Source organism: Beggiatoa alba B18LD (assembly GCF_000245015.1).
Taxonomy (GTDB): Bacteria; Pseudomonadota; Gammaproteobacteria; order Beggiatoales; family Beggiatoaceae; genus Beggiatoa; species Beggiatoa alba.
This window is the reverse complement of record NZ_JH600070.1, coordinates 1,050,010-1,107,680: the sequence shown is the minus strand read 5'-3', so window position 1 is coordinate 1,107,680 and position 57,671 is coordinate 1,050,010. Positions and strand designations below refer to the sequence as shown.

The following is a 57,671-nucleotide window of genomic DNA, read 5'->3' as shown; positions in this document are numbered from 1 at the left end:
GGGATTAGAATTTTTAGGGGGAATAACCCAAGTTTTGCAAGATTTTATCAACTAAACAGTTAGTTCAGGAGTAAAATCGCTTTAGCCATTTTACAAGGATAGGGGGTTTTCTTCCTTTACCCCGCGTAGCGGAAAGAAAAAAGACGCAATAGCTGAAGCGATTGCACTCCTGCTTAATAATCTAACGCGAATCAGTCTTTTAAATCCTGCTATTAGTTTATGATGTACAAACAGAGGAGATTATTAGATGGCAGAAATAATCAACTATCACAATGCATTAGAGGCTTTACTACAACGTTATGCCTTATTAAAGCCACACAATGAAGAAGTAGAATTACAAGTGTGGATAGATCAAATACGTGGGCATTATCAATTACTGAGTGTCGGCTGGTGTAATGATAAGCGTGTTCATCATTGCCTTATGCACTTTGACCTTAAAGATGAAAAAATCTGGATTCAACATAATAGCACTGAAGTTGAATTAGATAATGAGTTAGTGGCTCTTGGCGTTGCACCTGAACATATTGTGTTAGGTTTTATCCCTGAATATCGTCGTCCTAAATGGCAACGAGCAGCTTAACAATTCACTTTTGTTAAGATAGCTTAAATTCAGCAGGATTCTAAAAATAAAACAGAGACCTACTAGGTTTTAAAAACCTAGCAGGTCTTTTTTTATTCGAGTTAGTAAGCATAGAGTGCATTTTAAAATGTTGAATTTTTGTAGAAGCCCTATTTTAATAACATTGTTTAACCCTTACCTTAGCGTTAATAATACAAAATAATTTTTTATTCCTTTTGTAAAATCATAAATATAGAGAGTATCTGCATGAATGAATTGACGGTTGTGTTTTTATTGGCTGTTGTTGCAAGTGTGGGTTTGCAGTGGTGGTTAGCACAGCGACATATTAAAACGGTGCAAGCGCATCAGTATCAAGTACCTGCTTTATTTGCTGAGAAAATTTCTTTAGCCGAGCATCAAAAAGCGGCGACTTATACGCAAGTTAAAACCCGCTTTGCACAAAAGATGTTGTTGTTGGAAACGGGAATTTTATTGGTGTGGACGTTGGGCGGTGGGTTGGCTTGGTTAGACCAAAGTTGGCGGACATTGGCGTGGTCGCCGTTGTGGACGGGGGTGGCGGTTATCATGAGTTTTATGCTGATTTCGTCATTGTTAGATATTCCCTTGAGTTGGTATCGAACTTTTCGTATTGAGTCGATGTTTGGCTTTAATCGTATGAGTATTAGCACATTTATTGGCGATACTTTAAAGGGGTTGGGGTTGTCGTTGGTGATTGGTTTGCCGTTATTAACATTAGTTTTGTGGTTAATGGAGGTAGCGGGGGCATTTTGGTGGTTGTGGGTTTGGCTGGTTTGGCTTGGTTTTACGTTTTTGATGTTGTTGATTTATCCAACTTTTATCGCGCCTTTGTTTAATAAGTTTAAGCCATTAGAAGATGGCGAGTTAAAGCAGCGAATTAGTCAGTTGTTACAGCGTAATGGTTTTGCGAATGATGGTATTTTTGTCATGGATGGTTCAAAACGTTCAGGGCATGGAAACGCTTATTTTACGGGCTTAGGCAAGCATAAACGGATTGTGTTTTTTGATACGTTGTTGGAAGGTTTAAATACGGATGAGGTCGAGGCGGTTTTAGCGCATGAGGTGGGGCATTTTAAGCATAATCATATTCATAAGCGGTTAGTTTGGATGGGTTTATTAATGTTGGGAAGTTTGGCGTTGTTGGGTTGGTTGATGCAACAGGCGTTTTTTTATCAGGCGTTTCAAATTGCTGACGCAAGCACTTATATGGCGTTGTTGTTGTTTATGTTGATTATGCCTGTTTTTACTTTTTTCCTCAGCCCTTTAATGGCGTGGGCAGCTCGCAAGCATGAGTTTGAGGCAGATAGTTTTGCAACACAGCAAGCGCAATCGGAGGCTTTAGTTCATGCGTTGGTTAAGTTGTATCGTGAAAATGCGAATACGTTAACGCCTGACCCTTTGTATTCGGCGTTTTATGATTCTCATCCGCCCGCACCAGTGCGCATTGCGCATTTAAATATGGGGGCGTAGTCCTTAACGGTTTGAATCAGGATGAGCAGGATTTAAAGCCGTTAATCGATTTTATCCTGCAAGTCTTGATTTTAATATTTTTATTATTTCTTTGATTATTAGTGATTTAATTATGGCTCATCAAACGATAAGAACGCTGTATCATTATATTAATGGGGAGAAGGTTGTAGGGCGTAGTGGACGGATGGGGGATGTATATAACCCCGCAACGGGTGATGTTTGTGCAAAATTGCCTTTGGCTAGTAAAGCTGAGGTAGCGCAGGCGATTCAAGTCGCCCGTGATGCTTTGCCTGCATGGGCGAGTACGCCTCCGTTGCAACGAGCCAGAATTTTAATGAAATTCCGTGAATTGGTGTTGCAACATCAAGATGAAATCGCGCAAACGATGTCGCAAGAGCATGGGAAAACGTTGCCTGATTCGTTGGGTGATTTAACGCGAGGTTTAGAGGTTGTCGAATTTGCAACGGGTATTCCGCATTTGTTAAAAGGGGATTTTTGCGAAAATGTGGCGAATGTGGTCGATAGTTATTCATTGCGTCAGCCTGTGGGGGTGTGTGTAGGGATTACGCCGTTTAATTTTCCTGCAATGGTGCCGTTGTGGATGTTTCCGATAGCGTTGGCTTGTGGCAATACTTTTGTGTTAAAGCCGTCGGAAAAAGTGCCAACAACGAGTTTATTGTTGGCGGATTTATTGACACAAGCGGGCTTACCACATGGGGTATTTAATGTGGTTAATGGTGAAAAAGAGGCGGTGGACGCGCTGTTGACCTCGCCTGATGTCGCCGCTGTGAGTTTTGTCGGCTCTACGCCTGTCGGTGAGTATATTTATCGTGTTGGTTGTGAACATGGTAAACGGGTTCAAGCCTTGTGTGGGGCAAAAAATCATTTGGTGGTGATGCCTGATGCGGATATGAATCAAGTGGTTGATGCAATTATTGGTTCTGCTTATGGTTCTGCGGGTGAGCGGTGTATGGCAATTTCTGTGGTTGTGCCTGTGGGTGAGGAAACGGCACAACGTTTGCGTGAGCAGTTAATCCCACGGATTCAAGGCTTAAAAATCGGTGCTTATACGGATAAAACCGTAGAAATGGGTCCTTTAATTACTGCGCAACATTTGCAAAAAGTGAAAGGTTACGTTGATATTGGTGTGCAAGAAGGGGCGGAATTAGTCGTTGATGGGCGTGGGGTGCAAGTCGCGGGTGGAGAAAAAGGCTTTTTCTTAGGCGGTTGTTTGTTTGACCACGTGAAGCCAACCATGCGTATTTATTTAGAAGAAATTTTCGGTCCTGTGTTGTCCTTGGTTCGGGTCAATAGCTACGCCGAAGCGGTGCAGTTAATCAATGTGCATGAATATGGTAATGGTGCGGCGATTTTTACCCGTGATGGAGATTGTGCACGGAATTTTACCCATACGGTTAATATTGGCATGGTTGGCGTAAATGTGCCGATTCCTGTGCCTGTGGCTTATAACAGTTTTGGCGGTTGGAAACGCTCATTATTTGGCGACCATTCCATTCATGGCGCAGAAGGGGTGCATTTCTACACCCGTTTAAAAACCATTACGACCCGTTGGACGACAGGTTTACGCGGTGCACAATTCCATTTTAAAGGCGGTAGTGAACATTAAGCTGTCACTGTCGGTTTAATGTGCGTGATGATGATGTCCTGTTTGATATGCGCCGCCTTCAGGTTCAAACGGGGCATCGATGACACGTACATTTAAGCCGAAGTGTCGTAACATATCATCTAATACATGGTCAGGCTGATAACGTAGCCATTGCGATGTAATTTGTAAAGCAATATGGCGGTTGCCCAAGTGATAACACACCCGCGCTAATAATAAAGGCTCAACAATCTCAACATGCGTCACGGGTTCTAAAGCGGCTTGTACCTCAATAATCCGACCATCTTCCGCTTTTAGACAATCCCCCCCGCGCAAAATTTGCCCTCGGGGTAAATCCAGCAAGACCGCTGTCCCATCGTTTAACTGCGTACATAAACGGCTTTTTTGACGTAAATCAAACGATAAACTTAAAAATAGGCTTGCAGGTTGTGGATAAGCAAGACGTTCTAAAACTTTTAACATGATGCACGCCCTTAATTTATAATTAGTTGATTTTTTGCAAAATTTTTATAAAAATGGTTATTGCAAACGTATTATAAAACGACATGAAGGACTGGCAGTCCTCACAGGACTGCCAGTCCTAGATTTAAATCACTTTATGGTACGGTTACTATAAATTATAAAAACAGTTAAATTTGCACCTAATTCACGGATTTTGTACCACTTATGAAATATATTGCTTATTGCTTCCTGCTATCCCTATTCTGTCACACTGTGCTATCAGCAGAAGCAGAAATTACCGATTTTATTCAACCTTATGAACAAAACGCGCGTTTATTTTTCCAACAAGGGCAATATGAACAAGCCGTACAACAATGGCAACAACGGCTTAATACCGAAAAACTATCCGTACCGCAAAAAATTGACATTCTTAGCCAACTAGCACAAGCCTATCAAGCTATGGGACTGAGCCAAAAAGCAATCGATGCATTACAACAAGCACTAACTCTTGCAAACAACGATAAACTCCGCTTAACCGCTCTTTATGTCGGACTCAGCGATTTAGCCCTAGCCACCCGTCAAGAACGCCTCGCCCGCGATTATGCCGACCGCAGTTTATTCAATATTCCTGATAACGCCTCACAACGCCTACGGGCTACCGTCCTGAATAATCACGCCAATGTCCTCACCGTTGAAGCCTACTACACCGACGCTATCGACATCTATACCCAAAGTTTGCACAACGCCCAACAAGCCGATGACCCTATCTTATCAATACGTATTCTTATCAATCGCGCCCATGCTTACTGGAAAAATACCCAAATTCCCCAAGCCTTAGACTCCTTAAAACTAGCCTATGACACCTTGAACCAATTCCCTAGCCAATACACAAAAGCCTTTAACCTCATCAGCATTGGCGAACTCACACAACGAATACTACAAACGCAAAAAAATCCCGATGGCGTGACACTCGCCTACAACAGCCTCAATACTGCATTAAGCCTTGCCGAACAACTCAAAGATAACCGCCTACAATCCTATGCAAAAGGCTATTTAGGACAACTCTACGAACGCGAAAACCGCCTTGCAGACGCGCAAAAACTCACCCAACAAGCCATTTTCTTTGCACAACAAAGCCATATTCCCGAAATTCTCTACCGCTGGCAATGGCAACTTGGGCGCATCTTAGCCAAACAAAACCAAATCAACGACGCAATCCCCACTTATCGTCAAGCCATCGCCCAACTTCAACCTATCCGTCAAGAAATCGCTTTCGGCTATCGCAATACAACCCAATCGTTCCGCGATACCATCAGCCCCCTATATTTTGAACTGGCTGATTTACTGCTACAAACGGCAAAAACGGCAGAAAATAAAAAAATTTGGCTAGATGAAGCCCGCGACACCATAGAAAAACTGAAAACCGTAGAACTACAAGACTATTTCCAAGACGAATGCGTCACCAATTCCCAAGCGAAACAACGCATCTTAGACACAGGCATTCCCCACACGGCTGTTATTTACCCCATTTTGCTCAATAACCGCATAGAAATGCTATTGAGTCTCCCCGATGGAATTCAACAATTTACTATCCCCTTTACCCAAAATGCCCTAAAAGACGAAGTGAACGAATTTCGCTTCGAACTCGAAACCCGCAACACAACGGACTATCTTCCCTATGCGCAACGCCTTTATAACTGGCTGATACGCCCCTTAGAAGCCGAACTCCAAAAACAAGCTATAAACACACTGGTACTGATTCCCGATGGCGTTTTACGCACGATTCCACTTGCTACCCTACATGACGGTAAACAATTCCTCATTGAACGCTACGCCGTCGTAACCACCCTAGGACTTACTTTAACAGACCCAAAACCCATTGATAAAAAACAACTTAACGTCTTACTAACAGGCTTATCCGAAGGCGTACAAGGCTACCCCGCATTGAGCAATATCAACCAAGAAATCAATATACTAAAACAACTTTATGGAGATAAAGCGAACATCTTAATGAATCGAGAATTCACCGTTGCCAACTTCTCCAACGCGCTCAACATTACCCCTTACAATGTCGTACACATCGCCTCACACGGGCAATTTAACAGCGACCCGCAAAAAACTTTTTTACTCACCTACGATGGACGCTTAGACATGAATCGCCTAGAAAAAGTGATTCGTCTAAATAACTTACGCAATGAACCGATGGAATTATTAACCCTGAGCGCGTGCCAAACGGCAGTCGGTGATGACCAAGCCGCTTTAGGACTCGCCAGCATTGCCTTAAAAGCAGGCGCACGCAGTGCTTTAGCAACGCTTTGGTCAATCGACGACCAAGCGACCACCCAACTTATCGCCGAATTTTATCGCCAACTCCAAAAAGAAGGCATGTCGAAAGCCAAAGCCCTACAAAACGCGCAATTATTTATGCTAAAACAAGAAAAATACCGCCATCCTGCATTTTGGGCGGCATTTCTGATGATAGGAAACTGGCTATAAAGAAAAGAAAGAATGATAACAACTATAAAAAACTATGTTCCTAATGCCTTTACGTCAGACAACATTAACCCTGTAATTTCAGCGACATCTTCTACATGAAACCCTTTTTCTAACAACTTCAAAGCAGTTTCAACCGCTTTGCGTTTTTCGCCTTCTTGTAATCCCTGTTGCAATCCCCGCACAACCCCCTCCTCAAATCCCTCTTTGCGTTCCTCCCGCTTCACTTCTTCCCAAGCAGCTTCGTCTTTGATTTGCGCTAATAACGCAGGGTCAATTTTTTGCTGATGAATTGCGTTCAATATTTCTTGAAATTTTTGCGCAGTAAAACGGTTTTCCTCTAACTTCCCATCTAAAGAATCCTCGATTAACTCTAACCATGTTTTAATCGCTATGGGCGTTTGTTCGTTCACTAAACGCGGGCAAAGGAAAATTAAACGATGTGGATAGATTTCATGTTTCTTACCATGTTCATCTATCGGACTCATATCACTGACCGCACAACTAAACTTTACGCTTTTATCACGGGGAACGCTGGTTAAGACAACTATCGTATAAACCGTTTTATCAAACTGATATTTCTGATAAGTCCCGATTTGTTCTACTAAACTGATTAAATGGTAATACAGAAATCTATCAAAAAAGTCTTCTTCTTTAATATGCTGAATTTCGACAATAATGCGCTTTTCTACATCTTCGGCGAATAAATCATATTTACTTTTCACAAAACCGATTTGGGTCGGATATTCATACTCGGTGTGAACTTTATCGATATTAATCTCTATCCCTAACACATCTTTAACAAAGCTCTTAAAAACATTGATTTGACTAAAGGCGTGTTTAAATACCACACCAAATTTTAATGGGGCGACTTCTATCATGTTAAGGTTTTTCCTGTATAAATCGGTTTAACTCAGACATCGTTAATCCTGTTAATTCGGCAACTTCCTCTAAGTTAAATCCTTTTTTTAACATCTTTTGAGCCGTTTCTAAATGTGCAAGCTGAACGCCTTGTTGCACACCCTCCTCAAATCCCTCTTTGCGTTCCTCCCGCTTCACTTCTTCCCAAGCAGCTTCGTCTTTGATTTGCGCTAATAACGCAGGGTCAATTTTTTGCTGATGAATTGCGTTCAATATTTCTTGAAATTTTTGCGCAGTAAAACGGTTTTCTTCTAACTTCCCGTCTAAAGAATCCTCGATTAACTCTAACCATGCTTTAATCGCTATGGGCGTTTGTTCATTCACTAAACGCGGACAAAGGAAAATTAAACGATGTGGGTAAATATCATGTTTTTTACCATGTTCATCTATCGGACTCATATCACTGACCGCACAACTAAACTTTACGCTTTTATCACGGGGAACGCTGGTTAAGACAACTATCGTATAAACCGTTTTATCAAACTGATATTTCTGATAAGTCCCGATTTGCTCTACTAAACTGATTAAATGGTAATACAGAAACCTATCAAAAAAGTCTTCTTCTTTAATATGCTGAATTTCGACAATAATGCGCTTTTCCACGTCCTCAGCGAATAAATCATATTTACTTTTCACAAAACCGATTTGGGTGGGATATTCATACTCGGTGTGAACTTTATCGATATTAATCTCTATCCCTAACACATCTTTAACAAAGCTCTTAAAAACATTAAGTTGACTAAAAGCGTGTTTAAATACCACACCGAATTTTAATGGGGCGACTTCTATCATGTTTTACTCTAATCTTGGTTAATTTAAGGGAAAAGTAATTTATTCCCCAGTAACGTAAAAAGCAGCCCAATAATAAGCTGCTTCATAAGGTTTATCATTAGAATAAATGCATTCACCTAATTGTTGTTCAATTTTTCCTTGCATTGTAGTAGGAAAAGTTTTGCTTAATTTTAATAATTCTACTTTAGTTACCATTCTAAGCCATTGTTGTGCCTTACTTAACGCAATAACAGGCTCGTTTCCTTTATCTTTGAAATATTCATAAAACTTTATCATTAAAAATGCTGTTGAATATGCATCTACGCTCCACAAGGACGACACAATACAAGCTACACCCGCTTGCAATAAGCTGGTGGGTAAACTCACCACTTCCTCAACTTGTTTTACGCCTATCATCCCCGTTTCACAAGCGGATAAACTGACTAAACGCGCATTGAGTTGTGCGTTTAAGAAATCTTGCACGGTCAGCATTTCATTATGTGCCATTAACAACCCTGTTTTTAATGGGTCTTCTAGTTCTGCGCCACCATGACAAGAAAAATGTAGTACGGAATAGTCATTATTCAGCGCATTTTTAACAGCTTCTTGGGTTGCTTCTTCATGAGTAAAAATCTTACGCTCCTCAAAATATTTTTCGAGAGCTTCAATTTCAATAGTACAAGCAATCAAATCTTCTGTAGGATTTTCAATTGCTAATAACTTCTGTCTGGGGATTTGTGTGCGTTTACGAGCGGTTTGTAAAGAAAGCGCGTTCGGTGCATAGCTAATCATATAATCATCAAGCACATAACGGCGTTTATTATCCGTCGTAGCATAAGCAGCATGAAGCGGTAATAAATTTAATAATCCGATAGGAATTAGTGTGATTTGTGAATCTGTGGGGATATTTTGTAAAATCAGTTGCATGACAGCTTGATACAACCATGTTGTCATTGTCTCAATTGCATTAAACCAAGCGTCTCTATTTTCTTTACGTTTGTTATAAGCCTGAAAATAGCTATTTACTTTTTCTGATAAAACGGTATTTGTTAATTCAGGTAAAGCAATTGCTTGAATTTGCCCCTGAAAAACGTTTAAGGCATAACCGCCTTTTTCTGTAAAGAAAACATAAATTAATGGCTGTTGTTGGGAAACTTGTTTAACCGTGTTGATATCGGTTGCAATGAGTAAAAAGTTTTCATGTCCTTGTAACTGGCGAATGTTTTCTAGCAATTCGTTAAATTGCTTTTCTGCGGTTTGCCAATCAGATTGTGCTTTTTCGCGGAGGTCATCAGTGGCATTTTGATAAAAGCGTTGTGTCGTATTAACGGCTTGCAAAGACTCTTGATAACGCTCATATAACTCAGGACTATCTTGTTGTAACTGGGTTAAATCGGCGTTAGAACGCGCTAAGGCATTACTTAATAAACGCGCAACCCCTTGTTCTAAGGCTTCAACCGCTTTTTCAAGTTGCCCTGTTTGAATCCGTGCGTAAGCGACTTTAACCGCAATACCTTGTGTATCTTGTAAAAAGGCTTCTTGATGCTCACGCAATAATTGTTTTTCAACCAATTGTTTACTGGCTTTTTGGAGGGCTGGATAGGCTTCTTCTATTTCCGTCCAGCTATTGCGTTCAAATGCCCAGTTGAGCCAGTTACGGGCTGAAGTGAGCCAATCAGCAATTGAATGTTTTTCGCCTAACCCAACCGCTTGTTGGAAAGCCGCAATCCCCGCTTGCAAATCCGCTAACTCTCCTGAGCGCGAATAGTGGTATCGAAGCCCAGCACCCAAATTGTTGAGATAGCCAGACAGCTTAGGGGAATTAGGCGGGGTTTTCTCTATGGCTTGTTGGAAAGCCGCAATCCCCGCTTGCAAATCCGCTAACTCTCTTGAGTGCGAATAGCGGTCTCGAAGCCCATTGCCCAAATTGTTGAGCCGAGAGGGCAAGTCAGGGGAATCGGGCGGGGTTTTCTCTATGGCTTGTTGGTAAGCCTCAATCCCCGCTTGCAAATCCGCTAACTCTCCTGAGTGCGAATAGAGGTTTGTAAGCCCAATGCCCAAATTGTTGAACATAGCGGGCAAGACAAGCGAATCGGGCAGGGTTTTCTCTATGGCTTGTTGGAAAGCCGCAATCCCCGCTTGCAAATCCGCTAACTCTCCTGAGCGCGAATAGCGGTCTCGAAGCCCATTGCCCAAATTGTTGAGCAGAGAGGGCAAGTCAGGGGAATCGGGCGGGGTTTTATCTATGGCTTGTTGGAAAGCCGCAATCCCCGCTTGCAAATCCGCTAACTCTCCTGAGCGCGAATAGCGGTCTCGAAGCCCAGTGCCCAAATTGTTGAGCCGAGAGGGCAAGTCAGGGGAATCGGGCGGGGTTTTCTCTATGGCTTGTTGGTAAGCCACAATCCCCGCTTGCAAATCCGCTAACTCTCCTGAGTGCGAATAGCGGTCTGTAAGCCCAGCACCCAAATTGTTGAGATAGCCAGACAGCTCAGGGGAATTGGGCGGAGTTTTCTCTATGGCTTGTTGGAAAGCCTTAATCCCCGCTTGCAAATCCGCTAACTCTCCTGAGCGCGAATAGCGGTTTCGAAGCCCAGTGCCCAAATTGTTGAGCCGAGAGGGCAGGTCAGGGGAATCGGGCGGGGTTTTATCTGTGGCTTGTTGGTAGGCCTCAATCCCCACTTGCAAATCCGCTAACTCTCCTGAGCGCGAATAGCGGTTACTTAGCCCATTGCCCAAATTGTTGAACATAGAGGGCAAGTCAGGAGAATCGGGCGGGGTGTTAGCAACCGCAAACTCCCATGCTCTCAGCGCTGTATTTAAATCAGCTAACTGACCTCTTGCCCGATAACGGCGCGAATATGTAATTGCGCTATCATTAAGTACCCTCAGTTTAAAATCAGCTCCCATTTTTTCAAATTCTGGATGCTGTAAGATGTGTTCCCATGCCTGAATGGCTCTATCTAAACTATTTCTGTCACTTGTACGGAGATACTGTTGTTCTGCGGTTTGAGCTTGTTGAATAAAGGATATAAAAGGATTGTTATTTTGTTGCGCAAAATTTTGTTGAATTTTTTTTAGCATTTGATGGCGTTGCTCAAAAAATTCTGCTTTCTCTATTTCATTTATTCCGCGTGCTTGTGCAATCCCAAATTCAAAGATGGCGTTAATTTCTGTTTCCTGCGTTAATAATTCAGGAAAAGCCTGCAAAACTTGCCCTAATTCTTCATTACTAGAAACCTGAAGAAACGCCTTCACCGCCTCAATCAATCGCTCATCCATTCCCCATTCTCCTAAAAAACGCATTAAAAAAACCCGATAAATTTAACAAAATCTATCAGGTTTTAATTTTAAAATCAAAAAACTACGCCACATTGCGCATATCATGCACCTTCAACCCTGTTACGGCTGTTTGAGCGAGTTCGACTAAACGGCGGTGATGGGTGAAAAATAATATTTGTGTGTGTTGGGCAAGTTCGTTTAAAACGGTTAAAGTCGCTAATGAGCGGTCATCGTCAAAATTCAACAAGATATCATCCACAATTAACGGCATAAGTGATTGACGGGTTAAATAACGCTCTATGCTGGCTAAACGAAGGGCTAAATAGAGTTGGTCGCGTGTGCCGTCGCTCATGCCTGTGGTGGCGATGCCTTCGCCGTTTAATTGTCGTAGTCCTAATAAAATCGGTTGGTCTGTTTGGTTGTGAAAGCCAACTTGTAAGCCTTGAAAATTGCCGAGCGTTAGGCGTTCGAAAAGTTCGCTCGCCCTTTGTAAAAGCGGGGCTTGGTGCTGTTCGCGGTAGCGTTCGATAGATTTGCGCAATACGCTGGCGGCTAGATAAATGTGAGTGTAGCGTTCGCTGAGTTCTTGCATTTCGGCAAGGGCAAGTTGTGCCTCGTCCGCAGCCCGAGCGGCATCGGCGTTGCCGTCCATTTGTTTCAGTAATAGGCGGAGTTCACCGATTTTCTGATCCCATTCGGAGCGTTCTTGTTCTAGGGCTTGTATTTGTGTGGTGCAGTTTTCCAGTTGTTCGGTGAGTTGTTCAATATCAACGGCATCGGCTGCGTGGGTGAGGTCTAGTAAAGATAAACCTTCGCCATGTTCTGCAAGCTGTTGTTCTAGCTCGCGGAGTTGGCGTTGTAAGGTTTGTTTCTTGGCGGAGGCTTGTTCGGCGATTTCTAAGGATTTTAAATCTTGACAGCGGGCTTGCGTGAGTAAGGCTTGTAGTTGGGCTTGCGTGGTTTGAACTGAGTCGATAATTTTTTGTAAGCGGTCATTTTCGCTGTGGAGACGTTGTTGTAATTGTTCAAAGCGGGTCAGTTCACGCTCGGCTTGGCTGACGCGATTAGAAAGCATGGGCACGCTTTGCTCAACAGGTTCGTTAAATAATTCAGGGGTTAAACTTTGCACAACGCGCTCGACATCGTGGCGGAAAACTTCTGCGTCTTCGTCCATGCGTTCAATACGTCGCCGTAAACTACTGATTTTATCAATTTTATTCAGCACTTGTTCTAAGCTGTCTAAGACGTTGCGAGCGGTATCGGGTGCGGTATCGGCGGACAGTTGTAGCGGTTGTAAGGCTTTTGTCCAATCAGTTTGCCATGTGGCGAGTGCGTCGCTGGCTTGTTGATGGGTGGATTCTAGGCGTTGTTGTTCAATGCTGAGGTTGCGAATTTGGCGTTCTAGGTCTTCACGATGATGTTGTAAATCAGTAGTTTCTGCGATGCAGGCTTGTGCTTGTTCGATTAAGTCGGCTAAACGGGTGAGGGGTAGGCTGTTTTGTGGCAGTTTGACGAGTGCTTGCGTGAGCGATTGGCAAAGACTAGCAATGAGTTGTTGTTTAACTTCTAGATGTTGGCGACGTTCGCGCAGGAGTTCGGCTTGTTGGCGCAATTGTAGGCAGTCGTTAAACCAGCCACGCATCTCGGCGGGTAAATAGGGTTTGATATTCAGCGGTTGCCAAATGGCTTCCCATTCGTTGGTTAGGGCGGCAAGTTGGTCATTTAAACCATGCCATTTTTTTGCTTGTTGTTCTTGTTCGCGTTGGGCGTTTTGTTGTTCTGCCATCAGGGCAGCGAGTTCGGCGACGCGATGGGCTTCACGGCGTAAGCGGTCGGCGATGTCGTCGGCTTGTTGCACAGTTTCTTCATAAGATTGATACATTTCTGCGTTGGCTTGGGTGTGTTTCAGTGATTGCCAACGTTGTTGCCGTAACTCGCGGGCTTTGTGCAAGTCAGCTTCGGTGGGAATTTCGCCCGCCCATTGTAAAGCGTTAATCTTTTGCGTGGCTGCGCTGACCCGTTGGCGGGTTTCTAATAGTTTTTCTTTAATCCGTTGGCGGTCGTTATCGAGTTCTTTAAAACGACGGTCGTAGTGTTCGACCCGTTCTGCTGGCGGGAGGGCGACTTGTTCTAGGGCTTCTAAACTGCCAACCCATAACCCCAGTTGTTTTAAGCCGATGTCGGCTTTAACCGTTAATAATCGGACTTCTTTATCTTCTTTCGCAAGGCTGTCTTCTAAATCGCCTTGTTTTAAAGCGCGTCCTAAAGCGGCTTTTAATTCGGTTAAGTCGGGCGGTAAGGCTAATATCTCTAAGCTATTTTTTTGTTGAATCAGTTGCTGTTGAATTTTTTCTAAACGGTCTTGTAAGCTCGTTTGTTTTTCACGCAAAGCAGGATAAGCATCGGCAAGTTGTTTCAAGCATTCACGTTGTGGATTGCTGATAAACAGACTCGGTACATCGCTTAATGTTAAATGCGGATAAATTCGCCGTAGCAAAGTTTGTGCTTCTGCTTCAATAGTGCGCATTTCTGTACGCACACCGGGCAAGTCGCGTGCGGCTTTTTGATGACTGCCTAAACGCTCGCGTAAGTTATAAATCGTTTCTTTATGCGTTAATAAGGCATCGGGAATAATCAGGCTTTCTACTTGGGCTTGTAAGTCGGCAATGGTTTGGCGGATTTGCTTTTCTTGAGATTGCGCCGTATTTAAGGTTAAATTGGCTTGAATTCGACGCGCACTGGCATCATCCGCGAGGGTAATCACATCGCGTAACTCGGCTAATTCTTGGCTTAAGGCTTGATGACGGTGTAATAAGGGGCGAGTGCGTTGGATACGGGCGAGGCGGTGCTGTTCAGCGCGTAACGTGCGCAATTTATCGCTTAACTGTTGATGTTGAATATACGCTTCGTCCAATGATTTGGCTTGCTCTGACCAGCGCGTAGCGGAGAGTGAACACTCTTTCATCCGTTGGCAGGCTTCTTTATAGGCTTTAATTGTCTGATTTAAACGCGGTTTACTGGCACGGGCTTTAAATAATTCATCGGCTTCGCGGTCTAATTCAGTGAGTAACTCACGGAGTTTTAAACTACCTGTTCCTGCCTCAAATAAACTTTCGCCAACATCCCCCCCACCGTGCAATAAATCCTCTCCGCCTTGTCTTAAGCGTTCATGGTCAAAACAAAACAGCGCGGTAAATCGTGCTTCTGTCATCCCATTTAAAAAAGGGAGCAATGATTCTTCAGGCAAGGGATTCATTTGCCAATCGAGCAAAGTATTTTTGCGCCCTTTGCGTCGATAAAATAATAATTCTTCCCCTGTCAGACTGCGCAATTTTCCACCAATGCGTAACTGGTCGGGCGCGTGTAAATAAGCATCATTAGTCCGCTCAGGAATCCCAAATAACCAATGGGTTAAAGCGCGTCGTGTGGTACTTTTTCCTGCTTCATTCGCGCCATAAATGACATGAAAATTTGTATCTGTTGCAGAGAAATCTAAAGATTTATTGGTAAAACGTCCAAAAGCGGCTAGATTGAGATGCAAAAGTTTCATGATTTTTTAAAGTTAAGGTCGATATAAATGACGTTTATGAAGGATTCTATTGCAAAATACAGCACATATTTGACAAATTATCAATGTTTTTAAGATTTTTACCCATTAAAAAAGCAAAATAAGGGCAGAATATGACAATTTCATCCCTACCCAATGCGGAATATTTAGATGTTGTTGATACTAACGATATGGTGATAGAAAGCCGATTACGTTCGGAAATTCATCATTTAGGCTTGCGTCATCGTTCCGTACATATTTTAGTTTTTAACCCACAAGGCGAGATTTTTTTGCATAAACGCAATGCGCAGAAAAAAAGTTTTCCATTGCATTGGGATTCGTCCGCAGCGGGACATGTGGCGACGGGAGAGAGTTACGCGCAAGCCGCAGAACGGGAATTATTAGAAGAATTACAAATTAACGCGCCGTTACAAGCCTTATTTCAATTAGAAGCCAGCCCGCGCACAACGCAGGAATTTTGCTGGGTATATCGCTGTGTGACAACAGAAACGCCAAAACCAGACCCTGATGAAATCGAGTTAGGCGCGTGGTTTACGCCTGCATTTGTGGATGCATGGATACAGCGGGAAAAATTGCGGTTTACGCCGTTATTGCAGATGATTTGGGAAAAAGGGGGGATAAGTTAATTTTTAAAAAATAATAGAGGTATTTGCACAGCCATTCTCATCAAGTTCTATTTTTTGATGGGGGATATTAGGGATAGATAATAATTTGATGGTTTCATCAAACCAATCAAGGCTATTAGTTAGGTTTAAGTTTGTGCCCACACCTGTTTTTAATAGAACAGGGTTTGGATTATTTTGCGGTTGAATCTTATCGCGGCGAAAAGCGGTATAAACATAAATCGCTGTAATTTTTTTCAGCGCAAGCAGACCATGCAATGCAAAAGCATTGAGTAATGCACCTTTAAATTGTTTTTTGATGTGTTCCCATTCGTCACTTCTAACCGTTGTTTTACACTCGATAATATGTAGATGTGTTTCTGTTTCAGACAAGTAGAAAATAATCGCATCAGCTACCGTTCTTTCATGTAAGCACTCAAGACAAACATCCTCGCCTTTGATATATAAAATCATACCTGTTTTTACTTCAATGGCTATCTTGGCGTAATTTTCAGGTTTCTTTTTTTCTTCTTCCAAACTAAAAATAGTTTCTGCTTGAATATGTTTATATTTATTAACATCAAGCCATTTTAAACGCTCTTCGAGATTTTCTGTCAGCATGTTGATTAATCTCGTTGTAATGCAATAGTTTCTTTGGATAAATCTAAAATAGTTTGGTTAAAGGTTGGAACAGCAAAGCCATTGCCATCTACTTGTTTTAATGCTTCAACATCAGTGCCATCAGGCGTATTGGTAAATTGATAAGCAGATACTTCATTAGGGGCTATGAGTTCATCATCATGATAACCAAATTCTGTTTGTAGTTTTTCACGTTTAGGATGTTGATATAAACTTATGAGGTTATTAACTTGTTGAAAAATAGTATCGCTGTGTGTTGTGATTAAAACAGGAATGCCACGATTAACTAATTTAATTAAGTGACGGATTAAAATACGTTGTACAGCAGGATGTAGGTGAGCTTCAGGCTCTTCTAAAATAATCGCGCCGTACTCAGAACTGTATTTTAAAAAAATAATTAAAGGCGCAAGTTCTGTGACTAAAGAAGAGCTTAAATATAAGGGCAGTGGTTGCGTTGTGCCTTGTGGTTGATAGGAAAAATCGTTAGCAACTATTGCTGTAGAAATTATTTGACCGTTGAGAATTTCTGATTCTAAAGACTCTGCAATATTATGATATATATCTTTTTTTGGCTCAAGTTTTGTGAGTCGCTGTAAAAAATCAATAGTGGGACGTGAAAAGCGGCTTTTAGGTTCTTTATCGATTCCCCATGAACTTATTGAATCTGCAATAAGTGATTTGTATGTCAGCATAAAGCCTGTACGTGAGGCGGGAAAATACAGTGAAAATAAGAATTTAATCACTAATGCATTTATGGCACAAGCTAGAATAGAAGGTGAGGAAACACCTCTATGACTATGTCCAGCTTTTTTATGCAATAAAAAATAGTCTCCCTTAGCTTTAAGCTTGTATTTTTCTAATATTGCTACTGAATTAGGATGGTCATCTTTATATAACACTAAACTTTCATTAAGAATAATATTTTTTATTGTTAGTCTTTTAATGTTTATTTCTTGATTATTTAATATGCGTTGAATAAGTGTATCTTTTTCTGAATCTAGCCTCTTATTAATGAAAGGCAATAAATGTTCAAAAACTTCATTGGTAATAGTGATTTCTGGCTTACCTTTTTCTTGCTCCAAGAAATTGCGTAAAAAAATATCGGTTTTTATATCATCTTCTGAAAAATCTAACCTTCTCATCCATTCTGTCACTCCCCAGAACAATGAAGCTAGATAACTCTTGCCACTGTTATTATCACCCACAAATAACATGAGTGGTTTAACCGCAATACTGGCTTGTTTTATCTTGCCAAAGCCTTCAACTTCTAAAGTCCACGATGGATTCATAACTGGTTTATTCCACTATTTCATAATAAAAAAGGACACGTAACCCTATTGGCTTACGCATCCCATTTTAAATCAATTTAAATTTAAATCGCGCGTTATTTACCAACCCGTGCGACTTCTTCAATCTTGTCAACGCTGACATGACGAACGTCTTTACCACGTACAAAGTAAATAACGTATTCGCAGACGTTGCGAGAGTGTGCCGCAACACGTTCTAAAGCACGTGCTGCCCACATAATATCCATGACTAAAGGAATTGCTCGTGCATCTTCCATCATGTAAGTCATGAGTTGACGACTGACGCTGTCATATTCGTTGTCGACTTTTAAATCTTCACGAATCACATGTAAGGCGGCATCAATATCCATCCGCGCAAATGCGTCTAGTGCTTCGTGCAACATCTGTTTGACGTGATTACCGAAGTGATTGATAGCCACAAAATAACGGCTTGGGGCTTCTTCTCCTTCCTGCATTGCCATTTGGGCGATGCGTTCTGCTTCATCGCCAATACGTTCTAAATCACCAATGGTTTTAATCACGGTAATCAATAGGCGTAAATCGCTGGCGGCTGGTTGACGACGCGCAATAATGCGTGAGCAGTCTTCATCGATGGCGACTTCTAACGCATTGATTTTATAATCTGAGTTATAAACTCGTTTTGCAAGTTGAATGTCACATTCGACAAGGGCTGTGAGCGCGTTTTGCAACTGTTCTTCAACCAGACCGCCCATACTTAACACTTGGTTACGTAGTTCACGTAATTCTTGGTTAAATTGTTGCGATATGTGATGTTCGGTCTCTTCCATCATGTTTTGACTCCGAAAATTAAGGCTGTGCTATTCCGTCATGCTAGTACTTGGCAAGCATTTTGTCTGCCTGTTTAGCCATAACGTCCTGTAATATAGTCTTCTGTTTGTTTTTCTTTGGGATTGGTGAATAGGGTGCTGGTATCGCCAAATTCAATCAATTCGCCTAGATACATAAATGCCGTGTAGTCAGAAACCCGTGCGGCTTGTTGCATGTTGTGAGTCACAATCACGATGGTGTATTTGTATTTTAATTCGCTAATCAGTTCTTCAATTTTAAGGGTTGAAATGGGGTCGAGTGCTGATGCAGGTTCGTCTAAAAGCAACACTTCAGGTTCAATCGCAATAGCGCGAGCAATGACTAAACGTTGTTGTTGTCCGCCTGACATCCCTAACGCATTTTCGTGTAAACGGTCTTTCACTTCTTCCCACAGTGCCGCACCGCGTAAGGATTTTTCTACGACTTCATCAAGAACGCGGCGGTTATTAATCCCTTGTAAACGTAATCCATAGGCAACGTTTTCGTAAATGGATTTGGGGAAGGGGTTGGGTTTTTGGAAAACCATGCCAACCCGACGACGTAAATCAGCGACATTAACAGAGGGATGGAAAATATCTTTACCATCTAATAAAACTTCGCCTTTGACATTAACGCTATCAACAAGGTCATTCATGCGATTAAAGCAACGCAATAAGGTCGATTTACCGCATCCGCTAGGTCCAATATAAGCCGTCACCCGTTTACGGGGAATTTTCATATTGATAGTTTTTAAGGCTTGTTTTGTGCCATAGAATAAATTGAAGTCTTTTGTTTCTAAACAAATATCTTCTTGTTCTAAATTGAGCGTAGGCTCACCGCGTCCGAGTGAAGCGATATCAAATCCGTGCGTAATCGTATTAGCTTGGGTCATTGGTTCTAAATCCTGCATGTGTTCTATTCTCCGTGTGGGGCGTGTTCTCGCCCCGTGAGTACGAGAACAGGTTTAAATTTAAGCTGATTCTAAAGCCTTGTATTTTTCCCGTAAGCGGTTACGGATAGCGATAGCGGATAAGTTAAGAATAACAATCACCGCAACCAGTAGTAAGGAGGTTGTGTACACTAAAGGACGAGCCGCTTCAATATTGGGGCTTTGGAAACCCACATCATAAACGTGGAAACCTAAGTGCATGAATTTACGTTCTAAATGTAGGTAGGGAAAATTGCCATCCATCGGTAATGTGGGGGCAAGTTTTACTACACCGACCAACATCAAGGGCGCAACTTCTCCCGCTGCCCGAGCAATGGCGAGAATCATACCCGTCATAATAGATGGGCTTGCCATGGGGAGAATAATACGCCATAACGTTTCTGCTTTGGTTGCACCTAGGGCTAAACTGCCTTCACGAATCGCGCTAGGAATCCGAGATAAGCCTTCTTCTGTCGAAACAATTACTACGGGTAACGTTAGAATAGCCAGCGTCACCGCTGACCAGAGAATGCCACCTGTGCCAAAAGTGGGGGCAGGTAATGCTTCGGGATAGAAAATTTTATCTATTGTGCTACCCATCATATAGACGAAGAAGCCTAGACCAAATACACCATAAACAATGGAGGGAACGCCCGCTAAATTATTAACCGCAATGCGTATCATGCGCGTCAAAACGCCTTGTTTTGCATATTCGCGGAGATAAACTGCCGCAATCACGCCGAAAGGGGTTACAAAGATAGACATGATGAAGACCATTAAAACCGTGCCGAAAATCGCGGGGAAAATACCGCCTTCGGTATTCGCTTCACGGGGTTCTTCTGTGGCAAATTCCCATATTTTCGTGAAATAGAAGCTCAATTTTTCGCTAAAGGTCATTGCATTGGGTAAATAAGCCCGCACGACTTTGGATAATTGGATTTCTACAACTTTTCCATCCATGACTTCTGCGGTAAAGCTATCACGGTTGAGTTGTGTGGTTAACTCTGCAACTTGGGCGATAATGCCATCAAATTCTTTTTGATATTCAGCCCGTTGTTTTGCGATATAAGCGTGTTTATCGGGGTCGTTATCGTTAGCTAATTCTAAACGGCGTTCTTCTAAACGCAGTTGTTCTAAACGATAGTTAATTTTCCCTATCTTATGCTTTTTTAACTCACTAATTTGCGTAACTAATTGGTTAGCGCGTTGGATGCGGGTTTGTAACTCAGCCCATACTCCTTCGCCAGATTTAATGACGTTGCCGTTTTCTTTAACTTCACGCAACATGCCATAAAAATTGCCCCATTCGTAACGTTCAACAATCATAATATCTTGTGGATATTCAATTTGACTGAGATTCATTGCCAAAATGGGACGGAAATCTAACCCTAACAATTCACGATTACCTGTTTTTACCAGATAACGGTCAACCCATTCGATATTTGCATCGATATTAAAGCCTGATTCGCGCAAACGAGCCGCAGGAATTTCTTCCTCGCTCCGTACTTCTGCTATCAGTCGATAGCGTGTTCCATCACGTTCTTGATATTGGGCTTGCATCACAGGCGAGGGATAGAATTGCTCTAAGCCACGCACGGCAATGAAAATTAATAAGCCCACCACGACGATGATGCTAACACTGACTGCGGAGGCTGTTAGCCAAATCCAAGGGGCACCACTTTTCCACCAGTTTTTCATAAGCGTCTAATCGGTTATATTTTGAAGAGTATCAGTTATGTCATCGCGGTTTGTGTTGGTTTATATCGCAACATAAAACATCCTATCAATCGCTGTGTTTTATGTTGCGTTACATCCTACAAATGCTACATGACTAGGGCGTTACAGCGAGCTGTACTTTTTACGTAAACGATGGCGTACTATTTCAGCAGCGGTATTAAAGAAGAAGGTGACTAAAAACAGGAATAATGCCGCGAGGAATAAAATTCGATAGTGCGTGCTATTCACTTCTGATTCAGGTAATTCAACAGCAATATTCGCTGATAAAGTACGCAACCCTTGGAAAATACTGAAATCCATCACAGGCGTGTTCCCTGTTGCCATTAATACAATCATGGTTTCCCCCACCGCACGTCCAACACCTATCATAATGGCGGAGAAAATTCCTGGACTGGCAGTGAGAATGACAACACGGGTTAAGGTTTGCCAAGGCGTTGCCCCTAAGGCTAATGAACCAGAGGTTAAATGTTTAGGAACGCTAAAAATGGCATCTTCAGCAATCGAGAAAATATTAGGAATCACCGCTAATCCCATCGCAATACCGACAACCAGCGCGTTACGTTGGTCAAAACCGATACCGTGTTGTGTTAACCAGTGCGGCATATCGCCAGCAAAGAACAAGGCTTCTACAGGATGGGTTAAGGCAAAAGAGAGCCAGCCAATGAAGAGAATAACGGGAATTAATAAACCCGCTTGCCAGCCTTCAGGGACACGCTCAGTAAAGGATTTAGGCAGAATATGCCATGTATAAGCGGCGAGTAAGACCCCAATCGGCAGGAAGAACAAGAGCATTAATACACCCGGTAAATTACTTTCTACAAAGGGAGCGAGCAATAAACCTGCTAAGAAGCCAAGAATAACCGTTGGTAAGGCTTCCATAATTTCGATAGTGGGTTTAACTACTGTACGCATCGCAGGCGACATAAAATAAGCGGCATATATCGCGCCGAGGATGGATAAAGGAATCGCAACAATAAGCGCGTAGAAAGCGGCTTTTAATGTCCCAAAAACTAAAGGTACTAAACTGAATTTAGATTCAAAATCATTAGTTGCTGATGTCGATTGCCATGTATAGGCAGGCGTGGAATAACTTTCATACCAAACCTTTTCCCACAGTGCGTGCATAGAAGATTCAGGGTGCGGATTTTCTAAATGCCAAACACTGATATTCCCTTTTTCATTTTCTGCAACAATAACCTCGCCACGTGGTGACAAGGCAACTTGTTGTAAGGGGCTATCGCTGACTTTTTCAACTTTCAATACCCGTTCAGAGGTTGTGTAATAAACGCCAACATAGCCATCTTTATCCGCAGCAATAAAGCCTTTGCGCCGTTGCTCAATATCAATACTGGTGATAGGGGTGCGTTGCTCATGAAATGAACGAATACGGGTTAAAACAGACTCGTTTTTTTCATTACGTACAGGAAACCACTGGGTAATGCGTCCAGAAGAATCCCCAACAAGCAAAGAAATATCCCCATTTAAAAAAGCAAGTGCGGTTAACGTGATATTAGGCTCTAACGCATTAATACTCTGTTCAATCACAGGGGCAGTTTTCTCAACGATATTAACGCGCAGAATCTCCCCTTTTTCATCCGCTAAATAAGCAACCCGCTGTTCTTTATCAATCAATAAATGCGTGGCTTTGCCCATTTGCGATAAGGCAACTTCACCTGTCACACTTTGTAAAGTTTCCTCGTCCGTCATAAAATTCTTTTGCTTAGTAACCCCCGCTAAGACTAAGCGATTATCCTCAGTCACTGCGGCAATCGTATTCGCATCCGAACCGACCTGTACGGCTACTTTAGATAAAGGTTTCCCCTGTGTATCAATAACAATGGGGGCTTGTCCCATGGGATATTTTAAAGTCGTCTCAACACTGCGTGCATTATTAGCCCCAAATGAAATACCAAAAGCGGCTTGTGTCACAATCGCTTGACCGTTACTTAAACCAAATATCACCGCATTACTGGTAAAATCGGCTTTATTAAAGCTCGTAACGCTAACCCCTTCGGGCAAACTAATTGTTTGCGTTTGTAAATGCTGACCTGATGCAACATCAAAGAAAACGACCTGACCTGATGCAGTATAACGGACACCAATTTCCCCACGCTCTTCCGTCATGATATACAGACTTTTTCCTGCGTCAGCGACAGGCAACGCATACTGTTTTACGGCTTCCATTTGAGCAGGTAATAACAGCGGAAAAACCACATATAAGAGATAAAAGAAAATGAGGACAACGGCAATAATAACGCCCGAGCCACCAATCGTCATACTATGATGGGCAATTCGGTCTTTTAGCCGTCGCCACCGATGTAAACGCTCAGTGCTGGGGTTATCAAATAAGGAAGTAACAGAGGGATTATTGGATGCAGTAGTATTCATAAAATGATTTTATTGTTGAATTATGACAACAATGTTACACCCCTAAAATTAGTCAGGTTTTTCATAGAATTAAACAAGCTGTACAGCGTGTGAATACTTAATAACTCTCAATACTTACTGTAAAAAACAAGCAGTTTTTATAAAAAAGCTGAAATACTCACACAGACGCACAGAAGCCCAAGATAAAACACCTTCAATTGTGACATAGAAACTTGACAGTTTTGTTGCTTGCACAACACAACATGCTTTCTCATAAACCCATTAATTCAGATTAACATCGCCTTTTTTCCATACCACTCACCATCAATAAAGATGTTTTAGCCAAGCATGTAATGCTACTATCTCACTGAGATAGTCAAAATACTGTCAAAAACGGCTAGGGGTGTTTTTAGCAACCGACTAACAGGCTAAAAACTGAGAAAGACCCTTTGAACCTGAACTGGTTAGTACCAGCGGAGGGATGCGCGTTTAACCGCAGATTACGCCCGCGCTGTTTGTTTTAACCCATTAAATTAAGATTGAAAATAATGAGCGTACCATCACAAACTATTGCCCCATTAGGCGAATCTATACAACTGGATACCACAACCCTAACCCCTTTTCCAAATTCCCGAAAAATTTATGTAGAAGGTAGTCGCCCTGATATTCGCGTTCCACTGCGTGAAATTCAATTATCAGATACCCATTTATCTACAGGACAAACAGAAACCAATTCCCCCATTACGGTTTACGACTCCTCAGGCGTTTACAGCGACCCCAGCGTCACTATTGACGTTTGCCAAGGCATTCCCCCTGTTCGTGCGCAATGGATTATCGAACGGGGCGATACCGAAGTTTTACCACAAGTCAGTTCAAACTACGGCAAAAATCGATTAAACGACCCCCGATTAGAAAATCTCCGCTTTGCCCACCAAATTCGCACCCCCCGCAAAGCCAAAGCAGGACACAACGTTACCCAACTACACTATGCGCGAAAAGGCATCATCACCCCCGAAATGGAATACATCGCCATACGGGAAAATCAACGCTTAGAAACCCTCCGCGAAACTGATTTAAAAAATCGCCATACAGGTGAATCCTTTGGCGCAAGTATTCCCAAGATTATTACCCCCGAATTTGTCCGCGCAGAAGTCGCCCGTGGACGGGCAATTATTCCCGCCAATATCAACCATACCGAACTAGAACCGATGATTATCGGGCGTAACTTCCTTGTCAAAGTCAACGCCAATATTGGGAACTCAGCGACAACATCCTCCATTGCCGAAGAAGTAGAAAAAATGGTGTGGTCAATCCGCTGGGGCGCGGATACCGTTATGGATTTATCCACAGGCAAACACATTCACGAAACCCGCGAATGGATACTACGCAACTCCCCCGTCCCCATTGGCACAGTCCCCATTTACCAAGCCCTAGAAAAAGTCGACGGCAAAGCCGAAGAACTCACATGGGAAATATTCCGCGATACTCTGATTGAACAAGCAGAACAAGGCGTTGACTACTTCACCATTCATGCTGGTGTCCGTTTAGCCTATGTCCCCCTCACAGCGAAACGCCTAACGGGCATTGTCTCCCGTGGTGGCGCGATTATGGCGAAATGGTGTTTAGCCCACCATCAAGAAAACTTCCTCTATACCCATTTCGCCGACATCTGCGAAATTATGCAAGCCTACGATATTTCATTCTCATTGGGTGACGGTTTACGCCCTGGCTCTATTGCTGATGCCAACGACGCTGCCCAATTTGCAGAATTAGAAACCCTAGGCGAACTAACCCGATACGCATGGCAACAAGACGTACAAGTCATGGTCGAAGGGCCTGGACATGTTCCTTTACACCTGATTAAAGAGAACATGGACAAACAACTAAAAGAATGCGACGAAGCCCCTTTTTACACCTTAGGGCCTTTGACGACAGACATAGCCCCTGGATACGACCACATCACCTCAGGCATTGGTGCGGCAATGATAGGCTGGTACGGATGCGCCATGCTCTGCTACGTCACACCGAAAGAACATCTAGGTTTACCCAATAAACATGATGTGCGTGAAGGCATTGTGACCTACAAAATTGCAGCCCACGCGGCGGATTTAGCCAAAGGACACCCCAGTGCGCAAATCCGTGACAATGCCATGTCCAAAGCCCGTTTCGAATTCCGTTGGGAAGACCAATTCAGCTTAGGACTAGACCCCTTAAAAGCCCGTGAATTCCATGATGAAACCCTCCCCAAAGAATCCGCCAAAGTTGCCCACTTCTGTTCTATGTGTGGTCCCCACTTCTGCTCGATGAAAATTACCCAAGACGTGCGCGATTACGCCCAAAATAAAGGCATTGCAGACGTAAAAATTGCAGTAGAAACAGGATTAGCGGAAAAAGCGGAAGAATTCACCACACAAGGCGCGGTGATTTATCGATAATTTGAGTTCTGTGAGTTTTATAAAATAAAACAGAAACCTACTAGGTTTTGAAAACCTAGTAGGTTCTTTTATTACTAACCTGAGTTCGGCGAGTTTTATAAAATAAAACAGAGACCTGCTAGGGTTTCAAAACCTAACAGGTCTGTTGGAACACGCGAAAAGGTTTGAAGGACTGGCAGAGATTATTCTCTTGTTTTTCATCGGGATTCACCAGACAAGATTAAAACATTGTCTGAATCAGGATTTTCAGGATTAACAGGATTTAAAACCCTCAAACCAAAAAGTTAAGGTGAATCACGCTTTTTAATTCTGCTAATTCTGAAAATTCTGTGAATTCTGATTCAGACAAGCTGTTGTCTTTTTAAAAGAAACTCGCCGAACTCAGGTTACTATCAATATAGTAAACGTACTATAAAACAATATAGATGGCTGGTAGTCCTCACAGAACTGCTAGTCCTAAATTTAAATCACTTTTATGGTACGGTTACTATAATTCACAACAACTTGAAAACGCTTAAATTGACACCTATTATTTACTTACCTTTCTACTCTTACACATTCTGAAGGTACATAACTATGTTGATGAAATCTGTTTTAGGTTTTGCGTTTATTACTGCCTTATTTGCCAGCATGAGCACCTTTGCTCAAACCGCCCCTGTCGGCATGATTCAAACAGATGCCCCCATTATTGCTTGTGGTGATGTTGACAAGAAAGACCCCGAATAATCTTCCGCTGTACAAACAGGAGGGAATCGCTTCCCTCCTCATTTAATCCTGACGCTCATATCCGCGATTTCCCCAACCTACTTTTTTCTATTAGGAACTCCTCTGTGTCGCCTCCCTATCCTAAAAAAATAGAATTAGTTGATAAAATTCTTGCTTATAACGGTTACTTTAAAATTGTTAAATATCACCTACGCCATACCCTATTTCGTGGCGGTTGGAGCGGTGAAATGTCCCGCGAAGTGTTTGAACGCGGTCATGCAGTTGCATTACTACCTTACGACCCTATTCGGGAACAAGTTGTTTTAGTTGAACAATTTCGTGCAGGTGCGTTAAGCTTAGAAAACCCAGAACAATCATGGTTATGGGAAATCATTGCAGGCATTATTGAACCTGAAGAAACCCCGATTGAAGTCGCTCACCGAGAAGCAGAAGAAGAAGCAGGCTGTCGCGTCACTGATTTGATACCCTTGCATAAAGTATTACTCAGCCCAGGGGGGACGACTGAAACCTGTCAACTTTACTGTGGGCGAGTCGATGCAAGCACTGTGGGGGGCATTTATGGGCTTGCAGAAGAAAACGAAGATATTCAAGTACACGTCGTAACCTTAGATGAAGCCTTAGCCCTTATCGATAAAGGCATAATTTGCTCCTCTCCCGCTATTATTGCCCTGCAATGGCTAGCACTACACAAAGCGATGGTTAAACAACGTTGGCAAGTGGCTTAACTCGCTAAAAATAAAACTGGCAATCTTTTGAAGACTGCCAGTTCTAAAACAATCTTTTTTCACAGAACGCAGATTAATAACCCTGTAACTGATCCATAAAGTTAGGTAGCCATAAAGTCACTTGAGGAAAAGCCAGCATTAACGATAAGACTAAAAGCTGTAGGATAACAAATGGAATAATGCCTAAATAAATCATACTAATACGTATTGTCGGTGGTGCAACAGCTTTTAAATAAAATAGAGAAAATCCAAACGGTGGCGTTAAAAACGACGTTTGTAAATTGACGGCAATTAAAATGGCAAACCATAATAAATCAATGCCAAAATGTGCTGCAATGGGTGTCACAATCGGTACAACAATAAAACAAATCTCTAAAAAGTCTAAGAAAAAACCTAATAAGAAGATAATCAGCATAGACACCGCTAAAAATCCCCACATTCCCCCCGGTAAATTGGTAAAAATGTGATGAACCAATTGATCCCCGCCCATCCCTTTAAACACTAAACCGAAAGCGGTTGCCCCGATTAAAATTAAAAATACCATGCTGGTTAAACGGAGCGTGTGTTGCATTGCATCTAATAAATTCCGTAAACTCAAGCGTCTATGAACCGCTGCTAATATCAACGCAAAAATTGCCCCAATCGCGGCGGACTCGGTCGGCGAAGCAACCCCAAAGAAAATAGAGCCTAACACCCCTAAAATTAGAAAAAGAACAGGAAAGACACTTTTAACCAATTTTCTAAAAAACAGCCAATCCCAACGATGTGCTTCCGTTGCTAAAGCAGGCGCGCTACTAGGATAACGCCACGCAACAAAAACCACATAAAGCAGATAAATCAATACCAACAGTAAACCGGGTATGACTGCCCCAATAAATAAACGCCCAACAGGAACACCCATCACATCCCCCAATAAAATTAAAATCACACTGGGGGGAATGATTTGCCCTAAAGTCCCCGAGGCGGCAATCGTTCCAGTAGCTAATACCGCAGAATAGTTATTCTTTAACATCGCAGGCAAGGCAATAATGCCCATTGTTACCACCGTCGCACCGACCACCCCCGTTGTTGCCGCTAATAAAGCCCCAACGAAAATGACAGAAATCGCCAAGCCACCGCGAAGTTTACCGAACAGCAAGCCCATAGTTTCTAATAAATCTTCAGCAAGTCCCGACTTTTCTAGCACTATTCCCATAAAAATAAATAAAGGGACAGCTAACAAGGTGAAATTTGTCATAATCCCCCAAATCCGCAGGGGTAACAAATTTAAAAAGCCTATGCCTAAAAAAGTTAAACCAAACAATAATGCAATTGCACCTAGGGTAAATGCAACGGGATATCCTAATAACAAGGTAAACATGAGGACAGCAAACATAATCAATGCCCAAACGTCCATGCTAACAAAGTCCATTATGGATGCTCCTCTATCGGTTGACCTACAATCCTCATTATTTGACGCAATGCATCAGCAATACCCTGTAAAATTAAGAAAATAAAACAGAGTGGTAACGCTGCTTTCAGCACAAAACGATAAGGCAACCCCCCAGCGTCGGGTGAACCTTCTTGAAAGGCATAAGCGTTATAAACAAAATCGTAAGAGCTATAAACGATTAAAATGCTAAAGGGAATCAGGAAAAATACACTCCCTAATAAATCAATCCATGCCCGCGCTTTAGGACTCACCCAACGGCTACGATAAATAATATCGACACGGACATGATCATCATATTTAAGGGTATAAGCAGAACCCAGCAGAAATGCAATAGCAAACAAGTGCCATTGCAATTCCTGCAACATCACAGAGCCTTGATTAAACATTGCTCGCATAAATACATCATAAACAATGGTCAAAACCATCAAGAGGATTAACCACGCAGTGACAATACCCGTCCATTCACTGAATGAGTCAATGCCTCTCACTATTTTTTGGATTGGTTTCATAAATAAGAACTTTGGTGGATGATAAGAAAAAGGAGAGGCAATCACTCTCCCTCTTCAACACATGATTTTGATTATTAACGTAATGCCGACTCTGCACGATTGCGAAGATTAGTCGCAGTTTCTTGTTTACTTTCAAGCTGTTCTATTTCATTATTTAAAGTTTTCAACTGCTCTTGAATATTACGACGTATTTTTTCTTCACGAGATGCACTGAGTAAAGCTGTCAAACGGCGATATTCACTATTTTTACTGTTTAGCGTCGTTTGATTACTACGATAAGTTGCCGCTAAACCATCTAAATACGCCTCTAAAAAGGCATTTTCCAAATGGCTTGGACAAACCCCTTCATAACTATTTAAGCGTTGACCGACATCATAACCATTATTTGGGCGACAATAAGAGACAATGCCATTGTCATGACCTTGTTTATACAAGGAAAAATCAGGACGGATTTTATATTCAGAACAAGCCTTTTGATGCTCAGAAAACCGCTCGGCTTGATAACCCTGTGCACCGTCATTATAGCCAATATTGCGCCAATCACCTTGTTGGCACTCTTCTTGAGACAAACTTGCACACCCTGATAACTGCCATAAAACGACCCAACTCATCATAAACAACGTTTTTTTAAAAAACATGCGTTCTCCTTAAATTAAGCGGGAATGAATAAATAAAAATATTTCATTGCATGAATATAATACGCACACTCAAGAAGCAATTTTTATTCTCTTTTTACACGCATATCAGCCAAATCTTGCCAATTGACTTGGCAGACATTGTAAAAAATCTATAATTTGGTAAATCATAAGGAAAATAAGAAAACTGCTCATAGAATAAAAACAGGATAATTGGAAATTAGCGGTTTATAAAGCAGATTAGAGGTCTCATAGATGCGTCAACTCATACAACAAGCTGTATTGCATAGCCTACCCAGTAATGATGATTTTACGTTAAATCCACATCTTTCTAAAAAAACGCCATTAGTCCCTGCTGCGGTGCTTCTTCCCCTAGTCGAATATGCGGACGAATACCGAATCATCTTGACGCAACGCACTGCGCATTTACATAACCATCCAGGACAAATTTGTTTCCCTGGTGGACGTGTAGATGTGGATGATCGCAATGTGACAGAGACAGCATTGCGCGAAACCATGGAAGAAATCGGCTTATCACGTCCTTTCATAGACATTATTGGCACATTAGATACTTACGAAACAGGCACAGGCTTTTTAATCACGCCAGTTGTCGGATTTGTAAAAACAGGATTTCATTTAAAACTAGATAGTTTTGAAGTAGCAGAAGTCTTTGAAGTTCCACTAAGTTTTATCTTAGACGAAAGAAATCATCAACGGGAAATCATGCACTATCGCGGACAAGCACATTTTTACCACGTATTTTATTATCAAAATCGGATGATTTGGGGCGCGACGGCTGGCATACTGGTCAACTTTTACCAACGGTTACAACAGGCAAAAGCACAAGAAAACCTCTTTACTGTACACAATTCATCTTATTAAAAACATAGTTACAACTGCTTATCTAGTTGACTTACCTAAATTATTGACACTAAGCCAAAGGTTGCATGAATGGATATGAAAGTATTCCCAGTAAAGCATTATATTTACTCACTAACCCTGATTTTTATCGCCTATTTAAGCGCGTGTACCTCATTGACAGGGGCAAAAGACAGTAATAATAATGATAAATTTCAAGTACAACTGAGTGAACAAGAAGCCTTAGCCATCGGTTATAAAATTTGGCAAAACGAAAGCGGGGCAAAAGTTGAGGGCTTAACCGTTTGGAATGCAGGGGAAGAGTTTGCTTCTTTAGGCATTGGGCATTTTATTTGGGCCCCTAAAGGGAAAAAGCCTGTTTTTACAGAAGGGTTTCCGCTGTTACTGCAATTTATGCAAACTAAAAAAATAGCGATACCACAATGGCTTGCAAATACACCCTATTGCCCTTGGGAAAGTCGAGAAACCTTTAATAAAGCTATTAACAGTAAAGAAATGTTAGCCTTGCGTAGTTTCTTACATGAAACCCTATCCACCCAAGTAGAATTTATGGCATATCGGGTTGAACAAAGTTTACCGACCTTGTTGGCAAGCCTGCCTCATGAAGCACAACGGGAAAAAGTCAAACAACAATTTTACCGCGTCGCCCAATCTGCAAACGGCATTTATGCCTTAATCGACTATGTCAATTTTAAAGGTGAAGGCACATCCACAACAGAACGTTATCAAGGACAAGGCTGGGGATTATTGCAAGTTTTGGAAAATATGAGTGGGGACACCAAGCAACCAACAGCAGAATTTGCAACCGCCGCGATTAAAGTATTAACTCAACGGGTTAAAAATGCGCCTGTTGAACGCAATGAACAACGCTGGTTAGCTGGATGGACAAATCGAGTTAATACCTATCGATAACCTGAGTTCAGCGAGTTTCTGTTAAAAAAGACAACAGCTTGTCTGAATCAGAATTCACAGAATTAGCAGAATTAAAAAGCGAAAGTGATTTAAATCTAGGACTAGCAGTCCTCACAGGACTGCCAGTCCTCCATGTCGTTTTATAATACGTTTGCTATATCGATAACAAATCCAAATTCGGCTATCCATTAATACGGCAACCATAACGGACGCTTTGACGAAATCACTTTTGTATTAACCCCAATAAAATTGAGTCCACCAAATAAACGCGCATACTCAATTTTCATACAACGGTTCATGACCACTTCTAAACCTGCCACCTCCGCCTTTTTCGCCGAGACCTCATCGACAATGCCTAATTGCATCCATAAAACTTTAGCGTTAATTGCAATGGCTTGTTCAGTTAAGGCGGGAATTTCTTCTACCTTACGAAAACAGTCAACGATATCAATAGGTTCAGGGATTGACGCTAAATCAGGGTAACATTTTTCGTCTAACACTTCTGTATAAGCAGGATTAACAGGAATAACTTTATAACCCTGTTTTTGCAAATATTTTGCAGCAAAATAACTGGGACGATACCAATTATTAGATAAACCAACCATCGCCACAGTTTTATAAGCTTTTAAAATACGCCGTAAACTTTGCACATCATCCACGTTTATCACTCCCTCATGAATTCATTACGCTTCAATTTTTTTCGCACGCGCCCCAAAAATCGCCGTACCAATCCGCACGAGGGTCGCACCTTCCGCAATCGCCGCTTGCATATCGTCCGTCATGCCCATCGATAAAGTATCTAAACTCATCCCTTGTGCTTGTAACTGTTCAAAAATTTCGCGTAATTGGCGAAAAGATTGGCGTTGTGTTGCAAAATCGGGCGCAGGCGCAGGAATCGCCATTAACCCACGTAATTGTAAACGCGGTAATGTCTGAATTGCCCGCGCTAATGTAGGCACATCATCAACACTAATCCCTGCTTTTTGAGGTTCTGCACTGATATTCACTTGAATACAAACTTGTAATGCGGGTAAATTGGCGGGGCGTTGTTGATTTAAGCGTTCTGCATTTTTCAAACTGTCTAGCGTATGCACCCAGTGAAAATGTTCGGCGACAACGCGCGTTTTATTCGATTGTAACGCGCCAATAAAATGCCATTCCAGTTGCGGATGGTCTGCTCGTAAAATTTGAATTTTATCGACAGCTTCTTGTACATAATTCTCACCAAAACAAAGCTGTCCTGCTTGTATCGCTTGAATGACAGCATCAGGTGGATGGGTTTTACTAACCGCTAATAATTGCACGCTGTGGGGCTGACGGTTAAATTGTTGTTCTGCCATTAAAATCTGTTGGCGAACATGGGTTAAGGCATCGGCAATGCAGGACATGGGCGATTGTAACAGGGCGGTATTGGAAAAAAGAAATGGATTGGAAATGAGCGAATGCGTTATCAGAGAATTAACGCATTCGCAATCATTAAAACTTAGATATCAAACGGATGTTGTTTAATAATAGTATCGTTACGTTCTGCGCCTGTGGAAATCATGGCAATAGGCACACCGATAAGTTCTTCTAATTTTTCTAAATAAGCTTTTGCATTTTCAGGTAAATCTTCGTAACGACGGATGCCGATAGTGGATTCTTTCCAGCCAGGCATGTCGATGTAAATGGGTTCGCAACTGGCAACCGCATCCGCTCCTGTCGGGGCTAAGTGAATTTCTTGTCCGTTGCAACGGTAGCCAATACCAATTCGCACGCTGTCTAAGCCGTCTAATACGTCTAATTTGGTGATACAAACCCCTGTTAAGCTGTTGATTAACTTGGCACGACGTAAGGCAGCCGCATCAAACCATCCGCAACGTCTGCGCCGTCCTGTGGTCGCGCCAAATTCGTTGCCTTGTTTGGTGAGGTATTCGCCAATTTCATCAAATAATTCCGTGGGGAATGGCCCTGAACCAACGCGGGTGCTGTAGGCTTTGGTGATGCCTAAGACATAGTGCAAATCTTTGGGACCAATCCCGCTCCCTGTTGCCGCACCGCCTGCGGTGGTATTGGAGGAGGTCACGTAGGGGTATGTGCCTTGGTCAATATCTAACATCGTGCCTTGTGCGCCTTCTAGCATGATGTTTTCCCCATTTGCTTGGAATTTTTCTACTAATTCGGTGATGTCTGTCACCATTGGCGCAATTTTTTCAGCTAACGCAAGGGTTTCGTCTAATGTTTTTTGGAAGTCAATCGTGGGGACTTTGTAGTAGTGTTGCAGGGCAAAATTATGATAGTCCAGCACTTCCCCTAATTTGGCGGCGAAGCGTTCGCGGTGGAATAAATCGCTAACCCGTAATGCACGGCGGGCGACTTTGTCTTCATAGGCTGGACCAATCCCACGCCCTGTCGTACCGATTTTGCTATCACCACGGGCTTTTTCGCGGGCTTGGTCTAGTGCAACGTGATAGGGCATGAGTAGTGGCGCGGCATCACTGATGCGTAAACGTTCGCGGACAGGAATGCCGCTATTTTCTAAAAATTCAACTTCTTCCATCAGGGCTTGTAAGGATAAGACCACGCCATTGCCAATTAAGCATAATACGCCATCGCGTAAAATGCCTGAGGGAATTAGATGTAATACGGTTTTTTTGCCATCAATAACGAGGGTATGCCCTGCGTTGTGTCCACCTTGAAAGCGAATCACCGCAGTCGCGCGTTCGGTTAATAAATCAACAATTTTACCTTTGCCTTCATCGCCCCATTGTGTGCCGATGACTACAACGTTTTTACCCATGATAGTAGCTCTCTAAACTTTTGAAGTAGGTTAAATAAGTCTTGAAAACAGTGTGTATTGCATGATTGTTTAACTGAGCGCGTGTATTTGCCAGTGTCCTGCTTGCCAGCGTAATTCGCGGTTACAGCCCATTGCTTTGGCATCGCCTTGTTGTTGGGGTAAAGCTTGGATGACGCGCTCGCCTTGTTGGCGGAGTTGTTGAATCGTTGCTTGTAAATTGGCATCGAGTCCCGCAGGGGCAAAAATCGCGGTTTTTTTCGCAGATGGAACGGTAGTAAGTTCTGCTAATATGCGTAAGTCGGTACTGAATCCTGTCGCAGGGCGGGCATGTCCGAAAGCTTTGCCGATATTGTCATAGCGTCCACCCAGTGCAATGGCTTGTCCATGTTCGGGTACATAGGCGGCAAAAACTAAGCCTCTGTAGTAGTTGTATCCCCGTAATTCGGCAAGGTCAAAATGTAGGGTATAACGGCTTAAATGGGTATTCAGTTGTTCTAAAGTCGTTAAGGCTTGTTGTACGCTGTCGGGAGCATTTTGTAAGACTCGACGCGCTTCGTTTAAAACGTGAACATCGCCATTGAGTTCGATCAGGGCGGTGAGTTGGTGTTGTAAGCGGGTAGGAGTCTGCCATGTGGTGAGTAATTCACGCACTTCGGCAAGGGCTTTGCGTTGAATGGCAGCAAATAAGAGGCTTTCTTGTTCGCTATTTAACTGGGCTTGTTCGACTAATGCACGGTAAATACCCACATGTCCAACGTCAACGTGAAAGGCTTGCACTCCCGTTACCGTTAGGGTGGTGAGCAGTAAGGCTAAAATTTCTGCATCGCTTTCTATGCCTGCATGTCCGTAAAGTTCAGCACCAACTTGTAATAAGGAGCGTGTGCCTGTAAAGCCTGTTGGACGGGTGTGTAAGACAGTGCCAAGATAGCAAAGACGACTGGGAATATCACGTTTTAAGCGGTGGGCATCGATACGGGCAGCTTGAGGGGTCATATCTGCACGAATTCCCATCAGTCGTCCGTTTAATTGGTCAATGAGTTTAAACGTTTGTAAGTCTAAGTCATGACCTGCTCCTACTAAGAGGGAGTCTAAGTATTCAATCATCGGGGGGATGATGAGTTCATAACCCCATGTTGCATATAGGTCTAAGATAGTGCGGCGGAGATGTTCTAAATGTGCCGCTTCGTCGGGCAGGGCATCGGTAATGCCCGCAGGGAGTAACCAGCGATCCTGATGATTCATTAATGAACGAGGTAGAGTAAGAGTAAACCAAATAACATGCTGACAAAACCGACAATGCGTAAGGTTTTATCGTTCAATTCAGCCATCGCCTGAAGCGTTTGGCGAAACCGCGACGGATTAATAAAGGGCATAATACCTTCAAAAATAATCAATAGGGCGAAGGCTGTCCCGAGTTCAGTCCACATCATGTAGGGCAAAACCAAGTTAAGAGTGCATTAAACGTATTATGATGCTTGGAAACAATAACGGATACTAGTCGCTGTGTCTTACTTTTTTATCAAGTGAAGAACAGCCGCAAGTATCCGTTTTATCATCCCTTAGCAATTAATGCGCTGGGGCTGTCTCTATTCCTTTAAAAAATTTGAAGAAATCTGAGTCAGGTTCCAACAACAGAATGTCATCTTTGGATTTAAAGGTTTCGCGATAGGCAGTTAAACTCCGCGTGAAGCTGTAAAAATCAGGATTACGGCTGAAAGCATTGGCGTAGATTTCTGTTGCCGTTGCATCCCCTTCCCCACGAATTTGTTCCGCGTCACGTTCAGCTTTGGAAATGATTTCCATATTTTCTCGATCCGCTTCTGCGCGAATACGGGTTGCTGCGGCTTCCCCGCGAGAGCGTAATTCACGCGCCACTTGTTCCCGTGCGGCATCCATCCGTTGATAAACAGAGGTGCTCACATCATCAGGTAGGTTAATTTGTTTGATGCGCACGTCAACGACTTCAATGCCGAATTCATTACCACGGCGATTGGCTTCAGCGGTAATAATATCCATGATTTTTGCGCGGTCGCCTGAAACAACTTCTTGAATGGTTCGTTTACCGAATTCACTGCGTAAACCGTCCGCGATAAATTCAGATAAGCGTCGTCCTGCATTGATGGGATTACCACCAACGCTCTTGAAATAGGTTTCAGTATCAGTAATTCGCCATTTAATGAAGGAGTCAACAATTAAGTTCTTTTGTTCCCCTGTTAAAAAATGTTGCGGGTTAGAATCAAAGGATTGAATACGCGCATCAAATTTGCGAATGGTTTGCAAAAAGGGCACTTTAAAATGTAAACCGGGGGTATAGTCTGATTTAACAACCCGTCCGAATTGCAGTTTTAAAGCCTTTTCAGTCTCTTGTACGTAGAACATGGACATCATCAGAATCAGTAACACAACGATACTGATAGCCCCAAGAATCATTTTATTTTGTAACATTAAGGATTTCCTCTGCTTGTACTTGTACGGTTGTCATCACGCGAAGGTCGTACAATGGGTTGTAGGTCTGTTTGCGGAGGAAATACCGTAAAAGGCTGATTCGGGCTAGAGGTTGAATTGCTGATGACGGATGAGGTGTTGTTAAGTGTACTTTTATCCGTTACAGGCGGGATAGTTGCGGTATTCCGATCACCCAGTAATTTGTCTAAGGGGAATAACATGACATTATTACCGCCTTTGACATCAATCATCATTTTGGTGGAGTTACTCAATATAGATTCCATGGTTTCTATATACATACGCTTGCGAGTAATATCGGGTGCTTTTTCATATTCGTTTAAAATACTTAAAAAGCGTTGTGTTTGACCTTCAGCACGGGCGATAACCACGGCTTTATAGGCTTGCGCTTCTTGACGTAATAATTCAGCTTGCCCTGTTGCCCGTTGCAAAACACCATTTGCATAAGCTTGTGCACGGTTTTTGTCGCGTTCTTCGTCTTCACGGGCTTTGATGACATCAGCAAATGCAGCTTGTACAGCAGTTGGGGGTTGTGCGTTTTGCATGTTTACGCTGATAACGATTAAGCCTGTTTGATAGCGGTCAACAATGATTTGAATCAACTCTTTGGTCTTTAACGTGACTTTATCGCGCTCACTGGTTAAGACTTTTTCCATTTCACTAGTGCCAACTACCTCACGCAACGCGCTTTCTGTGGCTTGTTGTAATGTGCCGTCGGGGTCATTGACGTTAAATAGATAATCGCGTGCATTAGTAATGCGATATTGTACAACCAGTTCAATATCAACAATATTTTCATCTTGCGTCAGCATTAAAGCGCGGTGATTAATTGCGCGTACTTGCTCAACATTGACTTTTTGCACAGATTCAATGGGATAAGGGAAATGCCAGTTTAAGCCTTGGTTGGTTGTGGCAACATAGCGACCGAAACGAGTTTCTACCCCTTGCTCTGCGGGTTGCACCACGTACCAGCCGAACATGCTCCAGAGGAAAAGTAAAGCGACAGCAATCAGCCCAATCAATGACCAGCTAATGCCTTTTCCCATGTCGCCCATACCAAAGCTACCGCCTGAACCGCTGCCCCCAAACCAGCCATTGAGTTTATCCTGTATTTTTTTCAGGACTTCGTCTAAATCGGGAGGGCCTTGCTCGTTTTTACGATGTCCCCAAGGGTCTTTATTACCATTATTGCCCGGCTCGTTCCAAGCCATGTATGCTACTCCGTTTTGTTGAATTAAATCGTTAAGTAATCATGGATAACTAGCGTTTTTGCTTTAACAAAAACAAACAATGCTGAATAAAACGCTGTTGGGTAATGCACTATTAAAGAAAAAGATTAACCTTTAGCCCATAGCTTTTGAATAAAAAAGCGTTTACTTCACTGTCTAAATAAATGGGGATGTCTAATTCTTCTAGTGGTCTATAAAACTTCCCTTGTTCAGCGTTACTAAAATCGTGTTTATCTTTCATGTTAGACATCTTTGCTGATAGGTCTGTTTTTCTTTTTTGGTTGCTTTTCGAGCACTGATGATACACACAAAAGAATGTCACCATCATATAGGGTTAATGTGAAAGGTTCTGCAAAAACATAAGCGGCTTGTTCAAATGAAATACCATGTTTTTGTATGTTAATGGCTTCTTTTATCGTACCACGACTAAAAATCGTTATTTTAAGAAGCTTTAGGCAGACCTGCAAGTTTTTCTACTATTTGCAAATCTTTTTCTGATTCAAGTAATTGAGTAAGGTTTTTTGGTAGCAACTGAATTTTTAATAAGCTATCACCGTTTTCGCTGTATTCTTCTGCTAAAACTGTGCTGAGTTGATATAAACGGGCGCGTAATTGTCCATTATTAGCAGATACTTGCACCCATTGTTGAATACTGGTTTCATGGAGTTGCTCACTCAGTGCTAAATGTAACAGGTCTATGCCTGCCCCTGTGACTGCGGAGAGCCAAATTTTACAAATTCGCCCTGTTTCATCACGCTCAATGTGTGGTTGTTCATCGCCTAATTTATCAACTTTGTTATAAATTAAAATTTGGCTAACCTGTTGTGCTTCAATTTCCGTGAGTACCTGATTAACCTGATTAATTCTATTTTGACGTTCAGGATCACTGGCATCAACAACATGTAACAAAATATTCGCTAATCGAGTTTCATCTAAGGTGGCGCGAAAAGCAGCAACTAAATCATGGGGGAGTTGTTGGATAAATCCAACAGTGTCCGCCAAAATAAGCGGGGTTTTATCAGGTAAATCAATACGTCGTAAAGTTGCATCTAGTGTCGCAAAGAGTTGATCAGCGGCGTAAACTTCAGCGTTAGTGAGTCGATTAAATAGGGTTGATTTGCCCGCATTGGTGTAACCAACAAGGGAAACAACGGGAATTTCCGCACGTTGTCGTGCTCGGCGACTAATTTCGCGTTGCTGGCTGACTTTTTCTAAGCGTTTATTAATATTTTTAATCCGCCCTGCAATTAAACGACGGTCTAATTCTAATTGAGTTTCCCCAGGTCCACGTAAACCTATCCCACCTTTTTGTCGTTCTAAGTGTGTCCAACCGCGAATTAAGCGGGTTGAGAGGTGTTGCAGTTGCGCTAATTCGACCTGTAATTTACCTTCAAAGGAACGGGCGCGTTGGGCGAAGATGTCTAATATAACGCCTGTCCTATCAAGAACACGACATTTTAACTCTCTTTCTAAGTTACGTTCTTGAACAGGGCTTAATGTGTGATTAAATAAAACAATTTCAATGTCATTACTTTGAATGGCATCGAGAATTTCTTGTAATTTGCCTGACCCAACAAATAAAGCGGGGTCGGGCATTGGGCGTGTCCCTGTGATGGAGAGGATAGGCAGTGCGCCTGCTGAACGGACTAGTTCAGTAAATTCTTCTAAACTGGCTTGTTCAGTGAATTGATGAATGGTGATATGCACTAATAAGGCGCGTTCCCCAGTACGTGGGCGTTCAAACACGAGCTTTATACCCCTTGTGAATTTGTGATAATCACCTAAAAACCTTTAGATTATCTTTATCAGCGATTATCACAAATCGCTAATGACTAACCATTTTCATCTTGCATTAAATCTTCATGCGGAATCTTGACATTACGTGCAGGAACAATTGTAGAAATCGCATGTTTGTAAACCATTTGGCTGACAGCGTTTTTGAGGAGCACTACAAATTGATCAAAAGATTCAATTTGTCCTTGCAATTTAATACCATTGACTAGGTAAATAGACACTGGCACACGTTCTTTACGCAAGGCATTCAAAAAAGGGTCTTGCAATGACTGCCCTTTACTCATAATTTTATTCTCCGTCTTATTATCTTCTTAATAGGACATTTGTTTTTTTCGAGTGGGAATGAAGCTGATACACTCGCACTTTTATTATTGACGTATTTGAGAAAGCATGGGGATTTTGGCAAGTCTTTTCAATACAAGTTCGGTTATATTGGTTTCTTGACTATCAAACCAAACGGCGTCGGCTTCAGCACGTAACCATGTTAATTGGCGTTTAGCCAGTTGGCGCGTTGCGACAATCCCTTGTTCTACCATACTTGTGTAATCCAACTCGCCTGTTAAATATTGCCATACTTGACGATAACCCACTGCTCGCATGGCTGGTAAACTCAGATCTAAGTCGCCACGTTTAAACAAGGTTTCGACTTCATCGACGAGCCCTTGTTGCAACATGAGTTTAAACCGCTTTGCTATTCTAGCATGTAATACTTCTCTCTGCGCAGGTGCAATAACGAATTTAACCACATCGGGCAATGACCATGCCTTGTCAGCTTTTGCATACCAATCTGTCATAGATATACCTGATATTTCATAAACTTCTAAGGCACGTTGAATGCGTTGTGGGTCGTTGGGATGGATGCGTTGTGCAGCAATTGGGTCAACTTGGGCAAGTCGCGCATGTAACGCTGTTAATCCTTCACTTTCAATCAGTTGATTTAAGCGTTCACGAACATTCACATCTGCGGGCGGTAAATCGGATAATCCTTGCTGTAAACTGCGAAAATATAAGCCTGTTCCGCCAACCAGTAGCGGGATTTTGCCGTGTGCTTGAATTTCTGCAATGTGTTGTAAGGCATCTTTACAGAAACGGGCGGCAGAATAGGATTCTAACGGGTCACAAATATCAATCAGACGATGGGGGGCGATGCTTAAAATTTCTGCGCTAGGCTTGGCTGTACCGATATCCATACCCCGATAAACAAGGGCTGAGTCAACGCTGATAATTTCACAAGGAAAATGTTGGACGATGGCAACGGCTAGGTCAGTTTTTCCTGCTGCCGTTGGTCCCATTAAGAAAATACAAGGTATGTCAGTCATGAAGTGATAAAAAGTTTTTATGGGAATTTAACTAATTGAAATAGTAGTTTATTTATCGCTATACTAGTTTAGTTATTTAATCACATTATTTTATATAGGATTTTATATGTTCATCTTATGGCGTTTAAATAGCTTATTGTTATTCGGTGGAATGATACTTGTATCATCTGTATTCGCAGAAGAGATTGAGAACAAGCCATCATTCCCAGCCATTCATGTCAATCCCTTACATCTGCCCGCAACGCCAAAAATTCAAGCCAACCCGTCTGCACAATCTCAAACAGCACAAACATTGCTTGAGCAATTACATGCCTTAAAAGCGCGACAAGCAAACCCAAAAAATGTTGATGAAGGGGTTCGACAAGTTTATACAGCAGAAACACAGACCCCAATAGCAAAGCAGGCGGATAATTTAAGCACATTAAGTCAGCAAGTGGGCGAGAAGTTTTCGATTAAATGGCGAGCCAATGGCACACCTTTGCAAATCGGTGGCGGGATTTTAGCCACACCCTTGTTATTACAAGGCGTGGATAATCTGGGTAAAACAGCGCGTTATGAAGCCACTGCCCGCCAATTTCTCCGTGAGAATCGTCAGTTATTACGGATTGATGACCCTGATAAAGAATTTATTTTACAGCGTCAACAAACGGATAGCTTACAGCGAACACAATTGCGTTTTGAACAATTTTATAAAAATTTGCCCATTTATCCCGCTGAAATTGCTATTCATTTAGATTCGCAAGGAAATGTCGATTTAATGAATGGGGCTTATATTCCAACCCCACGCAAATTATTAGCCACAACCCCCCAAATCTCCCGCGACGTTGCCCGCACACAAGCACTTGCTCGACATGTAGGAAAAGTCAGTGAGCCTGAACTAATTATCTATGCCCCTGAAGACAAAACACCACAATTAGCATGGCGAATAAGCATTATTAGCTCTGCCCGTGAAAATTGGTTAGTGGTGATTAATGCCTTAACAGGTGAAATTATCGACGATTACAATCAAAATCCGAGCGCGAATGTGCAAGGCACAGGTGAAGATTTATTTAACCAAATTGTTGCCCTTAATCTATGGGCAGATAGGGGACAATATTACTTAATCGACACGTCAAAACCGATGTTTACAGGTACACCTAATGAAGAGAAAGGCTCTATTTATATCTACGATTTAAATGGACGTTCGCCCGATAAAGAGGAGGCATTAATTCTAGTCAGTAGCCGTAATGCTAATAGTGGCTTTATTCCAGAAGGGGTCAGTTTAGCTTATCACTTATCCAATATTTATAATTATTATCAGCAACGTTATCAACGCAATTCTTATGATGGGGAAGGAGCTTCTATATTAGGGGTTGTTAGAATGGGGGAAGAATACGCAGATAATGCGTTTTGGAATGGTGCAGGCTTATTTTTTGGCAATGCGGATAGTTATGCAGGTTCTTTAGACATTATAGCGCACGAATTTCAACATGCTGTCACCCAACACACAGCTAATTTAGTTTATAAAAATCAATCTGGTGCATTAAACGAGGCGTATTCCGATATTTTTGGCGAAATGCTTGAGTCTTATGTACAAGGGCGGACTGATTGGCAAATGGGGACGAGTCTTAAAAGTGGCGTATTACGTGACTTAATCAATCCTAACCGTTTGAATGCCCCTGCAACAATGGCGCAATATATCAATACAACAGAAGACAATGGCGGGGTTCATTTAAACATGACTATTGTCGCCCATGCGTTCTATTTACTGGCAGACGGTTTAAACAACGCTATTGGCAAAACTGATGCAGAACGAATTTTTTTCCGTGCTTTAAATACCTACCTCACTAAAAATGCCCAATTTATCGATGCTCGTTTAGCGACGATTAAAGCCGCTGATGATTTATTTGGCTCAAATTCCCCACAAAGCCAAAAAGTCGCTGAAGCCTTTAACGCCGTGCAAATTTATGACGGACAAAGCACCCCTGATGCCCCTACTTACGCACCTATTGATGCCCCTGATGCCACCCTTTCCATCTGCGTATCAGGCGGTAATTTTTTTCTCTGTCGACGTGACCCAAGCCTAAACGATGGCACATTAGGCGTTTATCTCACCCGTTTTGATGTCGCTCCACGACGGGCTTCTGTTACTGCCAACGGAACACTTGCCGCTTTTGTCGACTCCATTCACGATTTTTGTTTAATTCCCTTAAACAGCACCACTGCCGTTGAAGAACGCTGTTTAGGAGAAGCAGGCTTAATCCATTCTGTAGCCATGTCGCCTGATGGAAATCGTTACGCATTTGTCTTACAAGATGAAAATGGTAGCCCGACAAATACCATTACTATCATGGATATTGCACAAAACAGCGTGCAGGAATACACCATACAAGCCCCCGCCACAGAAGGGGTGATGACAAACACGATTTTATTTGCGGATGCTTTAGACTTTACTGCCGATGGAGAAAATCTTGTTTATGATGCCCTGAATATCCTAAAACTCAGTGATGGCGAACAAGTCGCCTCATGGAGTATTTACGCATTAGACCTCGCCAGTACACAAATTATCAGCATCGTTCCCCCCGTTGCAGGTTTAGACATCGGAAACCCCAGTTTAAGCCAAACCAGCGACAACAACTTAACGTTTACTGCAACAGAACCAAATACAGGTATCTCAAGTATTTATGCGGCTAACTTAAATACAGGCGAGTTGCGATGGATAGGTAACGCTCGTGGCGAATATAGCGTTGCTAGCTACACGGGGGATGATACAGGGATTGTGTTTGATACTTACGACGAGAACACACCGACCCAATTTTCTCTCGTTTATCAAGCAGTCAAAGAAAAAATTTATCCACAAGGCGAGCTTGCCTTATGGCTCAAAGATGCCAGTTATGGCACAGTTTACCGTCGTGGTGTCACCAGCACACCGACACCAACACCAGTTCCAACCCCGCCCGCCAACAATTCCCCCTCCGCACCTCAAACCACAGACGCAGGCACACAAATCACCAGCGATATTTGGATGAAAGCAGAAATTATCAGCGTCGAGAAAGGGGCGATTAATGCCCTATGGCGATTAGGGGGCGATTCACTCACTGCACGTGGCGACCGTGTTATCTGGGGCTATTTCTATGCAAATCCGACAGATGTTTCATGGGGTAGCCCTGATAATCCAGACTTATACGTTAAAATCTGGTTTGATGTTAGCGGACGTATTGACGTGAACTTTTTCCACGTCTCTGTCCCAAATATTAACGTATATAGCCGACGGAATAACGGCAGTTATTTAACAGGCACAAGCACCACTGAACAACGCTATGTCCGCCATACTTACAACCCCAACAACACCCAACAAGCAAGCGTAGAAGCAACCCAAAACGCCACTGTATTAAGCACCGCCTATAATCGCCCTAATAATTTCCCGACAATGTTCATGAATACCCAGATTAAAACCGAAGAAAAAGGCGCGATAGCAGGCTTACTGTTTAATGGCGGTTTAGGACAATCCGCACGTGGCGACCAAGTTGCTTGGGGATATTATTATGCAAATCCTGACCTCGTGACGTGGGGCAATGCCAATAATCCTGAAGTTTTTTATAAAATTTGGTGGGATGTCAGTGGACGCATTGACGTTAATTTTTTCCATGTTTCTGTCCCCGACATTGTCGTTAATTCTCGCTTAGAAACACAAACTAATTTCCAAAATAGCGATGTGACATTGAGTCGTCGATATAGTCGGCACGAATACACCCCGCGCTAAACGATAAACTGGCTAGACTTGAATGAAAAATCTAGCCAGTCTTAATCTTACAAAACTGACCTCATCCTAAAAAGGATTTCCTAAAATAAATGCCAATCTGAACAGCTATAAATTTAATTTACGTTTTAATAACAGCTAATTGCCTAAATAATAGCAATCAGCCTTATATCTCAATTAAGCCTTTCAATCGTAAAATATCACGTCTTTTTCTATTGTTTGAGAAAATGAGCAAGGGATTTAAAAAACTCGAGCAATCTCAGAAAATTGTCAAAATTCAAACGTATGATCAAGCCTTAAAAACTCATACAAAATAACGCGAGTAATCATATGAACAGCAAGCATTTACTTATTTTGCTGGTTACTTTAAATAGCTTATTAACCAGTATGCCGTCATGGGCGGTTTTTGATTCTGCGAAGTTTAATCAGTCTAAGCCTTTAGAAATCAGTCGGATTACCCCAACAGGCGAAGATGTGGAAGCAGAACGACAAATTGTTTTCCAATTCAATCAACCTGTCGTGCCAATTGGTAAAATGGAACGCAGCGCGGCAGAAATTCCTATTACCATTCAACCTGAAGTCAAATGCGAATGGCGGTGGGTTGACACTTCCGCCTTAGCCTGCCAATTGCGCGATGAAGATGCGTTAAAACCAGCAACCCGCTATCGAATCGTCATGCAAACAGGTATTAAAACCGAAGACGGTCGCACAATTGCCCAAGCGATTAAACACGAATTTATTACCCAACGCCCGCGTGTTTCTTATACCTCATTTGACACATGGAAAGCCCCGAATAGTCCGCAAATTCGCGTCAGTTTTAATCAATCCGTGACGAAAGTCTCTGTCGAAAGTAGTTTGTACATTCGCAAACCGAACGGACAACGCATTGCGATTAATGTTTTACCCACTCAAGAAACCGACGATACGGAAGAAGGTGAGACAGATAACGGCGAAACGATTGATTTACCCCCGCCAGCAGACACTCCCCCAAAAGCAGAAACCCCCGCAACGCCTCCAAGCCCTGAGCCAACGGCGGCAAGAGCATGGGTTATTGCCCCTAAACAATTGTTAGCCTTAGATACTTCTTATGAGTTATGGGTAACAGAAGGTTTAATTTCAGGCGAGGGCGGAACGGAGAAAGGGATTGAAAATCAAGTTGTCACTAATTTTGATACGTTGCCAGAATTTCGTTTTTTAGGCGTTTCATGTACGACATTAGGAAATGAAGATGTCTTTATTGCGCCCAAAGACGCTGTTAATAAAGCTAAACGTTGTAACCCCTTACGCCAAGTTGCTTTAGTATTTTCCAGTCCTGTCAGCAATACGATGGTCAAACAAAATTTATTGCTAACCCCTGATTTAGCAGGCGGACGGACAGATTATGATCCTTGGGATAAAGTTTCTGATTACAATCGGTTAAGAGACAGTCATACCAAAGGCGACACTTATAAAATTTGGCTACCAGAGTTATTAAAAGCCTATCAAATTTATAAAGTTGCTATTCTTAACCCTAACACGCTAAAAGACGAATTTGGGCGTGCTTTACCCAGTGCGGTTAATTTAGAATTTGCAACCGATAATCGTGAACCAAATTTTGTTTTTGAATATGAACATTCTGTTTTAGAAAGTGGCATTACAGACAGCGAATTGCCGATGTACACCACGAATTTAAAAGATATTACAATTTCTTATCAAGAATTAACAGGACAAGGTTGGACAGCCTTAAAAAATGCTGTCACCCAAGCCCCAACCATTAAAAACCTCGCGGTCAAACTCCCTGTTGGCATTAGAAAGTTATTAAACGGCAAATCAGGCATTATTCAAGGACGTTACACCACGACACCCAATACTAATCAAGGGGGTTACGAATGGGGTAATTGGTTTTTTAGCCAAGTAACGCCGTACCACGTGCAAGCTAAAGTGGGACACTACAATAGCCTTGTGTGGATTACTGACTTTGCCACAGGTAAACCCGTTGCTGATGCAAAAATTAGTTTATATTTAGATGATTATGTAGGAAAAGATAAACTACCAGACCCAATTGCAACGGCAACAACAGACGAAAACGGGCTTGCTACCTTAGCAGGACGGGAAACGTTAGACCCAACCTTGCAACATAACTATGTCTATAACCCCAGCGAACAACGCTTTTTCGTTCACGTACAAAAAGGCGAAGAAGTGGCGTTATTACCCTTAGACCAAAATTATGCGATTGAGATGTATCAAATTTCGCCTGATTACTCAGTCTATAGCTATCCGCGCCAAAAATATGCCTATATCCAAGCATGGGGCACGACCGCGCAAGGGGTTTATAAAGTTGGCGACACTATTCAATATAAAATTTATGTGCGCAATGAAGGCAATAACAAATTAGAACCTGCACCAAAAGGGACTTATAAACTTTCTGTTTATGACCCGACGGGCAAAGTTATCAATGAAGTGCCGACTGTTCAACTTTCTGAATTTGGCGCGTTTCATGGTGAGTTTGTCGTACCTACAACGGGGGCAGTTGGCTGGTATCGCTTTGAATTAAGTGCTGACTTTTACGAAAATACATGGTCGCCTATGCGCGTTTTAGTCAGTGACTTTACACCTTCGCCTTTCCGTGTCAAAACAACGTTAAATGGCGATTTATTTCACCTTGGCGATACCGTCAGCGTTGAGACGCAAGCCAGTTTACACGCAGGGGGGGCTTATGGGGATGCGCAAACCTTAGTTGCCGCTGTACTCAGTCAAAATGAATTTGTTCCTGCCAGTCCGTTAGCAAAAGGTTTTCAATTTGACACCTTTGCAGACAATACCGATGATGAAACCCTCTTTCATACAGAAAGTGCAGTGGATGCAAAAGGCTTATTAACAACAGAGATTCCGTTAAAAGAGACTAAAGTTTTATATGGCACATTACGAATTGAAAGCGCGGTGCGGGATGACCGAGGCAAAGACGTTGCGAGCAGTGCTACCGCAACTTATGTCGGACGCGATAGATTTGTCGGCTTAAAAACTGAAAACTGGCTCTTAAATGCAGGCAAAGAAAATACGGTTAATGTTCTGGTGGTTGATGAGCGTGGCAATCCGATTGCAGGAACACCTGTGAATGTTCTCATTGAACGTGAAGATACCAAAGCCTCACGGGTCAAAGGTGCAGGTAATGCTTATTTAACCCAATACGAAACGGTATGGGTTGAAACAAACCGTTGTGAAACAACTGCAACCGCAGAGCCTTATATTTGTCGCTTTACCCCACCCAGCGCGGGCACTTATCGACTGGTTGCTACAATTAAAGACACCAAAGAACGTGAACATAAAACGACTGTTAATCAGTGGGCTGTTGGTGCGGGCGAAGTGGTCTGGCAAATGGAAGCGGGTAACGGTTTAGAAATCGTTCCCGAACAAGAAAAGTATAAAGTCGGTGAAACGGCAAAATATCTGGTTAAAAACCCATTCCCTAATGCAACGGCATTAGTCACCGTAGAACGTTTAGGCATTTTAAAAAGCTGGTTAGTGACGCTACCTAACAGCGTTGAAGTTATCAGTGTGCCTGTAGAAGCCGATTACACCCCCGGTTTTTATGTCTCTGTCACGGTGGTTTCTCCGCGTGTGGATAAACCCATCGATGCAGAACAAGTTGATTTAGGCAAGCCAACATTCCGCATGGGCTACGCTAAAACCTTAGTAGAAGAGCCTTATAAAGAATTAGTCGTTGACATTAAAACCGATAAACCTGTTTACAAACCCCGCGAACCCGTTACGGTAAAATTTAACGCCCATGCAAAACAAGCGGATGTTAAAGCTCAACCGATTGAGTTAGCAGTAATTGTCCTCGACGAATCCGTTTTTGACTTAATTCAAGGCGGACTCAGCTACTTTGACCCTTATCGTGGTTTCTATCATCTCAGCGACTTAGACATGAGCAATTACAGTTTACTCATGCGTTTAGTCGGTCGACAAAAGTTTGAAAAGAAAGGCGCGACCCCTGGCGGTGATGGTGGCATGGGGCCGAATCTCCGCTCACTCTTTAAATTCGTCAGTTATTGGAATCCAAGCGTTCCCGTCGATGCGGAAGGTAACGCCCAAGTTCAATTTAACACCCCAGACAATTTAACAGGTTGGCGAGTATTAGCCCTAGCCGCAACCCCTGCTGACCGTCTAGGCTTAGGCAATGCAAACTTTAAAGTCAACTTACCCATCGAAGTACGTCCTGCCTTACCTAATCAAGTGATGGTTGGTGACACCTTCGATGCAGGTTTTACCGTGATGAATCGCACCGAGAATGCCCGCGAGTTAGAAGTAACCATCAGCGCGACAGGTCCAGTGCAAAAAACAGCAGGGGCAGATAAAACCAACATGACCGTGAAGCTAAAAGCAGAGCCTTATAAACGTTACAATGTTTGGCTGCCCATTAGCACAACTGATATTGGCGATATCCAATTTACTGCCACTGCAGGTGATGCCACCGATAAAGATGGTTTAACTCAAACGCTTAAAGTGTTACCCCGTCGCTCACTAGATACCGCCGCCACTTACGGCACAACCACAGAGGCAAGTCTCAGTGAATCCTTACAATTCCCTGCGGATATTTATGGCAATGTCGGACAAGTAAGCGTTGTCGTCTCTCCAACGGTTATCAGTGATATTAATGGCGCGTTCCAATACATGCGCGACTATCCCTATGCCTGCTGGGAACAAAAGCTGAGCAAAGGCACGATGGCAGCGCACTATAATAACCTCAAAGCCTATCTACCCAACACGGTAATGTGGGAAGGTTCAGCTTCTTTACCACAAGCGACGTTAGATTTAGCCGCTGATTATCAAGCCCCCAATGGTGGCATGACCTTCTTTATTGCCCAAGACCAATATGTCAGCCCCTACCTCAGTGCTTACACCGCTTTAGCCTTTAACTGGTTACGTGCCAGCGGTTACGTGATTCCTGACCAAGTAGAAAATCGCTTGCATGAATACTTACTGACCCTGTTACGTAAAGATGTGATGCCTGATTTTTATTCGCAAGGCATGGCATCCAGCGTGCGTGCGGTCGCACTGGCGGCACTGGCAAAACATGGCAAAGTTGTACGGGATGACATCAATCGTTATCAACGCGCTTTAAAAGACATGGACTTATTTGGCAAAAGCCAATACTTAGATGCCGCTTTAGCCATTCCTAATACAAATAAAATCCGTATGGAAACGGCAAACGCGATATTGTCACAGCTCAACCAAACGGGCGGAAAAATCACCTTCCAAGAAACCTTAGACGATGGCTACAACCATCTTTTAAGCTCTAATTTACGCACTGAATGCGCTATTTTAGACGTGTTAGTCAAATACGATGAAGTAATGCAAAACAATAACTTAGTCAGTGATATCCCCTATAAATTGGTACGTCATATTTCTCAGACACGGAAATATCAAGGACATTGGGAAAATACGCAAGAAAATATGTTTTGTATGAATGCGTTAACCTCATATGCACGAGTTTATGAAAAAGATAAACCTGCGATGATTGTTAAAACCTTCATTGATGACAAACCATTAAGTTTATTAAATAAACCGACAGAAACCGAAGTGCGTTTTGACGATGTGAAAAACCCCGCCCAAACCTTCGCCCGTCCTATCAATGAACAAGACCCCGCCCGCAAAGCAACGGTTAAGTTAGATAAACAAGGCGATGGACGTGTTTACTACACCGTGCGGATGCAATATGCCATGAAGGAAGAGAAAGCAACCGCTGTTAATGCAGGGATGGAAATTAACCGCGAATACTACGTCAAACGCAATGACAAATGGGAATTACTGACCAGTCCCTTTGAATTGAAAACAGGCGAATTAGTGCGCGTGGATTTATTCCTCTCTTTACCTGCGGCGCGTCATTTTGTTGTGGTAGATGACCCCATTCCAGGGGGATTAGAACCTGTCAACCGTGATTTAGCGACAGCCTCCACCGTCGCGGCGGATGAAGCAAAAGGGACTTATGCGGGGGGGTCTATTTGGTTTCGCTTCAGTGATTGGCGTGAATACGCCTTCTCCTTCTGGAGCTTCTACCATAAAGAGCTACGCCATAACGCTGCAATTTTCTACGCGGATTATCTTCCTGTTGGCAATTATCACTTGTCTTATATCGCGCAAGCCATTGCACCTGGTGAATTTACGATTCTGCCAACGCATACCGAAGAAATGTATGACCCTGATGTCTATGGCAAGAGCACCCCTGCAAAGTTAAAAGTCACCCGTGACCCCTCAGCCGATGCAGGCAAATAAAAATAAGTAATCATTTGGCATTGACTCATTGATTCAAGCCAAATTATCGAGTAAGACCCAATAACATTTAATGCTATTGGGTCTTTTTTTGTCTGTATAGTAAACGCACTATAAAACGGTACGAAGGACTGCCAGTCCTAAATTTAAATCACTTTATCGTACGTTTACTATAACAAGATTTAAACCCCTTAAACCAAGAAATGAATGCGAATCACGCTTTTTAATTCTGCTAATTCTGAAAATTCTGTGAATTCTGTGAATTCTGATTCAGACAAAAAAAGACCTGCTAAGTTTTGAAAATCTAGCAGGTTTCTATTTTTTTATAAATCTCGCAAAACTGGGGGTATCCTATGTATGATTTACCAAAATTTAAAACAATCAGTATGGATTTAACATGTTAACTAAAGAGAAGTTATTGCAACTTAATGCAGGGAAATATCGCTTTGTTATTATTTCTATTGCATTATTTATTATGATTGATGTTGGTGTGTTAATTCCAAACTTTATACTGTCTTCACAAATTAAACAGGATGCTGTTGGCATTAACTTAGCGGGACGACAACGAATGTTGTCACAACGGATGGTTAAAGTCTTATTACAATTAGAAATAGAGCAGTTAGATAACGTTCGTCTGCAAAAAATTCTCTCAGAATTACAAGATACAACGCAATTATTTGATTTAACCCTCACTGCTTTTCAACATGGACAGTTTCCTTTATCTCAAATTCCACTTTTCCTAACTATTTCTAATTCTTATCACGCAACAACATTGACTGAGTTAAAGAAAACCGTTGATTTATTTTCCCTAACTTTAAATGCATTTGATAAAGGTGATACAACAAGAGGGGGGAATGGAGATATTGTTTTTTTACCTGAAGTGGCAACACCTGCGGCTCGTTTGGCAGTTTCTCAAGCCGTACAAATTTGGCAACCTTATTATACAAAGTTACAATTGGTTTTAACTTCTTCTGAGAATATCAATAAAGAATATTTAAATCAGGCAATTGAATATGGATTAGCAAATAATTTAATCTTGCTTGATTTAATGAATCAACTCACAACAGAGTTAGAATATATTGCTAATCATAAAGCAGCAACTATTCAATTAATTCAAATAATTGGTATTATTTTGGTTGCTATTAACTTTATTATTTTGGTCTTTCAAGTCCTACATCGCCTTAAAAAACGAGACCTTGCATTATTAGAAGCTCATGAACATATCACTGAGTTAAATAAAAAGTTGACTTCTGAGAATTTGCGCATGAGTATGGAATTGACGATTGCGAGCCAATTGCAACAAATTTTATTGCCTAAAGATAATGAGTTAGAGAATATCAACTATTTAGACATTGCTAATTTTATGCGTCCAGCAACTGAAGTCGGGGGCGACTATTATGATATTTTGCAATGTGAACAGGGAAGGGTCGTTATTAGTATTGGAGACGTGACAGGGCATGGGTTAGAAAGTGGTGTTTTTACGATTATGGTGCAAGCCGTTGTACGTACTTTATTAACACAGCAAGAGTATAATTACACACGCTTTTTAGAGTCAGCCAATAAAGTTATTTATGATAATGCGCGACGGATGGGCTCTGACAAATGTCTTACTTTTTCACTGTTAGATTATCAATATCGACATGATGGTAATGGCTGTTTACGGGTAGTAGGGCAACATGAAAGTGTTATTTTGGTACAAAATGGGCAGTTACAGCTTATTGATACTATTGATTTAGGCTTTCCTATTGGTTTGATAGATTCTGTTGCGTCCTATGTCCAAATGTTCCAATTAGTCTTGAATCCTGATGATGTTGTTGTCCTTTATACGGACGGTATTACAGAGGCGGAACGGATAAGTAATAAAGGACGGGAGCAATATGGCATCACTCGCCTTTGTCAGTGTGTGCAAAATGTTTGGCAATGTACTGCAACAGATATAAAAGAGGCTATTCTTGCGGACGTATTAGCTTTTATGGGGAGTAATAAGCAATTAGACGATATTAGTTTAATTGTGTTAAAACAACGCTAGGTTTTTAACACGCTATCTTTCTCACTATAACATCGTTATGCTGGTGAGACACTTAGATAATTTATAACTGATTGCTATTTGTCAACAAAAGATTGACATAATCTTGGTTGGAATTGCAAACATTAACAATGATTAATTGTTTTTGAAACAAAGGTATAATGTAACACGTAATAAAAAAAAGGTTGTTATCTCATTTCAACTACGTTACATTTCCTCGTTTAGCATAATTCATATGTTAAAGAATACATGATGATGACTCAAAAATCGTTTGTGCCATGGGTCGCGGGTATTTCCTTACTCGCAATGATTACAGGTATTAGTGTTGGATTTTGGCTCAGTCAGCGGACTTCTACCACAATTGAAGGGTTACATTATCCCGATGCACCAATGCTGACTGAATTTAAGCTAACTAATCAGCTAAATCAGCCTTTTACCTTAGATAGCTTTAAAGGAAAGTGGACATTAATTTTTTTTGGTTATACCCATTGTCCTGATATTTGTCCTTTAGCACTCAGTGTTTTAAAAAGTGTTAAATTATCGCTTACTAATTTATCCGAAAGTACGGATACACAATTCGTTTTTATTTCTGTGGATGGTGAACGCGATACCCCTGTTTTATTAAAGCAATATTTAAATTATTTTGATCCTGAATTTATTGGTGCAACAGGCAATGCTAGCGAAGTGTTAGCCCTCACTCGTCAATTGGGTATTGTTTATTTTCGTGGTTCACAACAAGCAGATGGTAGTTATCTCGTTGATCACTCATCCTCTATTTTATTGATTAACCCGAAAGCCCAATTTGTGGGCACTTTTGCAGCCCCTCATATTCCAGACGTTGTATTACAACGTTATTTAAAAATGCGCCGTTTTCTGGAGAAACAGATATGAAAAAAATATTACTTGCTTTCACTTGCCTTTATGGTGTAACAATAGGCTCAACATGTCTTGCAGAAACTGGATTAATGGCACATCAACCATGGGTACGTGAAGCACCGCCCAATATGACGATGAATGCTGCCTACATGGAACTGCGTAACGACAGTGACAACGATTTAATGATTGTTGGTGGTCAAAGCAAAGATTTTGGGAAAGTAGAAATACATACAACCGTCCTAGAAAATGATGTAGCAAAAATGTTGCCAATTCCTAAATTGGTTATACCTGCAAAGAAATCCGTCACCCTCGCCCCTGGTGGCATACATATCATGTTATTAAATCGTCAACATGAAGTAAAAACTGGCGATAAAATTGACATCACCTTACAACTAAAAGATGGGCAAACCCTACCATTGAGTGTGGAAGTAAAGGCTGCCGCGCCAACTGCCGAAACAGATGGAATGAGTGAACATCATCACTAAACGATGGTTTTATGCATTCAAGTTACTAACGACAGATAAACAGACAGAATTCTTTTATTAACCACGCATTCTAAATGCGACGAACTCAACTTAACGGTACATGCTGAAAACCAGTTCATTCACAGATAAATTAAAAACGTTCCCGCAATATGTGATTCCACAGCACCTACTCTCGCAATGGATACATCATGTAATGCGTTGGCAAGGTGGATGTGTCACGCACTGGGCAATTAAGCAATTTGTTCAGCATTACCAAGTTGATATGCAAGCGGCTGAATTATCGAAGCCCACCGATTACAAAAATTTTAATCAATTTTTTACCCGCACATTACGGACTGATGCGCGTCCTATTGCGGCTAATCACATCATCAGCCCTGTTGATGGCGTGATTAGCCAATTAGGGGCAATCAGCCAACATCAATTATTACAAGCAAAAGGACATGAGTTTTCCCTAACGGCATTACTCGGAGGTTCTACACATCTCAGTACATATTTTGACAATGGGTTATTCTGTACCATTTATCTATCTCCTAAAGATTACCATCGTATTCATAGCCCTATCACGGGTTATGTACGAGAAATGACTTATATCCCTGGAAAATTATTCAGTGTGAATAAGCGCACAACCCAAGTTGTGCCTCAATTATTTGCCCGTAATGAACGGCTCATTTGTATTTTAGAAACCGCTATCGGCAAAGTTGCTGTTATTTTTGTGGGAGCACTATTTGTGGGGAGTATGGAAACCAAATGGGCAGGGACTATTACGCCACCTTATCAAGGACAGATGCAGTCTTGGCAATATCTACCCAATGAGCTAAGTCTGCAATGTGGTGAAGAAATGGGGCGGTTTAACATGGGGTCAACAGTTATCCTGTTGCTTCCACCTAACCGTGCCCGTTGGTTAGCACAGTATGAGCCTGATTCTGCATTAAGAATGGGGCAAGCACTGGCTGAACTGGCTACCTGATTTGGTAGGAACTACTGGATAAAACCTGTTTTTTGGAGTTTTTTTCTCCCACTTTATCCAGCATTGCAACATCTCGTTAGAACGTAATGTCAACCTGTGATATTAAGCCTGTTTTTTACAACAGACGATTCTCATCTCACATGACCAATTGTTGACCGCTTACTGTTCTCGTTAATATGTCATGATAGATATGAGAACCTGTAAAATAATCTTAACTGTTACCTGCATGTCCAGCCTTTGGGGATGTGCTACCTTAGATGAATCAAACGATTCACTGTTTGCGGGTGATGCATCGATTTACACTGCATTACAAAATCGTGTTGCTTCCGTTATAGAACGACACAAGACAACCACGACATTTGACAATTTACAAGGCTACTTAAAAACACCTGAAATAATAGACGATGACGTAGCCCCGCCCGCTACGAATAAAAAAACAAGAAGCACGGACACAAAAAAGGACAATCTCTGGCATAGAGTTCGAGCAGGCTATAAATTAGGCAAAATGGAAAATAATGCCATTCGCACTGCTTTGAATAAATATCAAAAATCTCCTCGTTACTTTAACCAATTCTCCAGCAATGCAGAGCCTTACCTGTACTACATTGTTGAAGAATTGGAATATCGCGGTATGCCCTTAGAACTCGCGTTACTTCCCGCCATTGAAAGCAGTTTCGAGCCTAACTTAGTTTCTTCTGAAAGTGCTTCAGGTATCTGGCAATTTATCCCAAGTACAGCCAAAGGCATTGGTTTACGCCTCGACGATTGGTATGACGGTCGACGCGACATTGTCGAATCAACCCAAGCAGCCCTTGATTATCTACAAGAACTGTATGAATTTTTTGATAATGATTGGTTATTAGCCCTTGCTGCTTACAACTACGGGCAAGGAAATATCAAAAAAGCCATTCAACGTAATCGAGATGCGGGCAAACCAACAGATTATTGGTCACTAGACCTACCACAAGAAACCCGCCTATTTGTACCTCGCTTACTCGCACTTGCAGAAATCGTAGGCAACCCCGATCAATATGGGGTAAAACTCTACGATATTCCTAATAAAACCTACTTTGAGCAAATTGATGTTGGGCAACAAATCGACATTAATACCGCAGCAAAAATGGTGGGATTATCTTCTGCAACGTTAAAACGCTTAAATCCTGCCTATAGCAATGCAGTGACCGCCCCTGATGGTCCTCATTACCTAACGCTACCTGTTGGAAAAGTTGCTGTCTTTAAAGATAATATTGCACAATTAGCAGACAATGACTACACGTTAAATACATACAATACGAAGATGTCATTAAGCCAAACTTCTAATGCAAATCTTCGTTTAGCAACGACCGCTCAAGAAAAGCCAACCCGTGTGCACCAAGTCCGACGTGGAGAATCACTCAATAAAATTGCACAGTTGTATCATGCAAGCGTAGATGACTTACGGCAATTAAATGATTTGGGGAGTAAACCGCGCTTACGTGCAGGACAAAGACTCCGCGTACCCTTAGAAACTGCTGATAAAGGCTTGCAAATGGTTGCACAAGCGACCAATCACCCAACGACAGCAAAAGGGAAATCGACAAAGAATTTACGGCAAAAATTGAGTTATACCGTTAAATCAGGTGATAGCGTTTGGACGATTGCCCGTCGTTATGGCGTAGATGTCGCCGACATTAATCAGTGGAATAACCTGAAAAAAGGCAAACTGAAACAAGGACAAAAATTGATTATTTGGCAAGATGGTTAGTGAAAAGACCAGCTAGATTTTAAAAATCTAGTCGGTCTGTCCTTTAGTACATGCGAAAAGGTCTGCCAGTCCTTGAAGGATTGGCAGACCTTTTTTGCAATATATAGCAAACGCATTATAAAACGACATGAAGGACTGCCAGTCCTAGATTTACCCTGAGTTCGGCGAGTTTTATAAAATAAAACAGAGACCT

General features: G+C 42.1%; 42 protein-coding genes and 1 riboswitch. Of the genes, 17 read left to right on the top strand and 25 right to left on the bottom strand.

Annotated features, from left to right (window positions below; genetic code table 11):
• Positions 1 to 247 precede the first annotated feature (247 nt).
• The 3 genes from BEGALDRAFT_RS04390 (at position 248) to BEGALDRAFT_RS04380 (ending at position 3,695) form a co-directional block, all read left to right on the top strand.
• The gene (locus tag BEGALDRAFT_RS04390) at positions 248 to 580 is read left to right on the top strand and encodes a XisI protein (protein WP_002684068.1); all 333 of its coding nucleotides are present in this window, start codon (positions 248 to 250) and stop codon (positions 578 to 580) included.
• A gap of 246 nt (positions 581 to 826) precedes the next feature.
• A complete protein-coding gene (locus tag BEGALDRAFT_RS04385) occupies positions 827 to 2,068 on the top strand; it encodes a M48 family metallopeptidase (protein ID WP_002684066.1) in 1,242 nt (413 codons plus the stop codon).
• Positions 2,069 to 2,180: 112 nt separating this feature from the next.
• A complete protein-coding gene (locus tag BEGALDRAFT_RS04380; protein ID WP_002684063.1) occupies positions 2,181 to 3,695 on the top strand; it encodes a CoA-acylating methylmalonate-semialdehyde dehydrogenase in 1,515 nt (504 codons plus the stop codon).
• A gap of 15 nt (positions 3,696 to 3,710) precedes the next feature.
• Here the strand turns inward: BEGALDRAFT_RS04380 and ureE are convergent, their stop codons facing one another.
• Positions 3,711 to 4,154: an urease accessory protein UreE gene (gene ureE / locus BEGALDRAFT_RS04375; protein ID WP_002684061.1), complete on the bottom strand. Its 444-nt coding sequence runs from the start codon at positions 4,152 to 4,154 to the stop codon at positions 3,711 to 3,713.
• Between the two features lie 204 nt (positions 4,155 to 4,358).
• Between ureE and BEGALDRAFT_RS04370 the strand changes: the two genes are divergently transcribed.
• Positions 4,359 to 6,629, top strand: coding sequence for a CHAT domain-containing protein (locus BEGALDRAFT_RS04370; RefSeq protein ID WP_002684058.1), 2,271 nt, complete (start codon positions 4,359 to 4,361; stop codon positions 6,627 to 6,629).
• Between the two features lie 32 nt (positions 6,630 to 6,661).
• On the opposite strand, the gene BEGALDRAFT_RS04365 is transcribed toward BEGALDRAFT_RS04370, so the two are convergent.
• Genes BEGALDRAFT_RS04365 through BEGALDRAFT_RS04350 form a run of 4 tightly spaced genes read right to left on the bottom strand, consistent with a single transcriptional unit; the run spans position 6,662 to position 15,147 of the window.
• Positions 6,662 to 7,507 carry a PD-(D/E)XK nuclease family transposase gene (locus BEGALDRAFT_RS04365; RefSeq protein WP_002684056.1) on the bottom strand — a complete coding sequence of 282 codons (846 nt, stop codon included), beginning with the start codon at positions 7,505 to 7,507 and terminating at the stop codon, positions 6,662 to 6,664.
• Position 7,508: 1 nt separating this feature from the next.
• Complete coding sequence (locus tag BEGALDRAFT_RS04360; RefSeq protein ID WP_002684054.1) at positions 7,509 to 8,339, bottom strand: PD-(D/E)XK nuclease family transposase; 831 nt, start codon at positions 8,337 to 8,339, stop codon at positions 7,509 to 7,511.
• A 39-nt stretch (positions 8,340 to 8,378) separates the two neighbouring features.
• Positions 8,379 to 11,621 (bottom strand): CHAT domain-containing protein, encoded by a 3,243-nt coding sequence (locus BEGALDRAFT_RS04355; protein ID WP_081484135.1) that lies wholly within the window; start codon positions 11,619 to 11,621, stop codon positions 8,379 to 8,381.
• A gap of 58 nt (positions 11,622 to 11,679) precedes the next feature.
• Positions 11,680 to 15,147: a YhaN family protein gene (locus BEGALDRAFT_RS04350; protein ID WP_002684049.1), complete on the bottom strand. Its 3,468-nt coding sequence runs from the start codon at positions 15,145 to 15,147 to the stop codon at positions 11,680 to 11,682.
• A gap of 131 nt (positions 15,148 to 15,278) precedes the next feature.
• On the opposite strand from BEGALDRAFT_RS04350, the gene BEGALDRAFT_RS04345 reads away from it, so the two are divergent.
• Positions 15,279 to 15,791, top strand: a complete 513-nt coding sequence (locus BEGALDRAFT_RS04345; protein WP_002684048.1) for an NUDIX hydrolase — start codon at positions 15,279 to 15,281, stop codon at positions 15,789 to 15,791.
• A 3-nt stretch (positions 15,792 to 15,794) separates the two neighbouring features.
• On the opposite strand, the gene BEGALDRAFT_RS17900 is transcribed toward BEGALDRAFT_RS04345, so the two are convergent.
• The 6 genes from BEGALDRAFT_RS17900 to BEGALDRAFT_RS04315 all read right to left on the bottom strand — a co-directional run bounded on the left by BEGALDRAFT_RS17900 (position 15,795) and on the right by BEGALDRAFT_RS04315 (position 23,573).
• Entirely contained in the window at positions 15,795 to 16,388 is a 594-nt protein-coding gene (locus BEGALDRAFT_RS17900) for a hypothetical protein (protein WP_002684046.1), read from the bottom strand.
• 5 nt (positions 16,389 to 16,393) lie between these two features.
• Positions 16,394 to 17,695, bottom strand: coding sequence for an AAA family ATPase (locus BEGALDRAFT_RS04335; RefSeq protein WP_002684044.1), 1,302 nt, complete (start codon positions 17,693 to 17,695; stop codon positions 16,394 to 16,396).
• A gap of 95 nt (positions 17,696 to 17,790) precedes the next feature.
• On the bottom strand, positions 17,791 to 18,504 hold the full coding sequence (gene phoU, locus BEGALDRAFT_RS04330) for a phosphate signaling complex protein PhoU (RefSeq protein ID WP_002684042.1): 714 nt from the start codon (positions 18,502 to 18,504) through the stop codon (positions 17,791 to 17,793).
• Between the two features lie 71 nt (positions 18,505 to 18,575).
• Entirely contained in the window at positions 18,576 to 19,430 is an 855-nt protein-coding gene (gene pstB, locus BEGALDRAFT_RS04325) for a phosphate ABC transporter ATP-binding protein PstB (RefSeq protein ID WP_002684036.1), read from the bottom strand.
• A 60-nt stretch (positions 19,431 to 19,490) separates the two neighbouring features.
• Positions 19,491 to 21,146, bottom strand: coding sequence for a phosphate ABC transporter permease PstA (gene pstA / locus BEGALDRAFT_RS04320; RefSeq protein ID WP_002684035.1), 1,656 nt, complete (start codon positions 21,144 to 21,146; stop codon positions 19,491 to 19,493).
• Positions 21,147 to 21,287: 141 nt separating this feature from the next.
• Entirely contained in the window at positions 21,288 to 23,573 is a 2,286-nt protein-coding gene (locus BEGALDRAFT_RS04315; protein WP_002684034.1) for an ABC transporter permease subunit, read from the bottom strand.
• 368 nt (positions 23,574 to 23,941) lie between these two features.
• A riboswitch (TPP riboswitch) is annotated at positions 23,942 to 24,051 on the top strand.
• 49 nt (positions 24,052 to 24,100) lie between these two features.
• Here BEGALDRAFT_RS04315 and thiC point away from each other — a divergent pair.
• The 3 genes from thiC to BEGALDRAFT_RS04305 all read left to right on the top strand — a co-directional run bounded on the left by thiC (position 24,101) and on the right by BEGALDRAFT_RS04305 (position 27,438).
• Positions 24,101 to 25,987, top strand: coding sequence for a phosphomethylpyrimidine synthase ThiC (gene thiC, locus BEGALDRAFT_RS04310; protein ID WP_002684033.1), 1,887 nt, complete (start codon positions 24,101 to 24,103; stop codon positions 25,985 to 25,987).
• 576 nt (positions 25,988 to 26,563) lie between these two features.
• Positions 26,564 to 26,713 carry a hypothetical protein gene (locus tag BEGALDRAFT_RS19115; RefSeq protein WP_002684031.1) on the top strand — a complete coding sequence of 50 codons (150 nt, stop codon included), beginning with the start codon at positions 26,564 to 26,566 and terminating at the stop codon, positions 26,711 to 26,713.
• Positions 26,714 to 26,817: 104 nt separating this feature from the next.
• Positions 26,818 to 27,438 (top strand): NUDIX domain-containing protein, encoded by a 621-nt coding sequence (locus BEGALDRAFT_RS04305; protein ID WP_002684029.1) that lies wholly within the window; start codon positions 26,818 to 26,820, stop codon positions 27,436 to 27,438.
• Positions 27,439 to 27,511: 73 nt separating this feature from the next.
• Here the strand turns inward: BEGALDRAFT_RS04305 and BEGALDRAFT_RS04300 are convergent, their stop codons facing one another.
• The 3 genes from BEGALDRAFT_RS04300 to BEGALDRAFT_RS17895 all read right to left on the bottom strand — a co-directional run bounded on the left by BEGALDRAFT_RS04300 (position 27,512) and on the right by BEGALDRAFT_RS17895 (position 30,017).
• Positions 27,512 to 28,834 carry a TRAP transporter large permease gene (locus BEGALDRAFT_RS04300; protein ID WP_040295235.1) on the bottom strand — a complete coding sequence of 441 codons (1,323 nt, stop codon included), beginning with the start codon at positions 28,832 to 28,834 and terminating at the stop codon, positions 27,512 to 27,514.
• A 14-nt stretch (positions 28,835 to 28,848) separates the two neighbouring features.
• Entirely contained in the window at positions 28,849 to 29,379 is a 531-nt protein-coding gene (locus BEGALDRAFT_RS04295; RefSeq protein ID WP_002684026.1) for a TRAP transporter small permease subunit, read from the bottom strand.
• A 74-nt stretch (positions 29,380 to 29,453) separates the two neighbouring features.
• Positions 29,454 to 30,017 (bottom strand): DUF2799 domain-containing protein, encoded by a 564-nt coding sequence (locus tag BEGALDRAFT_RS17895; RefSeq protein WP_002684024.1) that lies wholly within the window; start codon positions 30,015 to 30,017, stop codon positions 29,454 to 29,456.
• A gap of 252 nt (positions 30,018 to 30,269) precedes the next feature.
• Between BEGALDRAFT_RS17895 and BEGALDRAFT_RS04285 the strand changes: the two genes are divergently transcribed.
• Together BEGALDRAFT_RS04285 and BEGALDRAFT_RS04280 are read left to right on the top strand one after the other, a co-directional pair.
• On the top strand, positions 30,270 to 30,896 hold the full coding sequence (locus BEGALDRAFT_RS04285) for a CoA pyrophosphatase (protein WP_002684022.1): 627 nt from the start codon (positions 30,270 to 30,272) through the stop codon (positions 30,894 to 30,896).
• A gap of 69 nt (positions 30,897 to 30,965) precedes the next feature.
• Positions 30,966 to 31,805 (top strand): hypothetical protein, encoded by an 840-nt coding sequence (locus BEGALDRAFT_RS04280; protein WP_002684021.1) that lies wholly within the window; start codon positions 30,966 to 30,968, stop codon positions 31,803 to 31,805.
• Between the two features lie 188 nt (positions 31,806 to 31,993).
• Here BEGALDRAFT_RS04280 and BEGALDRAFT_RS04275 read toward each other — a convergent pair whose 3' ends face one another.
• From BEGALDRAFT_RS04275 to miaA, 11 genes are all read right to left on the bottom strand, one after another.
• Positions 31,994 to 32,464: a CoA-binding protein gene (locus BEGALDRAFT_RS04275; RefSeq protein WP_002684018.1), complete on the bottom strand. Its 471-nt coding sequence runs from the start codon at positions 32,462 to 32,464 to the stop codon at positions 31,994 to 31,996.
• A 24-nt stretch (positions 32,465 to 32,488) separates the two neighbouring features.
• Positions 32,489 to 33,193 (bottom strand): YggS family pyridoxal phosphate-dependent enzyme, encoded by a 705-nt coding sequence (locus tag BEGALDRAFT_RS04270; protein WP_002684017.1) that lies wholly within the window; start codon positions 33,191 to 33,193, stop codon positions 32,489 to 32,491.
• Between the two features lie 95 nt (positions 33,194 to 33,288).
• A complete protein-coding gene (locus BEGALDRAFT_RS04265; RefSeq protein ID WP_002684014.1) occupies positions 33,289 to 34,584 on the bottom strand; it encodes an adenylosuccinate synthase in 1,296 nt (431 codons plus the stop codon).
• Between the two features lie 69 nt (positions 34,585 to 34,653).
• The gene (locus tag BEGALDRAFT_RS04260; RefSeq protein WP_002684012.1) at positions 34,654 to 35,826 is read right to left on the bottom strand and encodes an ATP phosphoribosyltransferase regulatory subunit; all 1,173 of its coding nucleotides are present in this window, start codon (positions 35,824 to 35,826) and stop codon (positions 34,654 to 34,656) included.
• Positions 35,826 to 36,014 carry a DUF2065 domain-containing protein gene (locus BEGALDRAFT_RS04255; protein WP_002684010.1) on the bottom strand — a complete coding sequence of 63 codons (189 nt, stop codon included), beginning with the start codon at positions 36,012 to 36,014 and terminating at the stop codon, positions 35,826 to 35,828. Before BEGALDRAFT_RS04255 ends, BEGALDRAFT_RS04260 begins: the two co-directional genes overlap by 1 nt.
• Positions 36,015 to 36,150: 136 nt before the next feature.
• Positions 36,151 to 37,029, bottom strand: coding sequence for a protease modulator HflC (hflC, locus tag BEGALDRAFT_RS04250; RefSeq protein ID WP_002684008.1), 879 nt, complete (start codon positions 37,027 to 37,029; stop codon positions 36,151 to 36,153).
• Positions 37,029 to 38,258, bottom strand: coding sequence for an FtsH protease activity modulator HflK (hflK, locus tag BEGALDRAFT_RS04245; RefSeq protein WP_002684002.1), 1,230 nt, complete (start codon positions 38,256 to 38,258; stop codon positions 37,029 to 37,031). The genes hflC and hflK overlap by 1 nt, the downstream gene beginning before the upstream one ends.
• A gap of 112 nt (positions 38,259 to 38,370) precedes the next feature.
• Positions 38,371 to 38,517, bottom strand: a complete 147-nt coding sequence (locus tag BEGALDRAFT_RS19110; protein WP_157237546.1) for a hypothetical protein — start codon at positions 38,515 to 38,517, stop codon at positions 38,371 to 38,373.
• A gap of 200 nt (positions 38,518 to 38,717) precedes the next feature.
• The gene (gene hflX / locus BEGALDRAFT_RS04240; RefSeq protein WP_002683999.1) at positions 38,718 to 40,022 is read right to left on the bottom strand and encodes a ribosome rescue GTPase HflX; all 1,305 of its coding nucleotides are present in this window, start codon (positions 40,020 to 40,022) and stop codon (positions 38,718 to 38,720) included.
• Between the two features lie 86 nt (positions 40,023 to 40,108).
• Positions 40,109 to 40,354, bottom strand: coding sequence for an RNA chaperone Hfq (gene hfq, locus BEGALDRAFT_RS04235; protein WP_002683997.1), 246 nt, complete (start codon positions 40,352 to 40,354; stop codon positions 40,109 to 40,111).
• An 84-nt stretch (positions 40,355 to 40,438) separates the two neighbouring features.
• Entirely contained in the window at positions 40,439 to 41,389 is a 951-nt protein-coding gene (gene miaA, locus BEGALDRAFT_RS04230; RefSeq protein WP_002683994.1) for a tRNA (adenosine(37)-N6)-dimethylallyltransferase MiaA, read from the bottom strand.
• Between the two features lie 106 nt (positions 41,390 to 41,495).
• Between miaA and BEGALDRAFT_RS04225 the strand changes: the two genes are divergently transcribed.
• From BEGALDRAFT_RS04225 to BEGALDRAFT_RS04195, 7 genes are all read left to right on the top strand, one after another.
• Positions 41,496 to 45,131, top strand: a complete 3,636-nt coding sequence (locus BEGALDRAFT_RS04225) for a M4 family metallopeptidase (protein WP_002683992.1) — start codon at positions 41,496 to 41,498, stop codon at positions 45,129 to 45,131.
• 327 nt (positions 45,132 to 45,458) lie between these two features.
• Positions 45,459 to 51,383, top strand: a complete 5,925-nt coding sequence (locus BEGALDRAFT_RS04220) for an alpha-2-macroglobulin family protein (protein ID WP_002683989.1) — start codon at positions 45,459 to 45,461, stop codon at positions 51,381 to 51,383.
• A 394-nt stretch (positions 51,384 to 51,777) separates the two neighbouring features.
• Entirely contained in the window at positions 51,778 to 53,409 is a 1,632-nt protein-coding gene (locus tag BEGALDRAFT_RS17890) for a SpoIIE family protein phosphatase (RefSeq protein WP_002683987.1), read from the top strand.
• 246 nt (positions 53,410 to 53,655) lie between these two features.
• Positions 53,656 to 54,297, top strand: a complete 642-nt coding sequence (locus BEGALDRAFT_RS04210; protein ID WP_002683985.1) for an SCO family protein — start codon at positions 53,656 to 53,658, stop codon at positions 54,295 to 54,297.
• The gene (locus BEGALDRAFT_RS04205; RefSeq protein ID WP_002683983.1) at positions 54,294 to 54,767 is read left to right on the top strand and encodes a copper chaperone PCu(A)C; all 474 of its coding nucleotides are present in this window, start codon (positions 54,294 to 54,296) and stop codon (positions 54,765 to 54,767) included. Before BEGALDRAFT_RS04210 ends, BEGALDRAFT_RS04205 begins: the two co-directional genes overlap by 4 nt.
• Positions 54,768 to 54,867: 100 nt before the next feature.
• Complete coding sequence (asd, locus tag BEGALDRAFT_RS04200; protein ID WP_002683981.1) at positions 54,868 to 55,734, top strand: archaetidylserine decarboxylase; 867 nt, start codon at positions 54,868 to 54,870, stop codon at positions 55,732 to 55,734.
• 226 nt (positions 55,735 to 55,960) lie between these two features.
• Complete coding sequence (locus BEGALDRAFT_RS04195) at positions 55,961 to 57,478, top strand: transglycosylase SLT domain-containing protein (protein WP_002683978.1); 1,518 nt, start codon at positions 55,961 to 55,963, stop codon at positions 57,476 to 57,478.
• Positions 57,479 to 57,671: the final 193 nt, after the last annotated feature.

What these genes read in the sequence shown, in the direction of transcription:
- BEGALDRAFT_RS04255 (WP_002684010.1), bottom strand. Translation starts at nt 36,014, where the DNA reads ATGATGTGGACTGAACTCGGGACAGCCTTCGCCCTATTGATTATTTTT.
- miaA (WP_002683994.1), bottom strand. Translation starts at nt 41,389, where the DNA reads ATGACTGACATACCTTGTATTTTCTTAATGGGACCAACGGCAGCAGGA.
- pstA (WP_002684035.1), bottom strand. Translation starts at nt 21,146, where the DNA reads ATGAAAAACTGGTGGAAAAGTGGTGCCCCTTGGATTTGGCTAACAGCC.
- hfq (WP_002683997.1), bottom strand. Translation starts at nt 40,354, where the DNA reads ATGAGTAAAGGGCAGTCATTGCAAGACCCTTTTTTGAATGCCTTGCGT.
- BEGALDRAFT_RS04385 (WP_002684066.1), top strand. Translation starts at nt 827, where the DNA reads ATGAATGAATTGACGGTTGTGTTTTTATTGGCTGTTGTTGCAAGTGTG.
- BEGALDRAFT_RS17890 (WP_002683987.1), top strand. Translation starts at nt 51,778, where the DNA reads ATGTTAACTAAAGAGAAGTTATTGCAACTTAATGCAGGGAAATATCGC.
- BEGALDRAFT_RS04210 (WP_002683985.1), top strand. Translation starts at nt 53,656, where the DNA reads ATGATGATGACTCAAAAATCGTTTGTGCCATGGGTCGCGGGTATTTCC.
- BEGALDRAFT_RS17895 (WP_002684024.1), bottom strand. Translation starts at nt 30,017, where the DNA reads ATGTTTTTTAAAAAAACGTTGTTTATGATGAGTTGGGTCGTTTTATGG.
- BEGALDRAFT_RS04355 (WP_081484135.1), bottom strand. Translation starts at nt 11,621, where the DNA reads ATGCGTTTTTTAGGAGAATGGGGAATGGATGAGCGATTGATTGAGGCG.
- BEGALDRAFT_RS04280 (WP_002684021.1), top strand. Translation starts at nt 30,966, where the DNA reads ATGGATATGAAAGTATTCCCAGTAAAGCATTATATTTACTCACTAACC.
- BEGALDRAFT_RS04295 (WP_002684026.1), bottom strand. Translation starts at nt 29,379, where the DNA reads ATGAAACCAATCCAAAAAATAGTGAGAGGCATTGACTCATTCAGTGAA.
- BEGALDRAFT_RS19110 (WP_157237546.1), bottom strand. Translation starts at nt 38,517, where the DNA reads ATGAAAGATAAACACGATTTTAGTAACGCTGAACAAGGGAAGTTTTAT.
- BEGALDRAFT_RS17900 (WP_002684046.1), bottom strand. Translation starts at nt 16,388, where the DNA reads ATGCTGACAGAAAATCTCGAAGAGCGTTTAAAATGGCTTGATGTTAAT.
- asd (WP_002683981.1), top strand. Translation starts at nt 54,868, where the DNA reads ATGCTGAAAACCAGTTCATTCACAGATAAATTAAAAACGTTCCCGCAA.
- hflC (WP_002684008.1), bottom strand. Translation starts at nt 37,029, where the DNA reads ATGTTACAAAATAAAATGATTCTTGGGGCTATCAGTATCGTTGTGTTA.
- BEGALDRAFT_RS04260 (WP_002684012.1), bottom strand. Translation starts at nt 35,826, where the DNA reads ATGAATCATCAGGATCGCTGGTTACTCCCTGCGGGCATTACCGATGCC.
- BEGALDRAFT_RS04390 (WP_002684068.1), top strand. Translation starts at nt 248, where the DNA reads ATGGCAGAAATAATCAACTATCACAATGCATTAGAGGCTTTACTACAA.
- BEGALDRAFT_RS04360 (WP_002684054.1), bottom strand. Translation starts at nt 8,339, where the DNA reads ATGATAGAAGTCGCCCCATTAAAATTCGGTGTGGTATTTAAACACGCT.
- BEGALDRAFT_RS04205 (WP_002683983.1), top strand. Translation starts at nt 54,294, where the DNA reads ATGAAAAAAATATTACTTGCTTTCACTTGCCTTTATGGTGTAACAATA.
- BEGALDRAFT_RS04370 (WP_002684058.1), top strand. Translation starts at nt 4,359, where the DNA reads ATGAAATATATTGCTTATTGCTTCCTGCTATCCCTATTCTGTCACACT.
- phoU (WP_002684042.1), bottom strand. Translation starts at nt 18,504, where the DNA reads ATGATGGAAGAGACCGAACATCACATATCGCAACAATTTAACCAAGAA.
- BEGALDRAFT_RS04265 (WP_002684014.1), bottom strand. Translation starts at nt 34,584, where the DNA reads ATGGGTAAAAACGTTGTAGTCATCGGCACACAATGGGGCGATGAAGGC.
- BEGALDRAFT_RS04300 (WP_040295235.1), bottom strand. Translation starts at nt 28,834, where the DNA reads ATGGACGTTTGGGCATTGATTATGTTTGCTGTCCTCATGTTTACCTTG.
- thiC (WP_002684033.1), top strand. Translation starts at nt 24,101, where the DNA reads ATGAGCGTACCATCACAAACTATTGCCCCATTAGGCGAATCTATACAA.
- BEGALDRAFT_RS04315 (WP_002684034.1), bottom strand. Translation starts at nt 23,573, where the DNA reads ATGAATACTACTGCATCCAATAATCCCTCTGTTACTTCCTTATTTGAT.
- BEGALDRAFT_RS04335 (WP_002684044.1), bottom strand. Translation starts at nt 17,695, where the DNA reads ATGAATCCATCGTGGACTTTAGAAGTTGAAGGCTTTGGCAAGATAAAA.
- BEGALDRAFT_RS04225 (WP_002683992.1), top strand. Translation starts at nt 41,496, where the DNA reads ATGTTCATCTTATGGCGTTTAAATAGCTTATTGTTATTCGGTGGAATG.
- BEGALDRAFT_RS04345 (WP_002684048.1), top strand. Translation starts at nt 15,279, where the DNA reads ATGACAATTTCATCCCTACCCAATGCGGAATATTTAGATGTTGTTGAT.
- BEGALDRAFT_RS04195 (WP_002683978.1), top strand. Translation starts at nt 55,961, where the DNA reads ATGTCCAGCCTTTGGGGATGTGCTACCTTAGATGAATCAAACGATTCA.
- pstB (WP_002684036.1), bottom strand. Translation starts at nt 19,430, where the DNA reads ATGCAGGATTTAGAACCAATGACCCAAGCTAATACGATTACGCACGGA.
- BEGALDRAFT_RS04270 (WP_002684017.1), bottom strand. Translation starts at nt 33,193, where the DNA reads ATGTCCTGCATTGCCGATGCCTTAACCCATGTTCGCCAACAGATTTTA.
- ureE (WP_002684061.1), bottom strand. Translation starts at nt 4,154, where the DNA reads ATGTTAAAAGTTTTAGAACGTCTTGCTTATCCACAACCTGCAAGCCTA.
- BEGALDRAFT_RS04285 (WP_002684022.1), top strand. Translation starts at nt 30,270, where the DNA reads ATGCGTCAACTCATACAACAAGCTGTATTGCATAGCCTACCCAGTAAT.
- BEGALDRAFT_RS04365 (WP_002684056.1), bottom strand. Translation starts at nt 7,507, where the DNA reads ATGATAGAAGTCGCCCCATTAAAATTTGGTGTGGTATTTAAACACGCC.
- BEGALDRAFT_RS04220 (WP_002683989.1), top strand. Translation starts at nt 45,459, where the DNA reads ATGAACAGCAAGCATTTACTTATTTTGCTGGTTACTTTAAATAGCTTA.
- BEGALDRAFT_RS04350 (WP_002684049.1), bottom strand. Translation starts at nt 15,147, where the DNA reads ATGAAACTTTTGCATCTCAATCTAGCCGCTTTTGGACGTTTTACCAAT.
- BEGALDRAFT_RS19115 (WP_002684031.1), top strand. Translation starts at nt 26,564, where the DNA reads ATGTTGATGAAATCTGTTTTAGGTTTTGCGTTTATTACTGCCTTATTT.
- BEGALDRAFT_RS04380 (WP_002684063.1), top strand. Translation starts at nt 2,181, where the DNA reads ATGGCTCATCAAACGATAAGAACGCTGTATCATTATATTAATGGGGAG.
- hflK (WP_002684002.1), bottom strand. Translation starts at nt 38,258, where the DNA reads ATGGCTTGGAACGAGCCGGGCAATAATGGTAATAAAGACCCTTGGGGA.